This is a genomic window from Salinisphaera sp. G21_0, from assembly GCF_017744115.1.
Classification (GTDB): Bacteria; Pseudomonadota; Gammaproteobacteria; order Pseudomonadales; family Endozoicomonadaceae; genus Endozoicomonas.
Map to the genome: position 1 here is coordinate 1 of NZ_JAGHQW010000040.1, position 57,671 is coordinate 57,671.

52 protein-coding genes, 1 tRNA gene and 2 pseudogenes are annotated in these 57,671 nt (G+C 49.5%); 35 read left to right on the top strand and 20 right to left on the bottom strand.

The genetic code is table 11. The features are described 5' to 3' along the window. Nucleotides 1–205: 205 nt before the first annotated feature. From J7439_RS17500 to J7439_RS17510, 3 genes are all read left to right on the top strand, one after another. Entirely contained in the window at nucleotides 206–433 is a 228-nt protein-coding gene (locus J7439_RS17500; RefSeq protein ID WP_209203244.1) for a transposase family protein, read from the top strand. Between the two features lie 12 nt (nucleotides 434–445). Further along, entirely contained in the window at nucleotides 446–841 is a 396-nt protein-coding gene (locus J7439_RS17505; RefSeq protein WP_209203295.1) for an ISAs1 family transposase, read from the top strand. A 179-nt stretch (nucleotides 842–1,020) separates the two neighbouring features. Beyond that, nucleotides 1,021–1,422: an ISAs1 family transposase gene (locus J7439_RS17510; protein WP_209203245.1), complete on the top strand. Its 402-nt coding sequence runs from the start codon at nucleotides 1,021–1,023 to the stop codon at nucleotides 1,420–1,422. Between the two features lie 19 nt (nucleotides 1,423–1,441). Here the strand turns inward: J7439_RS17510 and J7439_RS17515 are convergent. From J7439_RS17515 to J7439_RS17530, 4 genes are all read right to left on the bottom strand, one after another. Next, nucleotides 1,442–3,006 (bottom strand): IS3 family transposase gene (locus J7439_RS17515; protein ID WP_209203246.1). Its coding sequence is split into 2 segments (ribosomal slippage): nucleotides 1,442–2,553 and nucleotides 2,553–3,006, totalling 1,566 coding nucleotides; the frame shifts between segments, so codons are not numbered across the junction. A 532-nt stretch (nucleotides 3,007–3,538) separates the two neighbouring features. Next, a complete protein-coding gene (locus tag J7439_RS17520) occupies nucleotides 3,539–3,922 on the bottom strand; it encodes a type II toxin-antitoxin system VapC family toxin (protein WP_209203247.1) in 384 nt (127 codons plus the stop codon). Next, complete coding sequence (locus J7439_RS17525; protein ID WP_209203248.1) at nucleotides 3,909–4,190, bottom strand: type II toxin-antitoxin system Phd/YefM family antitoxin; 282 nt, start codon at nucleotides 4,188–4,190, stop codon at nucleotides 3,909–3,911. The genes J7439_RS17520 and J7439_RS17525 overlap by 14 nt, the downstream gene beginning before the upstream one ends. A gap of 47 nt (nucleotides 4,191–4,237) precedes the next feature. Beyond that, nucleotides 4,238–4,576 (bottom strand): hypothetical protein, encoded by a 339-nt coding sequence (locus J7439_RS17530; RefSeq protein WP_209203249.1) that lies wholly within the window; start codon nucleotides 4,574–4,576, stop codon nucleotides 4,238–4,240. Nucleotides 4,577–4,605: 29 nt separating this feature from the next. Here J7439_RS17530 and J7439_RS17535 point away from each other — a divergent pair, with 29 nt between their 5' ends. After that, entirely contained in the window at nucleotides 4,606–5,322 is a 717-nt protein-coding gene (locus J7439_RS17535; RefSeq protein WP_209203250.1) for a hypothetical protein, read from the top strand. A gap of 285 nt (nucleotides 5,323–5,607) precedes the next feature. Here the strand turns inward: J7439_RS17535 and J7439_RS17540 are convergent, their stop codons facing one another. The 5 genes from J7439_RS17540 to thiM form a co-directional block, all read right to left on the bottom strand. Next, on the bottom strand, nucleotides 5,608–7,335 hold the full coding sequence (locus tag J7439_RS17540) for an autotransporter outer membrane beta-barrel domain-containing protein (RefSeq protein ID WP_209203251.1): 1,728 nt from the start codon (nucleotides 7,333–7,335) through the stop codon (nucleotides 5,608–5,610). 230 nt (nucleotides 7,336–7,565) lie between these two features. Next, nucleotides 7,566–8,780, bottom strand: coding sequence for a hypothetical protein (locus J7439_RS17545; RefSeq protein ID WP_209203252.1), 1,215 nt, complete (start codon nucleotides 8,778–8,780; stop codon nucleotides 7,566–7,568). Nucleotides 8,781–8,897: 117 nt separating this feature from the next. Continuing rightward, nucleotides 8,898–10,097, bottom strand: a complete 1,200-nt coding sequence (locus J7439_RS17550; RefSeq protein WP_209203253.1) for a hypothetical protein — start codon at nucleotides 10,095–10,097, stop codon at nucleotides 8,898–8,900. 198 nt (nucleotides 10,098–10,295) lie between these two features. Continuing rightward, the gene (gene ubiT, locus J7439_RS17555) at nucleotides 10,296–10,826 is read right to left on the bottom strand and encodes a ubiquinone anaerobic biosynthesis accessory factor UbiT (protein WP_209203254.1); all 531 of its coding nucleotides are present in this window, start codon (nucleotides 10,824–10,826) and stop codon (nucleotides 10,296–10,298) included. After that, on the bottom strand, nucleotides 10,823–11,632 hold the full coding sequence (gene thiM, locus J7439_RS17560; RefSeq protein ID WP_209203255.1) for a hydroxyethylthiazole kinase: 810 nt from the start codon (nucleotides 11,630–11,632) through the stop codon (nucleotides 10,823–10,825). The genes ubiT and thiM overlap by 4 nt, the downstream gene beginning before the upstream one ends. Before the next feature lie 461 nt (nucleotides 11,633–12,093). Between thiM and alaE the strand changes: the two genes are divergently transcribed. The 6 genes from alaE (at nucleotide 12,094) to hemG (ending at nucleotide 19,315) form a co-directional block, all read left to right on the top strand. Next, nucleotides 12,094–12,522, top strand: coding sequence for an L-alanine exporter AlaE (gene alaE, locus J7439_RS17565; protein WP_209203256.1), 429 nt, complete (start codon nucleotides 12,094–12,096; stop codon nucleotides 12,520–12,522). A gap of 405 nt (nucleotides 12,523–12,927) precedes the next feature. Continuing rightward, nucleotides 12,928–14,676, top strand: coding sequence for a dipeptide ABC transporter ATP-binding protein (locus tag J7439_RS17570; RefSeq protein ID WP_209203257.1), 1,749 nt, complete (start codon nucleotides 12,928–12,930; stop codon nucleotides 14,674–14,676). A gap of 51 nt (nucleotides 14,677–14,727) precedes the next feature. Continuing rightward, nucleotides 14,728–16,284 carry an ABC transporter substrate-binding protein gene (locus tag J7439_RS17575; protein ID WP_209203258.1) on the top strand — a complete coding sequence of 519 codons (1,557 nt, stop codon included), beginning with the start codon at nucleotides 14,728–14,730 and terminating at the stop codon, nucleotides 16,282–16,284. Between the two features lie 225 nt (nucleotides 16,285–16,509). Beyond that, on the top strand, nucleotides 16,510–17,490 hold the full coding sequence (locus J7439_RS17580) for an ABC transporter permease (protein ID WP_209203259.1): 981 nt from the start codon (nucleotides 16,510–16,512) through the stop codon (nucleotides 17,488–17,490). Next, entirely contained in the window at nucleotides 17,487–18,464 is a 978-nt protein-coding gene (locus J7439_RS17585; RefSeq protein ID WP_209203260.1) for an ABC transporter permease, read from the top strand. Before J7439_RS17580 ends, J7439_RS17585 begins: the two co-directional genes overlap by 4 nt. Nucleotides 18,465–18,685: 221 nt before the next feature. Next, complete coding sequence (gene hemG, locus J7439_RS17590; protein WP_209203261.1) at nucleotides 18,686–19,315, top strand: menaquinone-dependent protoporphyrinogen IX dehydrogenase; 630 nt, start codon at nucleotides 18,686–18,688, stop codon at nucleotides 19,313–19,315. A gap of 5 nt (nucleotides 19,316–19,320) precedes the next feature. Here the strand turns inward: hemG and J7439_RS17595 are convergent, their stop codons facing one another. Beyond that, a complete protein-coding gene (locus J7439_RS17595; protein ID WP_209203262.1) occupies nucleotides 19,321–19,938 on the bottom strand; it encodes a hypothetical protein in 618 nt (205 codons plus the stop codon). Between the two features lie 308 nt (nucleotides 19,939–20,246). On the opposite strand from J7439_RS17595, the gene J7439_RS17600 reads away from it, so the two are divergent. Together J7439_RS17600 and msrA are read left to right on the top strand one after the other, a co-directional pair. Further along, a complete protein-coding gene (locus J7439_RS17600) occupies nucleotides 20,247–21,047 on the top strand; it encodes a M23 family metallopeptidase (RefSeq protein ID WP_209203263.1) in 801 nt (266 codons plus the stop codon). 51 nt (nucleotides 21,048–21,098) lie between these two features. Further along, a complete protein-coding gene (gene msrA / locus J7439_RS17605; protein ID WP_209203264.1) occupies nucleotides 21,099–21,743 on the top strand; it encodes a peptide-methionine (S)-S-oxide reductase MsrA in 645 nt (214 codons plus the stop codon). A 262-nt stretch (nucleotides 21,744–22,005) separates the two neighbouring features. Here the strand turns inward: msrA and mnmC are convergent, their stop codons facing one another. Continuing rightward, a complete protein-coding gene (gene mnmC / locus J7439_RS17610; protein ID WP_209203265.1) occupies nucleotides 22,006–24,042 on the bottom strand; it encodes a bifunctional tRNA (5-methylaminomethyl-2-thiouridine)(34)-methyltransferase MnmC2/FAD-dependent 5-carboxymethylaminomethyl-2-thiouridine(34) oxidoreductase MnmC1 in 2,037 nt (678 codons plus the stop codon). A 121-nt stretch (nucleotides 24,043–24,163) separates the two neighbouring features. Beyond that, entirely contained in the window at nucleotides 24,164–25,495 is a 1,332-nt protein-coding gene (locus J7439_RS17615; RefSeq protein ID WP_209203266.1) for a hypothetical protein, read from the bottom strand. Between the two features lie 258 nt (nucleotides 25,496–25,753). On the opposite strand from J7439_RS17615, the gene J7439_RS17620 reads away from it, so the two are divergent. The 5 genes from J7439_RS17620 (at nucleotide 25,754) to J7439_RS17640 (ending at nucleotide 31,243) form a co-directional block, all read left to right on the top strand. Further along, on the top strand, nucleotides 25,754–26,701 hold the full coding sequence (locus tag J7439_RS17620; protein WP_209203267.1) for a tRNA-dihydrouridine synthase: 948 nt from the start codon (nucleotides 25,754–25,756) through the stop codon (nucleotides 26,699–26,701). 507 nt (nucleotides 26,702–27,208) lie between these two features. Beyond that, on the top strand, nucleotides 27,209–27,487 hold the full coding sequence (locus J7439_RS17625) for an OadG family protein (protein WP_209203268.1): 279 nt from the start codon (nucleotides 27,209–27,211) through the stop codon (nucleotides 27,485–27,487). A 20-nt stretch (nucleotides 27,488–27,507) separates the two neighbouring features. After that, nucleotides 27,508–29,325 carry a sodium-extruding oxaloacetate decarboxylase subunit alpha gene (oadA, locus tag J7439_RS17630; protein ID WP_209203269.1) on the top strand — a complete coding sequence of 606 codons (1,818 nt, stop codon included), beginning with the start codon at nucleotides 27,508–27,510 and terminating at the stop codon, nucleotides 29,323–29,325. Between the two features lie 40 nt (nucleotides 29,326–29,365). Beyond that, complete coding sequence (locus J7439_RS17635) at nucleotides 29,366–30,664, top strand: sodium ion-translocating decarboxylase subunit beta (RefSeq protein WP_353623080.1); 1,299 nt, start codon at nucleotides 29,366–29,368, stop codon at nucleotides 30,662–30,664. 120 nt (nucleotides 30,665–30,784) lie between these two features. Continuing rightward, on the top strand, nucleotides 30,785–31,243 hold the full coding sequence (locus J7439_RS17640) for a methylglyoxal synthase (protein WP_209203271.1): 459 nt from the start codon (nucleotides 30,785–30,787) through the stop codon (nucleotides 31,241–31,243). Nucleotides 31,244–31,399: 156 nt separating this feature from the next. Here J7439_RS17640 and J7439_RS17645 read toward each other — a convergent pair whose 3' ends face one another. Further along, nucleotides 31,400–31,858 carry a hypothetical protein gene (locus tag J7439_RS17645; protein WP_209203272.1) on the bottom strand — a complete coding sequence of 153 codons (459 nt, stop codon included), beginning with the start codon at nucleotides 31,856–31,858 and terminating at the stop codon, nucleotides 31,400–31,402. Nucleotides 31,859–32,523: 665 nt separating this feature from the next. On the opposite strand from J7439_RS17645, the gene pflB reads away from it, so the two are divergent. Further along, complete coding sequence (pflB, locus tag J7439_RS17650) at nucleotides 32,524–34,806, top strand: formate C-acetyltransferase (protein WP_353623078.1); 2,283 nt, start codon at nucleotides 32,524–32,526, stop codon at nucleotides 34,804–34,806. Between the two features lie 132 nt (nucleotides 34,807–34,938). Beyond that, on the top strand, nucleotides 34,939–35,670 hold the full coding sequence (gene pflA, locus J7439_RS17655; RefSeq protein ID WP_209203273.1) for a pyruvate formate-lyase-activating protein: 732 nt from the start codon (nucleotides 34,939–34,941) through the stop codon (nucleotides 35,668–35,670). A gap of 69 nt (nucleotides 35,671–35,739) precedes the next feature. On the opposite strand, the gene J7439_RS17660 is transcribed toward pflA, so the two are convergent. From J7439_RS17660 to yciA, 3 genes are all read right to left on the bottom strand, one after another. Beyond that, on the bottom strand, nucleotides 35,740–36,777 hold the full coding sequence (locus tag J7439_RS17660; RefSeq protein ID WP_209203274.1) for a GMP reductase: 1,038 nt from the start codon (nucleotides 36,775–36,777) through the stop codon (nucleotides 35,740–35,742). Between the two features lie 351 nt (nucleotides 36,778–37,128). Further along, nucleotides 37,129–37,749 carry a uridine kinase gene (udk, locus tag J7439_RS17665; RefSeq protein ID WP_209203275.1) on the bottom strand — a complete coding sequence of 207 codons (621 nt, stop codon included), beginning with the start codon at nucleotides 37,747–37,749 and terminating at the stop codon, nucleotides 37,129–37,131. A 16-nt stretch (nucleotides 37,750–37,765) separates the two neighbouring features. Further along, complete coding sequence (yciA, locus tag J7439_RS17670; RefSeq protein WP_209203276.1) at nucleotides 37,766–38,149, bottom strand: acyl-CoA thioester hydrolase YciA; 384 nt, start codon at nucleotides 38,147–38,149, stop codon at nucleotides 37,766–37,768. A 168-nt stretch (nucleotides 38,150–38,317) separates the two neighbouring features. Here yciA and J7439_RS17675 point away from each other — a divergent pair, with 168 nt between their 5' ends. Together J7439_RS17675 and J7439_RS17680 are read left to right on the top strand one after the other, a co-directional pair. Further along, nucleotides 38,318–39,397 (top strand): methyltransferase, encoded by a 1,080-nt coding sequence (locus tag J7439_RS17675; protein WP_209203277.1) that lies wholly within the window; start codon nucleotides 38,318–38,320, stop codon nucleotides 39,395–39,397. A gap of 332 nt (nucleotides 39,398–39,729) precedes the next feature. Beyond that, nucleotides 39,730–39,966 carry a hypothetical protein gene (locus J7439_RS17680; protein WP_209203278.1) on the top strand — a complete coding sequence of 79 codons (237 nt, stop codon included), beginning with the start codon at nucleotides 39,730–39,732 and terminating at the stop codon, nucleotides 39,964–39,966. 138 nt (nucleotides 39,967–40,104) lie between these two features. On the opposite strand, the gene J7439_RS17685 is transcribed toward J7439_RS17680, so the two are convergent. The 3 genes from J7439_RS17685 to J7439_RS17695 all read right to left on the bottom strand — a co-directional run bounded on the left by J7439_RS17685 (nucleotide 40,105) and on the right by J7439_RS17695 (nucleotide 43,094). Beyond that, a complete protein-coding gene (locus J7439_RS17685) occupies nucleotides 40,105–40,851 on the bottom strand; it encodes a tRNA1(Val) (adenine(37)-N6)-methyltransferase (RefSeq protein WP_209203279.1) in 747 nt (248 codons plus the stop codon). Between the two features lie 5 nt (nucleotides 40,852–40,856). After that, nucleotides 40,857–41,738, bottom strand: a complete 882-nt coding sequence (locus J7439_RS17690) for a DMT family transporter (protein ID WP_209203280.1) — start codon at nucleotides 41,736–41,738, stop codon at nucleotides 40,857–40,859. A 426-nt stretch (nucleotides 41,739–42,164) separates the two neighbouring features. Continuing rightward, nucleotides 42,165–43,094 carry an OmpA family protein gene (locus J7439_RS17695; RefSeq protein WP_209203281.1) on the bottom strand — a complete coding sequence of 310 codons (930 nt, stop codon included), beginning with the start codon at nucleotides 43,092–43,094 and terminating at the stop codon, nucleotides 42,165–42,167. A gap of 197 nt (nucleotides 43,095–43,291) precedes the next feature. Between J7439_RS17695 and J7439_RS17700 the strand changes: the two genes are divergently transcribed. From J7439_RS17700 to J7439_RS17755, 12 genes and pseudogenes are all read left to right on the top strand, one after another. Continuing rightward, nucleotides 43,292–43,483 (top strand): hypothetical protein, encoded by a 192-nt coding sequence (locus tag J7439_RS17700; protein ID WP_209203282.1) that lies wholly within the window; start codon nucleotides 43,292–43,294, stop codon nucleotides 43,481–43,483. A 172-nt stretch (nucleotides 43,484–43,655) separates the two neighbouring features. Next, the gene (locus tag J7439_RS17705) at nucleotides 43,656–44,375 is read left to right on the top strand and encodes an ATP-binding cassette domain-containing protein (RefSeq protein ID WP_209203283.1); all 720 of its coding nucleotides are present in this window, start codon (nucleotides 43,656–43,658) and stop codon (nucleotides 44,373–44,375) included. Between the two features lie 5 nt (nucleotides 44,376–44,380). Next, complete coding sequence (locus tag J7439_RS17710; protein ID WP_209203284.1) at nucleotides 44,381–45,523, top strand: ABC transporter permease; 1,143 nt, start codon at nucleotides 44,381–44,383, stop codon at nucleotides 45,521–45,523. A gap of 420 nt (nucleotides 45,524–45,943) precedes the next feature. Continuing rightward, nucleotides 45,944–46,489 (top strand): hypothetical protein, encoded by a 546-nt coding sequence (locus tag J7439_RS17715; protein ID WP_209203285.1) that lies wholly within the window; start codon nucleotides 45,944–45,946, stop codon nucleotides 46,487–46,489. A 430-nt stretch (nucleotides 46,490–46,919) separates the two neighbouring features. After that, the gene (locus J7439_RS17720; RefSeq protein ID WP_101747596.1) at nucleotides 46,920–47,132 is read left to right on the top strand and encodes a flagellar biosynthesis anti-sigma factor FlgM; all 213 of its coding nucleotides are present in this window, start codon (nucleotides 46,920–46,922) and stop codon (nucleotides 47,130–47,132) included. Between the two features lie 120 nt (nucleotides 47,133–47,252). After that, nucleotides 47,253–47,329: transfer RNA gene (locus J7439_RS17725), tRNA-Arg, on the top strand. A 318-nt stretch (nucleotides 47,330–47,647) separates the two neighbouring features. Next, nucleotides 47,648–49,912: a type I restriction-modification system subunit M gene (locus J7439_RS17730; RefSeq protein WP_209203286.1), complete on the top strand. Its 2,265-nt coding sequence runs from the start codon at nucleotides 47,648–47,650 to the stop codon at nucleotides 49,910–49,912. Next, nucleotides 49,912–51,342, top strand: coding sequence for a restriction endonuclease subunit S (locus J7439_RS17735; protein WP_209203287.1), 1,431 nt, complete (start codon nucleotides 49,912–49,914; stop codon nucleotides 51,340–51,342). Before J7439_RS17730 ends, J7439_RS17735 begins: the two co-directional genes overlap by 1 nt. Next, complete coding sequence (locus J7439_RS17740) at nucleotides 51,326–51,565, top strand: DUF1016 N-terminal domain-containing protein (protein WP_209203288.1); 240 nt, start codon at nucleotides 51,326–51,328, stop codon at nucleotides 51,563–51,565. Before J7439_RS17735 ends, J7439_RS17740 begins: the two co-directional genes overlap by 17 nt. Nucleotides 51,566–51,780: 215 nt before the next feature. Beyond that, on the top strand, nucleotides 51,781–53,061 hold the full coding sequence (locus J7439_RS17745; protein WP_286198420.1) for an AAA family ATPase: 1,281 nt from the start codon (nucleotides 51,781–51,783) through the stop codon (nucleotides 53,059–53,061). Continuing rightward, a complete protein-coding gene (locus J7439_RS17750; RefSeq protein ID WP_209203290.1) occupies nucleotides 53,058–53,570 on the top strand; it encodes a hypothetical protein in 513 nt (170 codons plus the stop codon). The genes J7439_RS17745 and J7439_RS17750 overlap by 4 nt, the downstream gene beginning before the upstream one ends. 24 nt (nucleotides 53,571–53,594) lie before the next feature. Then, nucleotides 53,595–54,122 (top strand): annotated as a pseudogene (locus J7439_RS17755) (type I restriction endonuclease subunit R); the annotation flags it as partial. A gap of 96 nt (nucleotides 54,123–54,218) precedes the next feature. Here the strand turns inward: J7439_RS17755 and J7439_RS17760 are convergent. Further along, on the bottom strand, nucleotides 54,219–55,622 hold the full coding sequence (locus tag J7439_RS17760) for a hypothetical protein (protein WP_209203292.1): 1,404 nt from the start codon (nucleotides 55,620–55,622) through the stop codon (nucleotides 54,219–54,221). A 112-nt stretch (nucleotides 55,623–55,734) separates the two neighbouring features. Here J7439_RS17760 and J7439_RS17765 point away from each other — a divergent pair. Together J7439_RS17765 and J7439_RS17770 are read left to right on the top strand one after the other, a co-directional pair. Further along, nucleotides 55,735–56,421, top strand: a pseudogene (locus J7439_RS17765) (type I restriction endonuclease); the annotation flags it as partial. Nucleotides 56,422–56,532: 111 nt separating this feature from the next. Further along, nucleotides 56,533–57,513 carry a transposase gene (locus J7439_RS17770; protein ID WP_209203294.1) on the top strand — a complete coding sequence of 327 codons (981 nt, stop codon included), beginning with the start codon at nucleotides 56,533–56,535 and terminating at the stop codon, nucleotides 57,511–57,513. The last annotated feature ends 158 nt before the right edge of the window (nucleotides 57,514–57,671 follow it).

The window sequence follows — 57,671 nt, forward strand, 5'->3', positions numbered from 1 at the left end:
TTAGCTACTTAACCATCCAAAACAGGAAAAACTGTCTTTAAAAATGATGATGAAGTAAAGCCAGAAAGATCATGGTCAAATAAGAAATGTTGAACCTTTTCGAATTGAAGTGGTTTAACCGTACTGCACGGCAAAAACATGAGCATTTTTTGAACAGACAAGCAGGCTAAAAAAGTGCAAAATACCTCCTTTTTCCTGATTATCTATGTCTGCAAAATCCCTGTTCTCTAAATTCAGCACCCTCACCGACCCTCGTGATCCCAAGAAAACAACACATATTCTGGCAGAGATTATGTTCATCGCTGTTTGCGCCATTCTATGTGGAGCCGATGACTGGAACGCTATTAGACTGTTCGCTACAACCAAAGAAAAATGGTTCCGAAAATATCTGACTTTACCCGGTGGAATCCCCGTTGCCATTACATTTAATTGAGTCTTTGCTGCTATTGATCCAGATGAGTTTCGCCAGATCTTTATCCAGTGGATACGGGATGTTCTTGCAGGCCTAGAACTTTCCGACAGCAGAATCGTCGCTATAGATGGAAAGACCATTAAAGGTTCAGCATGGAACAAGGGCAAAGATGCCATTCACATGGTCAATGCCTGGTGCACCGAAGCAGGACTGTCTCTGGGGCAATATAAGGTGGATGCCAAGTCTAATGAAATTACCGCCATTCCCGCCCTGCTCAAACTCCTTGAACTGGCTAGCAGCCTGGTCACCATTGATGCAATGGGTTGCCAGAAGAAAATTGCCACTGCAATTCTAAAAAAAGAAGCAGACTACTTGTTGGCAGGGCTTACGCACCAACGGCTAAAAATCGGTAGACCTTGGCATCTGTGACGTATAGGCAAACCAATCACCAATCGCATGTCAAAAAAACGCATATATACGTCAATAGACGTTTAAAATAATGACTATTTTGATTAATAATCCTGAAAAATAATCCTTATGCGGTCATTTTAACTGCGTTAACCTATTTTGATAGTGTTAACTGATGCGTAAGCCCTGACTTGTTGGCTGTGAAAGGCAACCAGAAAAAACTCTATGGTGAACTGGCTCGAGCCTTTGAACAGCTTTGGCAAGACAATCCGGAAGACGCTCCCAGCCTTGAGTTTGCCGAACAGGAAGGTAAATCGCATGGCCGCATGGAACATCGTAGATGCTGGGTTATCAACAATATTGCTGAAGCTTCCAACGCAGCTGGCTGGAAAGCCAAAACGATAGCTGCCGTCCAGTTGGACAGCCAGAAAAAAGCCAAAGGAAACACATTAATCCGTTACTTCATATCAAGTCGTAAGCTGTCTGCTGAAGAGGTACTTGAGGCTACAAGAAAGCACTGGTTAATAGAGAACCAGTTGCACTGGGTTCTTGATGTTGCTTTTGATGAAGATCGTTGCAGGTCACGGAGTTTTTCAAGATAGTTGTCCCGATAACTGAATTTTAGGCGGCCTGTTTTCCGTGTTTATTGACCTCACACAGCCGCTCCGGATTCAGAGCAACAGCTCCAACAGGCTCCCAGTTCCGGATATCACCTGACCAGCGCGATGGGTTAGCTTCTCGCGCTTTGGTATACACCTGTTTTCTGTGTTTCAGGATTGCCGCGTCTCTTTGCTCATGACGCTGTGCTGGCGTAACAAAGCGAATCGAGCTATGACGGTGTTTGTGGTTATAAAACCGCTCAAACTTCAGCATCCACTGGCGGCCTTCATCCAACGTCAAAAAGCCCTGCGATGGCCATTCCGGACAATACTTCACCGTTTTAAATATCGATTCAGCAAATGCGTTATCATTACTCACTCGTGGCCGACTGTGAGAGGGTATAATCCCCAACTCATCCAGCTTGGCTTTGAAGGTACTGGAGGTCATTGGTGCTCCATTGTCTGAGTGCAATACTACCGGTGTTTTAATGCATCTTTCGGCCAAAACTGTTCGGTTAATCAGCTCGCTGGCCAGTTCCCCAGACTCCTGGCTATGAATTTCCCAACCAACAAACTTACGACTGTATACGTCCAGTATCAGGTAGAGATACCAGAACTGACCACGCACTCTTGAAGGAACGTAGCTGATGTCCCAACACCAGACCTGGTTGGGCCCAGTGGCAATATGCGTTGTGGGCTTCTTGCTTTTCGAACGCTTTTTACTGCGCCCACGATGGTGCAGCTGACCATGCTTTTTCAGAACTCGGTAAAAGCTGGATTCTGAGGCGACATACTCACCCTTGTCCGCAAGTGCCGGTACAATCTGCGATGGCGGCAGGCTCGCATATTCTTTTTCATTGCTGATAGCCAGGATTCGCTGTTCCTCCTCCTCAGTCAGTTTATTCGAAGGCGCTGGTCGCGATGCTTCCGGGCGTTTGTCTACCAATACCATGCCGTTATTATCACGCCAGCGATTGAGTGTCTTCAGAGCGATTTCCAGTTGTTCAGCAGCCTTCCAGCGGGAAGCGCCATTTACTACAGCTTCGTCAAACCATGACAGTAATTGTCGGCGCTCATCAACAGAGGTCAGCAGTCCTCGTTGTCTACCCCGTAGAAGGCATCGAGCTTTTTTGAAAGTACCAACAGGGCTGCGGCTTCTGCCAACGCCTTGTCTTTACGGCGAAGCTCTTTTTCAAGGCTCTGAATACGTTTACGTTCTTGCTTTGACTGTTTATTTTCCTGGTCTTTACGCTGGTCAGCCTGAGCAGCTCCGGAAATACAAGCCTGTCTCCACTCCTTGACTTGTTGAGGGTAGAGGCCATTTTTACGGCAATATTCGCTCAGCTCAGCTTCTGATAAAACGGCGGTCTCAACCACCACTGCAAACTTACTTTCAGCAGACCATTGTTCTGATTTTTGTTCGTTTCCAGGCACAGGCAATCCTTTATCCCGTAGAGTCTTTCGCCAATTATACAGTGTTTGTTCGCTGATACCTTCCTCTCTGGCAACATCTGGCACTGAGCGGTTGTTTGGAGGTAACAGTTTCTTCAAAACAGCTGATTTACGTTCCTCTGAGTAATGAGGCATATTAAGCGTCCATCGCCCACTGTCTAACTTTTATTGGTTAATCAGTAAGCAGGACAACTATCCTGACACAGCGGGGTCACGTGAGGGCTATGCAGCGGAAAATCTTGCGGTTGCAAGACAGGTAACTCTCAATCTTCTTAAGCTGGATACATCAGTAAAGGCAGGTATCAAGAACAAGTGACACAAATGTGGTTGGGATGAACATTATATGATGAATGTGCTTGGATTGATCAATATGTGATCATGTTTTTGCCGTGGGCTCCTTGGTTTTGCGTCAAGAAGAAAGACCTGACCCCAGCTTTGACCCCAGCTTTCTGACGTCAAGAAGAAAGACCTGACCCCAGCTTTGTGACCCCAGCTTTGCCAGCTTTGACCCCAGCTTCGAAGAAAGACCTGACCCCAGCTTCGTTGTGAAAACTTTTCCTTGCATCGCGGGGCGGACCATATATGACCCCAGCTTTCTCCAGCTTTCCAGTAAGCCCCTACTATAACCGCCTTAGCGGTTTAGTGGTGGGAGTATTTCACAATTTACTCAGCAGCGGGCACTTAACGCCTGAGGTAAATGCTCAATGATACGCTGATCACGGGTAATCAACGGGCAATCACAAAAAATGGCATCAGCTGCAATCAGCCGGTCAAAAGCGTCCCGGGTCCAGTGAATACCGATAGCCGATTGAACCAGTCCTGCGGTAGGCGTTTTTGAACAAACCATGCCCACATCACCATACAAGTCAGCAACTATTTCAGCAGGCGTGAAGGTAATCCGGCCAATCTCATGCAAATACTGAAGCTCCAGCCTTGCCAGTTCAGGCAAAACAATATCATGATATTCAAGTTGCTCCTGAGCCAGTGGAGAAATCTTGCTCAAATCACCACTGTGCAGAAAGACCGCAATATGCGTATCAATCAAAACCATTATCTGGCTCCCACTGGTGGGTGATCGCTTCCTCAAGACCATCTGCTGTATCAGGACCATCAGGCAGCAGGGTGTTGCGGACCTTAAGATTTCCAAGTTTTGATGAAGCTCTGGTGACAACATCCAGTTTTAACAGAGTTCCCCCCCGTTCAATGGTTAATGGCTTACCACTGGCGATCACTTCATCAACAAGCTGATAGATATTCTTGCGAAGCTGAGTCAGGGTTACCACCTGGTTGCTCTGTTCTGGTTCTTGTTGCGTAGGCATAAAACAAAATCCTTGAAGTATGTACGTCTATTAATGTAGAGCGTACGTTAAGTAATCGCAACCTTAAGGAAGGCCAGGCTCTTGAATCTTTTATTCCCCAGGCAAAACGGAGACAGGTCTTGAATCTTGAATGTGTTCAAAAAGAAAGCCCCCAGCTTTTCTGACCCCAGCTTTTCTACCTTGCTTCCTGGCTGTCGCAATCCCCTCCCTTTTACACTCAAAAGGGCCACTGGAAAGTCATCTGGAATGGCAACGAAGGCACTGCCCGACTTTCGCCCTTCTTTGATAATGGCACCAGTCTTGGCCATGAGCTCTTCCCGAAAAAGTTCAATCAATGCGTGCGTGACAATAATATGCTGCTCGCCTATATCAACCGGGGTAGACATCAGATGAAGTGGCATAAGGATGATTGAAAATGAGGCATATTGAACACTTAGTCGAGCCGGATCGAATACTTCTCTCATGGCAGGCACTGGCAAGCAAAAACCGCTCTCGCTTTGTGGTGGGCGAGCTGATACGCAAGGGTGAAAAGGTGACTCTCCGGTATTTTTCCGACAGTAAAGATTTTCAGCAGGCAGTAGCAGATGGTTTTACCGGTTATCCTGCCTTTCAGATTCAGGAGGGAGTAAGTCAGTACGATAATCAGGTGCTTGATGCCTTTATCCGTCGACTGCCGCCTCGAACCCGCAGCGATTTCTCCCGTTACCTGGAGCTTAGAGGCTTAAACCCGGAGGCTCAAATCAGTGACTTTGCCTTACTGGGGTATTCAGGAGCCCGGCTACCTGATGACGGCTTCGAGCTGATCCACCCGTTTGACAACGCTGACGGGGCATTTGAGTTTATCGTTGAAGTGGCCGGTTTTCGGCATGAGTCTGAGGTAGCCGTTGACGATATCCCCCTGGAGGCCAGCGTCAGCTTTATACCAGAGCCATCAAACACCTTTGATGACAGGGCTATCCGGATAGAACTGAATGGCCAGAAACTCGGCTATGTAGACCGTGGACGTCTTGATCTGTTCCACCGGCATTTGCAGGCATGCCATCAGCTAACCGGAGAAGTGATCCGTAAAAACGGAACTCCTGAACGGCCACTGCTTTATATCTATACGCGGGTTGTGCCCGTCACCCACTGAGAAAAGTACCTGAGCAGTCAATCCAAAAATGCGCTTATCAATGCCCTCTCAGAGAAAAACTCTCCTGCTGATATTGCCAGGACTATTGAAGAGGGCTTTGTTCGGGCTCCCAAATGCCCTTATTGTGTGTCGGATTCCCTTTAGCGCTGGCGGCTTGAATCTTATCTATCCAAAGGATGGATATTTATTGTCCAAAAAAAGCCTCCCGAAAAGGGAGGCAACTCTGTACACACTCTGTAAGCACTAAGCACACATAACAGTTAACCTTAAATACTACTCCTCCCGCTAAAAGTCATACCGCAGCCGGGCGATAAACCCATCGGACTTGAAGTTATCCATCCAGTCATGGCTGTAGTTAAAAGACAGCGTCATATTATCGTGAAGATCCATATCCACAGAGGCGGCAAACTGGTAGCGGGTGGTGTCACGTTTGGCACCGTGCACCACAAAGCTGTTGCCACCGGCGGCATAGTGAGCGGTCATGGTGACCGGATCGTCTTTAAAGTCGTGCAATACCATCAGTTTGAAGGCCGGGCGGAAGGCCAGATCATCACTCTGGATATCGCCCATCAGTCGCACACCCACGCCCAGTTCTATAATGGTGTAATCGTCGTTTTTCACCTGATCAAAGGCGAGGTAGTTCAACGGGGCAGACTCGCGGTAGTCGTCGGTGGTGATGCGGTAGTAATTAAAGGCCACCAGGGGTTGCCAGCTCCACTCTTCATTGCTGGGCAGGGTCATGCCGCCGCTCAGGCCGATACCCCAGCTCTTGCTGTCGTAGCTGGATTGTACCCGGTTGCCGCTGACGTTACGGTGGCCTTTGTTATCCCCGGAGGCATAGCTGATCATGCCATCCATAAACATATCATCCTGGTCATAAGAGCCGTACAGGGTGAAGATATGGTTCTTGCTGTCCATGGTGCTGCCGGACCCGGCACCTTCACCGCTGATATCCGACTTGGCATATGTGTAAGCCAACCCGGCATCAAACATTGGGTCCAGCTCCCAGTCTGCCCCCGGGGTAAAGCCATTGGTTTTGTCCTTGTAGCCAAACACGCCGTCTTTCTCATCCTGTTTGGCGTCGTTGTAGGCATATTGAATCCAGACACCACCGGACTCCATCATATCGCCACTGTTCATGCCGGTGCGGCGGTTGGTATTGCGGGTATCAATGGCTTTACTGGACATCTGTTGTGCATCGCGGGCGGCGGTAATGTTGCTGCCGGTATCATTAGGTGTGAGCTGTTTGGCCAGGTTGGCGGCAGTGGCTGGGGAGGTTGCCCGTTGGACCACAAAAGCATTGAGCGGATCGTCAACTGTGGCGCGCGACTGGGCGTCGGCAGCTGGTACTTTTTTTGGTGCAACGGCTATGTCCACAGCCCGGACCGCAGAAGCTGGGGCACCGCCTGTGAACGCCAGCTTACAAATGTGGTCTTTCATAGGCTGGATGGCCAGAATCATCTTTTTCTTATCCTTTGGATTCAGGATTGCGTGATAGTGGTCGTATTGCCCGGGCTTAGTGCCAACGACAGCGACAGGTTGATTAATGTCTTTTGCAGTGGCTGTCATCAATACCTGACCCTCTTTGGAACTTGCGCTGTCAAAAACCAGTGTGGCATTGTTTCCAATGACAATGTTATCTGCAGTGACAAACGGAGGTGTGACTGTAGCACCTGAATCCAACTTAATTTCACCATCCTGATCGAGTTTCGTTACCGTCATGCTTTTATCGATGATCAATTTACCCCCTTTGGCTAACTTCAGAGTTTCGAGGCTGCTGGCGGTAATCTTTACCGATTGGGAGGGGGTATTCAGAACCAGACTTAGATTATTGGCCGGAACATCAGTTAAATCTTTACCAACCTGAACCTCTTTGAGTGCCAGACTGCTGGCAATGATGCTACTGGCGTCGGTAATTGGTCCAAGGGTGGCAGCGCCTTTAATATCAATAGTACCAACGTTAGTGATTGCACCGGCCTGCACACCTGCGTTTATTGTTAAACTATCTATCAATCCTGATGCTTTGCCAGTGATCTTAATAGGGGAGGGGCCGTCTTTAGAAGGCGCTGTTGTGTTAATATGGAGACTGTCTACTTCAGTTGGAGCTGTTGCTCCAGAAGCTGATAATTCAATATTTTTGATAACATGACCTGATTTGCTTGCAAGGCTATTGGCAGTAATGGTCTGAACACCATTCAGAGGTGCACCAAGAGTCCAGCCTGGGTTATTGACCTCAATATTGGCTACATATTAAGGGCTGCTTCTGCTGTCAGCTTTGGCGAACCCGATATATGCAGATTGGTGATTGCGCCATCACCCGTAGTGGTGACAGCAAGGCCAACAGAAGCAGGTGCTGCCCGCAAGGTGTTTTTGGCTTCAGCGGTGCCAACTGGTGTTGTCGGCACTTCGCTGTTGATGTAAAGATCGCTAATTGCCTTATCGGTACTCAATGAGGTTGTCCCGGAAGCCCAACCCTGGACTGTCCAGTCGGTGCCTTTGATAGCGATGGTTTCAAAGGCACTGATATTACCCTTAATCCCTTCACCCGTTGTGGCGGTCAGGTTTATTGCGTCATTGGTGGCGTCTCCACCTTGAATATCCCCGGTAAACTTACCGCCATCAATGTTTAGGGTGACAGAACCTTTTGCAGTTGATGCAATTATTGCTGGTGCGCTGGTTAAGCCAGTGACAACAGAATCCTTATTAAAAGTAACAGTTGCGGTTTTACCCTCAGTCGGAGCAATTGCAATAGCTGCTTTTGTTCCACTTATCAGGCTGGAATTTTTCAAATTGCCTTCGATAATAGATACTCCAACTGTATCGGTTGCACCTTTGGCTGCCGTGATAGATCCTGTTCCATCAATAGTTAATGATCCGGCAGCAAGCTGAACGCCAGTAGCGTCTTTCGCAACGCTAACCTGACCGGTTTCAGTCAGAGTCAGGGTATTAGTACCAGACTGTCCGACAATGCTTGCGCCATCGCCTGTTCCGGTTACTTTGATGGTAACACCTGTCGGAATTTCCAGATTGCCGCCTTCTAATGAAATGTTTTCTCCTGGTTCTTTTATGTCAATCCCATTAATAGCTTTCACAGGATTTTGACCTATAATGATTGCTTGTTTTTCGGGCGGCCAGTAAGCAGGTTTTGTCGAATCGCTCGAGTCTCCACCTCCACCATTGCTCTGAGACATTACAGCAGGAGCCGCTGGTTTAACATCAACAGAAGGGGCAACATCCAACTCCTCAGCATACAAACCACCACTGCCACTCCACCCGGCCAGCACAGAGCTGATACCCAGAACCAGAGCTTTCTTTCTTAATATAACTACTGAACGACTCATCACATATACCTTGAACGACGTTAAGCGCCTGAAGATGGTTTTAGATGCCTTGAAGGGTGTTGAATCAAACCAGAAAATAAACGTCAGATAAATTATAAAAAAACGACGGATATCCAATTAATAACAAAGAATAGAATAACTGAACTTTAAGTTAGTCCAGGAACCACCGAATCTAAATATCGTTTATCTTTTAAAAAAACTTTATTAAGACAATTTTTTTATACTATGTCTCACTCAGGCCCTGTTATATTGCACACTAACTTCAGTCCATGGCATATTCCGAGCATATTCAATGGCTCTTTGTGCTATCTCTTCTGCTCCTGTGTAGTGGAAAGTATTGTAATGGATTTGCAAATTCTTACAGGTGAATTCCACATTAGCTAGCATTTCGACCTTGTTACCAGCGAAACAAACCTGTGCCGGGCGCTCGGGCATTTTCTCGATGTATTGCTCCATCACCGAGCCTTCTGTGCCCTGTTTGTCGGCAACGCTTTCGATACTGTCAAACAGGCGCTCATCGATATTGGCTTTTTGCAGCTTTTCTCTGGCTGCTGTTGCTGTGGCCCGGGTCAACACTACAATATGCGCGTCAGGTGCTTTTTGTCTGATGCGTTGCAGGGTCCGTTCAATATCGTTTTCAACAGCAACCCGTTTTAATTGCCCATGAACAAAGTCAAGGGTCACCAGGGTCTGGTCAACATTAAACATCACTAATGGGTGGTATCCCGGAGTCACATAGTCAATAACGGCGGCAATACTTTTTACGTTATATTCCCGATCCTGGATAGGCAAAGGCGTATGGCAGGTTGTCTGGGTTATGCCGGTTGCTGAGTTCTGCGATGGTGATTGCATCGCGCTTGCGTGGTGCGCATCCGAGCGCTCGACCCATTGCGTATACTGTTGCTCAATGGCCGCAAAGTTTGCCAGCGGTGTGATATTCGGGGAAGTTGTCCAGCCGCCATTGAGGTTGTCGGGACGGTAGCAGTGGAGCCCATCAATTGAGGTGATCGCCCGGTAAGCCTGATTAAAATAAACGCCTGTTTGTAAGTCAAATATTGTTTTCAATATCTGGCACTGTGTTTCCGTTAGCCGGGTGGCATCCGGGTTGGTTTCCACGGAACACTTTGTCTGGAGTGATGCTCCGGCTGTGTGAGGGTTTGATGCCGTGATCTTTCTTTGGGCAAGCGCTTTAATGTCCGGCGGAAGCAGGTCATAAAAGTCCTGAGCCTTGCTTATGTAGGGTTGGATCTGGTCTAGCTCATCACTGAACTCGCCATTGTAAATGCAAAGAACTGAACCCCGGGAGTTGGTCAGGTAGGGTCGCCCGCCGTTGTTGTGGCACTGATATTCTCCCGAATCAAGGTTGCTCTTGAGTTGTGCAATCATGCTCTCAATCAGTATTTTGTCAAGCTCTGGCATCATTCGGTCAAGCATTGGCATCTTCCGTTTGGTTTAAAGTGGCTATCATCGCCGTTTCGGATGGTCACAATGCTGTTCAGGTTAGCTGGCTGTGTAACACCTGTCATTGACCTTATGGTTAGTTATATTGACAAATTTTGCCGAGAAAAATATTTTGCTCAACGATTTTTCATCCCTGAGGGTGGCGACCTTTTCCCAGACTGAGTGATGAAGTTATCCTGTGACAAATCCTGAAGGCATTTTTTTCTGCAATTGCTGCCCCAGCCGGGCCAGTTGCTGGACAGGAATGGGCAGCTGTTCCAGCTCCAGGCTATCCAGCAGGTTTTTTACTCCAAGCCCCAGCTCAGTGTCACCCTCAATCATCAGGCTGCGTTGAAAGAACAGGGTATCCGGGTCTTCCTGTCGGCTGGCCAGTTTCAGGAAGGCTTTGCTGTCTCCCCGGAATTCAACATCAAAGTGTCGTGGGCCGGTAGCGGTCAGCTGACTGCCATCGAAACTGATAAAGAAGCTGATGTCGATATCAGTAATATGGATTTTCAGGCAGCGACTTTCCAGAAAATCAAAATCGCCTTCTTCTACCGGCGTATGGAAGATGTGGTTGATGGCTTTGGTCAGCGGTTTGTTCACCATGGCTGATGGCAGCAGCCTGACCGGCAGGCCAAGTAACTCAATACCTGGTTTTTTGAGTCTCTCCCGCAGGTTAATACCGGGCAGAGGAAGTCTAATAGATGGCAGCAGACTCAATGACAGCTCCTTCTCATATTGCTCACTTTTTCAAATTTCTCAATGGTGGCCCGGTCCAGCAGGTACAGCTCATCCAGTATGCGCAGTTGCAGAGAACCGGGGCCGGGGCAATCCATACTGGCCAGTTCGCCGGCAATGCCAAGGCAGGTAAGGCCCGATACGGCGGCAATCAGTGGTGTATCGCAGATCGCAAGAAAAGCACCGATGATGGCAGTTGCCGTACAACCGGTGCCGGTTACTCTGGCCATCATAGGGTGGCCATTATTGATTTTGTTGACGTCGTAGCCATCGGTCACATAATCGGTAGCACCGGTTACCGCGATAATCAGGTGATGTTCACGGGCCTTTTCCTGGATAAATTCCAGGGTAGACTCACTGCTACTGCTGCTGTCGACGCCTTTCCCCTCATTGGCACCGGTAAACAGGGCTTTGATCTCGGAGGCGTTGCCCCGTACGACGGATGGCTTGTTGGCCAGCAACTGTTTATTGGCTGTCAGCCGGAAGGGTGTTGCCCCGGCACCGACCGGGTCGAGAATCCAGGGCTTTTCAAGTTGTAATGCCGTTTCTGTGGCCAGAAGCATGCTTTGCAGACCGGAGCCGGTCAGCGTTCCTGTATTGATCACCAGGCTGCTGGTAATGCTCACCATATCTGCGACTTCTTCAATGGCATGGGCCATGATCGGCGATGCACCAATGGCCAGCAGGGCATTGGCTGTGATGTTGGTGACCACATCATTGGTGATGTTGTGAACCAGCGGCTGCTTTTCTCTCACTTCTTTGAGTGAATGAATCATTTGTTCTTGCATAGGAAAGGCCTTTTTATCCATTCTCAATAATAATGATGTCTGGCGGACAGTGAATTGACACGTGTCACGGTCTTGTCTCCTGACAAATGATTTCAAGAGTAGATCATTTGTTATCAGGTTTTTTGTTGTTGGCGACTATTCCTGTTTAAAAGAGATATGTTGAAATTATATTCTGCAAATTATCTAAATATGGATTTATTAGCTATTGTTTTTTGCCTTATCTAGCTATATTTTTCAACGTCTGAATACTGCTGTTTCAGTTCGGTTTTCTGCTTATCAGTTATCCCGTCAGATCTCAGTTTTTACTTATGGAAGGGGCTTCAGAACCTTCTCCTGAACAGACTGACGGATTCTATTTAATTTCAAATGAATTGACCGGTTCTTCCTTTACAGAATCGGTGCAGGGATTTTTTTGCGCTTTTTCTGCCCGATCAGGGCTATTTGTTTCAGGAGCGAGGGAGATGGTTTTTAATCGGGATATGTTGGCGGATACTTTTGCCATGATTACCTTTGGTATTGTGGTTGGCATGAGTGTTGAACTGCTGGCAGGGCTGAGTTTTGAACAGTCACTGCAATCCCGTCTGATGAGTGTTCCCGTTAACCTGTTAACGGCACGAGCTTATGGACTGTACCGTGACTGGCTGATTCGTCGTGGCCGGTTTATCGGCAATGGCTTTATGCAAATGACGCTGCTGGATGCCCTGGCGTTTCTGTCGTTTCAGATTCCGCTGTATGCCTTGCTGTTATTGTCGACGGGTGTCAATTTGGAGCAGTTGCTGGTTGCCTGTGCAGGGCAGATAGGAGCCATGCTGATCATGGGGCGGCCATACGGAATCTATTTGCAGCTCTGTCGCAACTGGTTCAAGCCTGTCGCAATTCCTGTCGCATAAAAAATCTTCAGTTTTCATGAATAAAGCCCTGATTCGTAAGCGATTTCGAATCAGGGCTTTTTATTTTTCTGTCCTGACGGTATAGTTATTTTCCGAAATGAGCCGGCATGATTTCATGTATTTGTCGATGCACTCTGGTGTTAATAACGCATTAATAACATAACCTCCATGCACTCATGTCATCCATGAGTCCGGCCTGAACTTCTATTCAATTTGTGACGGCTGTTATGGGGTATAAGCTGTGTCACGTATCGTCTGTATCTGTCGTAAGTCAAGCTGCGCTGCCCTCTGTGGGGGCACCATTGTTATGCCATATACGACAGCGTATTTGCATCATGGCTTGCGAGTTTCAGAAGCTGAGGTTCACCTTCTGAAGTTCAGGACTGAGCATTACAAGGGGGAAGCATGTCCTTACTGGAAGTAGAAGGGCTGCGCATTGAGTTTCCATCTCGTCATGGTACTGCTGTAGCTGTTAAAGGGGTTTCATTTACCCTCGAAAAGGGTGAGATACTGGGCCTTGTCGGTGAGTCCGGTGCCGGTAAATCCACCGTTGGCAATGCGGTCATTGACTTGCTGAGTCCTCCCGGTGTGGTGGCTGGTGGCAATATTAAGCTGGATGGCCAGGCCATCAGCGGTCTCAGTGGCGAAGCCATTCGCCGGATCCGTGGTCGTCGTATCGGGTTTATTTTTCAGGACCCAATGACGTCTCTTAACCCACTTCTGACCATTGAAACCCAGATGGTGGAAACCATCATGGTCAATCTGGGGCTTGATAAAGCAGCGGCCTATAATAAGTCAATTGAACTGCTGACCTCGGTGGGCATTTCAGAGCCGGAAGTGCGTATCAAGCAATACCCTCACCAGTTTTCCGGTGGTATGCGACAGCGTGTTGTTATTGCCATTGCTCTGTCCGGCGATCCTGAGCTGATTATTGCCGATGAACCCACCACGGCACTCGATGTCTCTATTCAGAATCAGATTCTCGAATTGATCCGCAAGCTCTGTAAAGAGCGGGACGTTGGCTGCCTGCTGGTAACCCACGATATGGGGGTTATTGCCAATGTGACGGATCGTGTCGCTGTTATGTATATGGGTGACCTGGTGGAACTGGGTTCTACAGAGCAGATTTTATGCCGCCCGGAACACCCTTATACCCAGAGCCTGATCAGTGCCGTGCCCAGAACCGATATTAAACTGCACCGCTTTCCCAGGGTCGAGTACATCGAAAAAGAGCAGGGGCGTCATATTGATGTGAAGAATCACTGGCTGGGGCAGAAAGAGCAGCTTTCTGATTTGAATGCAGAGATTAGCGACCGTGCCCTGCTGACAGTGAAAGACGTTAACCTTCGTTTTGAAACCCAGTCTGCGTTCTTTGCAAAAAATCGCCGTTACGTTCAGGCATCCAACCAGGTGTCTTTTGAGGTGCGCGCCGGTGAAACCTTTGGTCTGGTGGGGGAGTCCGGTTCCGGTAAGTCGACGATTGCCCGGATTATTGCCGGTCTTTATCCACCAGACTCCGGATTGATTGAGTTTGCCGGTCAGGATATTACCCGGCTGACTGAAAAGCAGCGTAAGCCATTTCGCCGTCAGATTCAGATGGTGTTTCAAAATCCCTATTCCAGCATGAATGCCCGGATGACGGTGCAGGACATCATTGCCGAGCCCATTCGTTTTCATCAACTGGCCGAATCTGAACGTCAGATCAATCGTATCGTGGCGGATCTGCTGGATCACGTTGGCCTTGGGCGTGCGGCCGGGGTCAAGTATCCCCATGAGTTTTCCGGTGGACAGCGTCAGCGCATCTCCATTGCCAGGGCGCTGGCAACCCGCCCGAGATTCCTGATCTGTGACGAGCCGACCTCGGCTTTGGATGTCTCGGTACAGGCTCAGATTCTCAACCTGTTAAAAGACCTTCAGGAAGAGCTTGGTCTGACCATGCTGTTTATCAGCCACGATCTGCCGGTTATTTTGCAGATGTGTGACCGCATCGGTGTGATGAAGATGGGTACACTGGTTGAGGTGGGGGATACCGACCGGATTTTCAGAGATCCTCACCATGAGTACACCCGGCATCTGATCAATATGATGCCAAGGGTTGAGAATCTGTCCCGTAGTGGGTTGGATATTGAAGCCAGAGTTGCTGCGCATTCTTAGGTATAGTTCTTGAATAATTTTAAAAAGTGAAACACCTGTAATGGGGGAGCGATGAAAAAAACTATGAAAAAGCTTGCCGGAGCGATCCTGGCAGCATCATTGGCGTTAGGGGCCCAGGCCGCTACTTTAAAAATGGCATACGACTCGGATCCGGTATCTCTGGACCCGCATGAGCAGCTGTCTGGTGCAACGCTGCAGTTGTCTCACCTGGTGTTTGATCCACTGGTTCGCTGGGATGACAACCTTCAGTTTGAGCCTCGTCTGGCGGAGAAGTGGCAGCGTATTGATGACCGGACCATGCGCTTTACCCTTCGTAAAGGCGTTAAATTCCACAGCGGTAATGCGCTGACGTCTGCCGACGTTCAATGGACTTTTCAGCGACTGGCCAGCAGCCCGGACTTCAAAGCGGTGTTCGAGCCTTTTGCCGCAGTGAAGGTCATTGATGACTATACCTTTGATCTGGTGACCAAAGAGGCGTTCCCCCTGGTCCTTAACTCTGCCACCTACATCTTCCCGATGGACAGCAAGTTCTATGCAGGTCTGGATAGTGCAGGTCAGGAGAAGTCTTTGCTGAAGAAGCACGGCGATACCTATGCCTCTAAAAATGCTTCTGGTACCGGGCCTTTTATTGTGACCGAGCGTCAGCAGGGCGTGCGTGTCGATTTCCAGCGGTTTGAGGGTTACTGGGATAAGCAATCGCCGGGGAATGTGGACGAGATTGTGCTTACACCTATTAAAGAAGGCCCAACCCGTGTAGCTGCTCTGCTGTCCGGTGACGTGGACTTTATCTTTCCTGTGCCGCCTAACGATCATGAGCGTATCAAGCGGTCTGGCAATACGGACCTGGTGACCCTCGGTGGTACCCGTATCATCAGTTTCCAGTTGAATCAGGAGCGTGTTCCCGCGTTCAAAGACAAACGTGTTCGCCAGGCCATTAACTATGCCATCAACAACGACGGCATTGTTAAGAAAATCATGAAAGGCTTTGCGACACCTGCCGGTCAGCAGGGGCCAAAAGGCTATGCCGGTTATGTTGATGATCTGCAGCCACGTTATGACCTGAAAAAAGCCAGGCAGCTGATGAAAGACGCCGGTTATGAAGATGGCTTCGCCATCACCATGATGGCTCCTAATAACCGCTATGTGAACGATGCCAGGATCGCTCAGGCGGTGGCTTCCATGCTGTCAAAAATCAACATTAAAGTGGATCTGAAAACCCTGCCAAAAGCGCAGTACTGGCCTGAGTTTGATGAACGTTCTGCGGATATGATGATGATTGGCTGGCACTCCGATACGGAGGATTCCGCCAACTTTACCGAGTACCTTACGGCCTGTGCCGATTCGGTTTCCGGCTGGGGACAGTATAACTCCGGTAATTACTGCAATGAGGCGGTAGACGCGCTGGTTAAGAAAGCTGGCTCTGAAACCGATCCAAACGTACGGGCGCAGATTCTGCAGGACGTTGAGCGTACCCTCTATGAGGAAGCAGCCTTTGTTCCCCTGCACTGGCAGAACCTTGCCTGGGGTGCCAGCAAGAACGTAGCCGCCAAAGACGTTGTTAACGTGATGAACTTCCCTTACCTGGGCGACCTGGTGATCAAGGAGTAAACGGTTTAGCCCGGATACTCGTGGTCTAAAAGCCTTGAACCACAAAGACACGAAGGCACAAAGGAAGCCTTTTTTGCTTGCTGAGCGAAGCTCAGGCAAGCCCGGAAAAAACTTTGTGTCTTTGTGCCTTTGTGGTTCCCTTCTTTTAACACCCTCGGGAAACGAGTTCGGACCGGGGAATGAAAATGCTTCGCTATTGCTTTTGTCAGGCATCCAGGGATATTTATGCTGTTATTTTTAATGCGCAGGCTTATGCAGGGGCTGATAGTGATGTTTGTTATCAGCATTATCAGCTTTTCCATACAGGACAATCTTGGGGATCCCCTCCGGGAGCTGGTAGGGCAATCGGTGTCAGAAGCCGAACGTGAAAAGTTGCGTGACGAGATGGGGCTAAACGACCCGTTCCTCACTCAATACACAAGATTTATGGGCAACGCGTTACAGGGCGACCTGGGGAATTCTTATTTTTTCAAAGCGCCAGCGTTGGACGTGATATTGGCCAAAATGCCAGCCACCCTTGAGCTGGTGTTTGCCGCGAGTTTGATCATTATTCTGGTGTCTATTCCCGCTGGTGTGTATTGTGCCATTCGGCCCCATAGCTGGTTTACCCGGTTAATTCTCGGGTTCAGTATTCTCGGTATTTCTGTCCCTGTCTTTCTGACCGCTATTTTCAGTATTTACCTGTTCTCTATTGAGCTGGGCTGGCTGCCATCTTATGGCCGTGGTGAGCTGGTGCCGGTTATCGGTGGCTGGGAGAGCGGCCTGTTTACTCAAGATGGCCTGTTGCATCTGATTCTGCCTGCCATCTCGCTGGCCAGTATTATGCTGCCACTGTTTATCCGACTGATTCGCTCTGAAATGTCAGAAGTGTTGCATACCGAGTACGTCAAGTTTGCCAAAGCGAAAGGTTTGAAAAAGGCACGTATCTACTTCCTCCATGCCCTGAAGAACACCATGCTGCCGGTCATTACTGTTGGCGGTGTGCAGATAGGAACCATGGTCGCTTATACCATTCTTACGGAGACTGTCTTCCAGTGGCCGGGCATGGGCTTTCTGTTTCTGGAAGCGGTCAACCGGGTGGATACGCCGCTGATTGTGGCTTACCTGATTGTTGTAGGTGCCATTTTTGTGGTCGTGAATACGCTGGTGGATCTGCTGTATGGCCTGATTAACCCCACCGTCAGACTGGCGAGGAGCGCCCAATGAGTGAAATGATATCGAACGCGCCGGTCGATCAGGAAACTGCTGCGGCTAATAGGGCACCGGGGCGCTGGGAGCGTTTCAGGAACTCTACCTTCTGGTACAGCTTCACCCGTGACAAGGTGGCCATGGTCTGCGCCCTGATTTTCGCACTGTTTGTGGGGGCTGCGCTGCTGGCTCCGATCCTGGCACCCACCAATCCCTACGATCTCTCAACCATTGATATTATGGATTCGGAAATTCCCCCGGTGTGGGCCGCAGAGGGGGATGAACGTTTTCTGCTGGGCACCGACGACCAGGGGCGTGATCTGTTCAGTACCATTCTCTATGGTATGCGCATCTCATTGGCTATCGGTCTGTTTGCTGTTTTGTTGCAGGCTTTCCTGGGTGTCGTTCTGGGCCTGACCGCCGGTTACTTTGGTGGCCGAATCGATAGCTTTCTGATGCGGGTTGCAGATATTCAGCTGTCGTTCTCTACCATGATGGTGGCGATTATCGTGCTGGCGGTTTTCCAAGCCTCTTTTGGTTCGGAACTCTACAGTAAGCTGGCCATGTTAATGCTGATACTGGTGATTGGTATTGCCGAGTGGCCTCAATATGCCCGTACGGTTCGGGCATCGGTATTGGCAGAAAAGAAGAAGGAGTATGTAGAGGCGGCCAGGGTTATGGGTTTTGGTGCCGGGCGCATTATGTTTCGACATATCCTGCCAAACTCACTGTCGCCTATTCTGGTGATCTCAACGGTGCAGATTGCCAATGCGATTATCAGTGAGGCCGCGTTGTCGTTCCTGGGTCTTGGTATGCCGGTATCCCAGCCTTCCCTGGGGGCTCTGATCTCCAGTGGTTTTGAGTATATCTTCTCTGGCAGCTGGTGGATCACGGTTATTCCCGGGATTGTGCTGGTGGTTCTGGTGTTGGTGCTCAATCTTCTGGGTGACTGGCTCAGGGATGTGTTGAATCCAAAACTGTATAAGGGCTAATACTCATGCAGAGCCCGCAAAAGCAAAAGCTGCCTGTCTTTTCGGGCAGCGGGTGGCGGGCAGCGCTTATTGAAATGTCGAAGTTATTAAACAGCTCCCGGGAAGAAACCACCTGAACAGCTTCTATTCACCGCTTTGTTGATCTGAGTTAACACTACCGACTTATAAGTTGGTTATTATCTACGCAAATATTGGTTTTATAATTACTCACGTATTTAGATATGTCCCGTATAGCGTTGTTGCACCAGGGGTGTGAAGGCCAGACCCAAAAAATTACCGAAAGAATCGGCCACTGCCTGGCCCAGGCTGGTCATGAGACGTTTGTCAGCTCTATTACTGATCTGAACGACGGCTTCTCACTTCAGTCTTGTGATGGTGTTATCCTTGGTTGTTCGATTCGTTATGGCAAACACCATAAAGCGTGTTACCAGTTTATCAGGCAATACAGTGACCAGCTGGCAACCATTCCGGGTTACTTTTTTTCCGTCAATCTGACCGCCCGCAAGCCTGAACGACGGGACCCTCATAACAACCGTTACCTGCAGAAATTCCTGAAACAGATTTCATGGACTCCCGACCGGGTGGAAGTGTTTGCCGGTGCTTTGCTGTATACCCGATATCGCTGGATTGATAAACAGATGATCCGCTTGATTATGAAACTGACCGGGGGGCCTATTGACGTCACTCAGAATACCGAGTTTACCGACTGGATGCGGGTTAAGGCGTTTGCCGAGCAATTAAACCGGGACTTTCAGAAAATAAGCCGCCCAATGGCGGCTGAAGCTTATAAAAGTACCGTGATTGAAGAACCTTCAGTTCCCGAAATGATTAAATCCAAAATGATGTCCTGAGGCTTTTATTCATTAAATTTGGACAATTCCTGACTGAGTTGCTGTGTGAGCCATGGCTTCTCCGGCAGTGGTGCATCCAGGCGGGGGGCATCCAGGGTTGCCGCATGGTAGATGTCCCTTGGCAGGTGAACCACGCTGAGAGCAAGAGCTATGGCAGCAGATGCCAGAGTGGCAACTGCGCCAATGCCAAGCCCGAGAACGGCACCGGTACGGATGCCTGCCTCTTTGCCAACATAGGCACCAGCGGCAACAATATAGGGGTTAAAAGAAAAAGTCAGCAAGTCTAATATCTGAGGAATCAGAGCCACAGTAAATCCTGCCGTAGCGCCAACTGCCGCACCGGCACCCATGCCCATAAACATGCCTGCGGAGCCACCGAACATCATGGCCGTTAAGATTCGGTTTCTGACCGCCTTGAATGGATAAACCAGCCGGTCTTTTAAACTTGGCTTTGCCGACAAGTCAGCGCTTGGGTTGCTATCCTGGATAACTTGAGTAGTCGTTGATCGCTTTGTGGTCTTCCTGTGCCCGAAGCGCCCTCCGTCGATCATGTCGGTTTGGAATTCAGTAAGAAAGGGGATCTTTTGTTGATTGCCAGTAGTAGCAGTAGTAGGTCTACACATAGATACTCTCCATTATCCGTAGTTTCTTAAATACAATCCGATGTATTGGGCGTTTTGTTCAAGTTATGGGAGTAATTTACAACGAGCTGAGCCAAAAGTTCATAACACTGTGTTTAGTATTACTGACAATACTGCTGATTCTTGTTTTAGTAATGGTGGGGGGGGTGTATAAACTATTGATATTTATATCTTATTTCTCTAAAAATAAGTTATTGCCATTTAAGGCTGTTTTGTTATGAACCAATTTCGTTAAAAATCATAATGTCGATAATGATTACCAGACAGGATGATAAAAGGAGAACGTTTAAATGCATCTCGCTACAGGTTTTTTTCTTCTGGTGTTTTCTCTGATGGTCAGTGCGGACGGCCTGCAGAGCCAGCTGACACCCGGAGGTATTCTGGTTGGTCAGGCGGCACCGGGGAGTCGGATTGTTTATGACAACCAGGACGTCAGAGTAGCGAAAGATGGGCGCTTTATTCTTGGTTTTGGCCGTGATGCAGAACTGAAGCAGTCCTATACAGAGCACTTTGCCAGTGGCGAACTGAAGACGTTTCATTTAATCCTGAAGCCACGGAAATATGATATTCAGCGGTTGACCGGGATTGCCAGAAAATATGTATCACCGGATGAGCGGGTGCTATCCCGTATCCGCAGAGAAGCTGAAGAGGTGCGTGCAGCCAGAGTACCTGATACGGATCAGGAGGATTTTTTTAACGGCTTTGACTGGCCGGTAAAAGGCCGCATCAGTGGTGTCTATGGCAGCCAGCGCGTGTATAACGGTCAACCGGGGCGGCCACACTACGGCCTGGATATCGCCGTACCCACTGGCACACCGGTAGTGGCACCGGCTGATGGGGTTGTGCGACTGGTGGATCCGGACCTCTACTATTCCGGCGGCACCATCATTATTGACCATGGCCACGGTATTTTTTCCAGCTTTCTCCATCTCAGCAAAGTCTCTGTGAAAAGTGGGGCGGCTATCAAACGAGGGCAGACTATCGGTGAAGTGGGTGCCACTGGCCGGGTTACCGGTGCCCATCTTGACTGGCGCTATAACTGGTTTGATAAGCGGCTTGACCCTGCTTTGTTAACGCTTGGGGATCAGTAAATTCAACAGACCCTGCGGTATGTTATGATCCCTGCCAGGGAGGACATAATCATGACATTCTTTGGTAAAGACCCCGATAAACAGCAACTTCCAACTGAAGAAAAAGCCCTGCCGGGCAGGGAGGATGCGATGCCGGTCCCGGCCCGGCATTATGTCAATGGACAGCCATTGAGGCCGCCATTTCCCGATGGCTTGCAGACCATCTATCTGGGGCTTGGCTGTTTCTGGGGAGCAGAGCGACTATTCTGGCAACTGCCCGGTGTTTATACAACGGCGGTTGGCTATGCAGGTGGTTACACACCCAATCCTACTTATGAAGAAGTCTGCACCGGAGCAACCGGGCATACAGAAATGGTGATGGTGGTTTACGATCCTGAAAAGGTAACGACACAGGCTTTATTAACATGTTTCTGGGAATCCCATGACCCAACCCAGGGAATGAGGCAGGGTAACGACGTGGGAACACAGTATCGTTCAGCCATTTATACCACCACGGATGAACAGGCCGGATTGGCTGAAAGCTCAAGGAGTGAATTCTCAACGTCTTTGCAACAGCAGGGATATCCGGATATTACAACAGAAATTCGTGAGGCTCCTCCGTTTTACTACGCAGAAGAATACCATCAGCAATATCTGGCCAGGAATTCCGGCGGTTACTGTGGCCTGAAAGGTACGGGTGTTTGTCTTGGCAAGTAGCCACTAAAGATTTTCACCCAGACAAAAAAACGGGCAACCAAGAGAAAGATCAGGCTGCCCGGACGCAGTTTGCTGAATGGATTGAAACAGGAGCTTCATGAACCGGTAACCATGTGTTACCTAATCCATGCCATATAAGATAGACAGCCGTTGTTGATTCCTCCTTGCGTATTGCTACCTGTTTTTTTGCGATATTTACTTAGATTGTTTGTCGTGGATAGACGGCAGTCTCGCTTTTGGTATAACTCTCGGCATAAGCCTCCTATATTTTATTTCTGATCAGATCCCTGATCAGGAAGCGGGAGGGGTGAATGGCTTCCAGCAGTTTTGCAGGCATTGATAGACCGACAGTACTATCGGCCTCACCGATGATCATGGTGGCCAGAATCTCACCGGCAACAGGGCAGGAGATTATTCCCCTGGAGCCGTGTCCAGCGGTTACGTAAAGGCCGTCCAGATATTCAGGACAGACGTCAATGGTCAACTTGCTGTTTTTTCTGAGGGGAGCATAAGCGGCAACAAAGTGCTTAAGGTCAACGATTGGACCGACTACGGGCAGATAATCCGGTGTTGTGCAGCGGAATCCTGTTCGCCCACCGGTCACTTGTGCATCAGTTCCACCGAGAGCCTGGTACATGGCAGGGAAATACCCGGCCTGCATGGCCAGGTTTTCCTGGTGGTCGGCTTCTCGAACTTCTGTACCTTTGTCGTTAAAACTGAACGTTGCGCCCAGGGTGTGATAGCCATCGACAGCAGGGGCTATATAGCCTTCTCCGCAGACACAGGAGGCCAGCTTCTCACTTTCGGTGGTTGCCCGGGCCTGAGTAATCTGGCCACGGATGGCTTTAAGAGGCAGGTAGTTCAACTGTGACAACTGATGACTGGCCGCTCCCCGGGCAATGATCACGGTTTTACTGTGCAACCTGTCGCCATCGGTTTTCACCAGCCAGCCCTGCTCAACGGGTTCGATAGTATTCATCGCCGTGCTGGTCACCACCCGAATGTTTGGGTGATCGGCCAAAGCCTGGCAAAGTGCGGGTGGGTGCACCCAGCCTGCCTGTGGAAAGTAGAGGCCGGGATAGTGAATGCCCAATCCGGCGATATCGCTCAGTTGTGCTTCCGTCAGGTATTGAAGCAGAGCATTCGGATGTTGTTTATCCAGGGCCTGGTATCGTTGATCCGTTTTGGCATCAATGGCTAACTGGATAACACCGCACTGCTGCCACTGTTCAACCTCCAGTGCTTTTAGTGTATCCAGGGTGAATTGATAACCTTTAAGGATGAACTGGCTGAGCGGCGTGTTGTCGGCAGAGAGTTTGGCATAGAGAACACCCTGTGGATTACCCGATGCTTCGCTGGCCAGGGTCTGGTGTTGTTCCAGAATGGTGACCTGCCATCCCCGACGCGCCAGCGCCCATGCTGTGCTGCAGCCCGCCAGGCCGCCACCGACGACGATGGCTGTTTTTTCAGGATTCCTGTGGTAAGCGGGCGCAAACCAGGGTTTGCTCAAAGGTAGACCCGGGGAGACAAAGCGGCCGGCAATCATATCCCGCTTGCGGCCAAAGCCCGGTTGTTTGGTCACTGAGAAGCCTGCCTCCGTCAGCCCGTCGCGAACCAGTCTGGCCGCAGTGAAGGTGGCATAGGTTGATTGCTCATGGCTTTTGGCTTTCAGGGTCTGGAACAGTTTGGGCTGCCACATATCAGGATTTTTGGCCGGGGCAAAGCCATCAAGAAACCAGGCATCAACCTTCTCGTTGATATGAGGCAATGTGTCCAGCACGTCACCAATCAAAATATGAAGACGGATGTGTTTGCCTGATGCGCGGTCTGAAAACTGCAGGTCGATATTTTCCTCACTCAATTGATAGGCGCTGATCATTCTGTTGGCCAGAGGTGTCAGCTCCTCAAACATATTGAGTGCTTTTTGCAGGTCATCCTGCTGGAGTGGATACTTCTCCGTGCTGATAAAGACCAGAGACGTGTTATCAGGGGCCTTTTCCAGAAAGAGCTGCCAGGCACAGAGGAAGTTCAGACCAGTGCCAAAGCCGGTTTCGCCAATGGTGAACGTTGTACCGGGTACCAGTTGACGAAACCGCCCGGGGAGATGATTATGTTCCAGGAACACATGGCGTGTTTCGGCAATACCCGAGGCCCGGGAAAAGTAGACATCATTAAACCGGGTGGAGACTGGCAGGCCATTTTCCCACTGGATGTCAGCAGTTATGGTGTGATTCGGATGGTTTGGTGGATGATTGGACACGGCTTTCTGTTTCAATATCAGGCACAAAGCTGCAAGCATAGTCAGTGCCGACTATCGGGTAAAGAACCATGAGCAAGGAGACTGCCCGAAAACAGTCTCCTGGTAGTGGTGCTCAAGGTTCTTTCTGACCATGTACCAGATCCGGGCTAATATAATGGCGTCACGTTTTGTCAAAAAAACTTTCTAGCCTTCGTTTTACCCTCTTATTATTCTCACAGCAGTTTGTCAGGAATATTCTGAGGCTTTCTTTCATGGTCCTGCTTCTCTGCCCGATGCCAGCGGATGATTCCTGAAGGGCTTGATGAGCAACATTATATTTTTCACCCATTTCAGGGGCTTCACGGGTTGGCCCATTGCGATGCTGCCTGGTAACCCGGTTTTGAAAGTATTTTATTAATTCCAGCAGAGTTCGTGCATTCCGATCCCTGAAGGGCTCCAGCTTGTTATTGAAGAAATTTTCCGGTTTAAGTCTTGATTTGTGTGTTTTATTGGCAACTCTCTTCATGGCATTCTCCAGAGGGTCACTGGTAGAAGCGGGCCAGCATCGGCTTTGCGTTTGACCTAATGCCTCTATTAAACCGCGCAGATCAATAGAGAAATCACGAGAATGGTCACTAAGTTTGGAATGATATAATTTCGCAACAGTAGCGCCGGGAATATCGTCGTAACGCAGTCCGGAAAACTTCAGATGGCCAGTGGCAGGCTGCTGAAGGCTCATATCCTTCTCTAAACCTGACTGGTTATCTTTTATAAATGTTTTAACTCTTATTCCAGCGGTTGCCCTGCCGGATTTATCAATACCAGATAATAACTTTTCGAAAAAGGTCTTTCTGACCCATGCAGGCAGTAAATGTTGACAGTCTGTTGAAGCTTCATCCGACCTGGTGACATCGACAGAGCTTTGCTGGATTGGCTCCGGATGTTCGAGGATGAACTTTTGTTCGAGGAAGTGCATGCACAGCACGATGGTCAGTTCACTGATTCTGGGATATGCATGTTTAGTAGCAAGAACATCGTGTTCATCAATGTATAGCTGGCGTATTTTTTGACCCAGTTCCCGGATTTTTTGACTACTGTTGCTTTCCAGAAACGGTGGGTCGATAACTTCATGGAATATTTTCCAGAATGGGGCCTTTAATGACGACATTGGTACGAAATCGCTTAATGTATCAGCCAGTTCTGAAAAGTTGGTATCGTAGGCCTCATTCAGCCTGAGTAAACATCGCTTAAAGGTTGCAGGGAGGTCATCGCCGGAAACCAAACCTGTCCCCGGGTTATTGGCAATCGAAGTACAAGCGGGAGGAAGGCATGAGTAATCGGGGCCTGGTGGGTCGAGCAACGAATGAGTAGGCGGCGGTGAGGGTATATTTGAGGAGCCGGCACCGACGTAGACACTACGCCCTGAAAATTCTGTGGTGCCAGGAGGTTCCTGAGGCCCCGACTGTTGTGGGCGTTGCGCAACGGCTGGTAGATTTCTGATAGACGTATCCATAACTAACTCTGATTTGTATTTATTTTAAGCTGCTGGCATAGAGCAGCAGTGCTTATGCGAATCATCGCGGCTTGTTAGACCTCAGCACAATATATTGGTTCCCACTGTGCCTGACGTCGGCATACACCAAAAATATTCGATTCCTTATGGTTAGCCATTTCTTGCCAGATGAAGTAAGCGTTATCTGTGAGTGCTCCTTATTTTATTATCAGGCCTGCTAACGGTAGAATCGGTGCTTTTTTACTCAAGAGGCATGCCATGCGGTTGATACTGGCGCCGATGGAAGGCGTTATGGATCACGATATGCGGGATCTGCTCACCGGCATCAATACCTTCGATCTCTGTGTTACCGAGTTTGTCCGGGTAACGGATACACTGTTGCCGAACCGGGTCTTTTACCGTACCTGCCCGGAGCTGTTGCAGGGAGCAAAAACTTCGAATGGTACACCTGTTCGTCTACAACTGCTGGGCAGTCACCCGGAATATATGGCACTGAATGCCCAGCGTGCGGTGAAGCTTGGCTCGCCCGGAGTGGACATTAATTTCGGCTGTCCGTCAAAAACGGTCAATAAAAACCGGGGCGGGGCAATTTTGCTGCGGGAGCCGGATCAGCTGTTCAGTATTGTCCGGGCGGTTCGGGAGGCTGTACCGGCAGAGCTGCCGGTGACGGCCAAAATTCGCCTGGGTTATGAAGACAAGTCGTTATTCCTGGAAAATGCCCGTGCTATTGAACAGGCAGGAGCCTCGGAACTGGCGGTGCATGCCCGGACAAAGGCGGAGGGCTATCGACCTCCGGCTCACTGGGAATACATTGGCAAAATTCGGGAAAACCTGGGGATTCCGGTGATCGCCAACGGCGAGATCTGGAATCATGAAGATGCCCGGCGCTGTATGGACGCTTCCGGCTGTACTGACCTGATGGTCGGACGGCCTTCGCTGGTAACGCCGAATATCACTACCATGATTCGGGAATCGGTCAGGCCCATGAGCTGGTCTTCAGTGTTGCAGCTTATTTTGCAATTAAGCGACAGAGATCGTCAAAATGGTAAATGGCAATACCATCCTTCCCGTCTGAAGCAGTGGCTCAATTATCTGCGTAAAGCGTATCCGCAAGCTCAGAATCTGTTTGAGCGCATCCGCTCCCTCCGTGACGCTGATGCCATTGTGGAAATTCTCTGCTCGGACCTGGCAAGAGCGGCATCTTAGGGTGGACATTAAGCTTACCCCTCCATTTTTAATGGCTTTTGAATGGAACCACGAAGGACACAAAGAGCACGAAGGAAAAGAAAATCTCTTCTTTGTGCTCTTCGTGTCCTTCGTGGTTCCATCTTTAACTTCCCGAAGAGGGGAGTAGACGCTTAATGTCTACCCTAAGAGAGCGGCATAATAACCAACGGCCAATTTTTTCGGTTGGCCAGCTTTTATTGATTTACGTCGGTGAATTTTTTTCCGGACTGAGGCAACCTTCCTTTTGCACGATGCTGTCGAAGGTGGTCCGGGGCTTCTGTTATACAGACAACATAGTCCGGATGACTGATTGCTTATTACATACTGTTCGGTAGTATACTGACGCAGCCAGGTAAAGGCGTAAGACAGCCAAGAGTCATGAACCTGTTCTTGGCAATAATAATCAACAATGGTTCCGGCAGGGCAGAACTGCCTGAGGGGATTGACCGGACCTGAAAGCCTGAAAAAAAACAAAGGACTTACTTGATGAATCCATCGGACCTTATTTCAGAAGGTTCCAGTCTGATGCTCTTTGGAATGGGTTTTGTGTTCCTGTTTCTGACGCTATTGGTGCTGGTAACCAGCCTGATGTCAACAATCATCGACCGGTATTTTCAGGAACCGGTACCATCGACTGTAGCCAATCCCATTCCAGTGAATAGCCAGCCATCGTCATCCGATGATCAGGGCGAACTGGTTGCTGCTATCAGTGCAGCCATTCAAATGCACAGAACAAAAAAAGCTCAAGCAGAAAAACGCCGATAACCGGGGGATAAAGAAGGGTTATGTCTGACGTACAAAAGCCATTAGCCAATAAAAAGCCGCTGGGTATTACCGATGTGGTGTTGCGGGATGCCCATCAGTCACTGTTTGCTACCCGTCTTCGCCTTGAAGATATGTTGCCGATCGCAGAACAACTGGATCAGATCGGTTACTGGTCTCTCGAAACCTGGGGAGGTGCCACCTTTGATGCCTGTATCCGTTTTCTGGGAGAAGACCCATGGGAGCGGTTGCGCGAACTGAAAAAAGCCATGCCCAGGACCCCTCAACAGATGCTGCTAAGGGGGCAGAATCTGCTGGGATACCGTCACTATGCTGACGATGTCGTGGATAAATTTGTTGAGCGTGCTGTTGCCAATGGTATGGATGTGTTCCGGGTATTTGATGCCATGAACGATCCCCGTAACCTGATGCAGGCAATGAAGGCGGTGAAGAAGCAGGGTGCTCATGCCCAGGGGACGATCTCTTACACCACCAGTCCTGTTCATACCATGGATAGCTGGGTCTCTCTGGCCAAAGAGATCGAGGATCTGGGTGCGGACTCTCTGTGCATTAAGGACATGTCCGGCATTATTACGCCGACTGACGTTTATGAGCTGGTTTCCCGATTAAAGAGCGAAACGGACCTGGAAATTCAGCTGCACTGCCATGCCACCTCCGGCCTTTCTTCAATGTCACTGCTCAAGGCCGTTGAAGCCGGTGTTGATCGTGTCGATACGGCCATCTCTTCCATGTCGATGACCTATGGACATTCGCCAACTGAGGCAATCGTTGCTGCATTGCAGGGGACTGAGCGTGATACCGGGCTTGATCTGCATAAGCTTGAAGAAGTGGCCGCTTACTTCCGGGTGGTCCGAAAAAAATACGCGAAGTTTGAAGGTCAACTCCGTGGCGTTGACTCCAGAATCCTTATTGCCCAGGTACCCGGTGGCATGCTGACTAATATGGAAAGTCAGCTGAAAGAGCAGGGGGCCAGTGATAAGTTTGATGAAGTGCTGCAGGAGATTCCAAGAGTTCGTGAAGACCTGGGGATGATTCCACTGGTCACGCCCACTTCCCAGATTGTCGGCACCCAGGCGGTTCTCAATGTACTGACCGGTGAGCGTTATAAAACCATCTCCAAAGAGACCCGGGGGATTTTAACAGGTGAGTACGGTGCTGCACCGGCACCGTTTAACCAAAGTCTTCAGGACAGAGTGCTGGAGGGTAAGATAGCGATTACCTGTCGTCCGGCAGATCTGCTTGAAGCTGAATTTGAGGAACTGACTGCTGAACTCCATGGCCTGGCCAAAGAGAAAGGCATCAAACTGGCAGATCAGACTGTGGATGATGTTCTGACCTACGCCCTGTTCCCGCAGGTTGGTCTGAAGTTCCTGCAGAATCGCGGTAACCCTGATGCTTTTGAACCTGCTCCCGGGACCGAACCGGAAGTGAAGCCTGCTGCCCAGGCAACTTCCGTGGCTCCTCCAATGGAGGATTCTGTTTATACCGTTCGCGTTAATGGCAATGCCTATACCGTTCAGGTTTCAGAAGGTGGTGATGTTTCCATGCTGGCTCCGGTTTCAGTGCCGACTGCCCAACCTGAAACGACAACCACATCAGCCTCTGAAGGTGAGCCAATGCCCGCTCCACTGGCCGGTAATATCTGGAAGGTGAATGTCATACCGGGGCAGCATATTCAGGAAGGTGATGTGCTGCTTATTCTCGAAGCCATGAAAATGGAAACGGAAGTTCGTGCCCCGCGTTCCGGGCAGGTGACGTCGGTTGATGTACGTGAAGGTGACAGTGTAGCGGTGGGTGATACCCTGCTTGCCCTGGCTTAATAAAAAGCTCAAAGAGAAACGTCTGGTCGAGAAATATGCCATGGAAAAGCTATTAACGCTCTGGGAGGGCTCCGGGTTATACAACCTTACCGCCGGAGAGTTCGTTATGATTCTGGTGGGCTTTGGGTTGCTGTATCTGGCCATCCGCAAGCAATTTGAGCCTCTACTGCTGGTGCCTATTGGTTTTGGTGGAATTCTGGCCAATATTCCTCAGGCTGGTCTGGCGTTTTCCGCCATTGAGCAGGCGCTTCATATAGCTAACCCTGCGGTGATGCAGGCGGTTGCCGAAGCGCTTGGCAGTGCTTCAGCTGCCCCGGATCAACTTTATGTTTTATACCAAGAGGCGAATGCGGCAACCCGGACGGTAGTGAGTCACATTATTGCTGATGCAGGGTACACGAACGGTGTCCTTTATCAGTTTTACAGTGTGGCTATTGGCAGTGGTGTTGCTCCTTTGGTGATCTTTATGGGGGTGGGTGCCATGACGGATTTTGGTCCGTTGCTGGCTAACCCGAAAACCCTGTTTCTGGGGGCTGCCGCTCAGTTTGGTATTTTTGCCACGGTGTTTGGCGCTATTGTATTGAGCTCTATGGGGCTGATGAATTTCAGCCTGGCGGATGCCGCTGCTATCGGTATTATTGGTGGTGCAGATGGTCCTACTGCGATCTATGTATCCAGCGTGCTTGCTCCCCACCTTCTGGGTGCCATTGCGGTGGCTGCCTACTCTTATATGGCCCTGGTTCCGCTGATTCAGCCGCCGATTATGAAAGCGCTGACCACGGCAGAGGAGCGCAGGATTGTCATGACACAGCTGCGGTCTGTGAGCAAGACGGAGAAAATCGTTTTCCCGATCTTACTGCTAGTGCTGGTGGCCCTGTTATTACCCGATGCGGCTCCACTGCTGGGGATGTTCTGTTTTGGTAACCTGATGAAAGAGTGTGGTGTGGTTGAGCGCCTGTCGGATACAGCGCAAAATGCGCTGATCAACATCACCACCATTTTCCTCGGGCTATCAGTGGGTTCCAAACTGAGTGCTGACAAGTTTCTGCAAATGGAAACCCTGGGGATTCTGGCGTTGGGGATTGTGGCATTCTGTATCGGTACCGCCAGTGGTGTCCTGATGGCAAAACTGATGAATCGGGTGTCGTCTACCAAAGTGAACCCGTTAATTGGTTCAGCCGGGGTGTCAGCGGTACCCATGGCGGCCAGGGTCTCCAACAAAATGGGGCTTGAGGCCAATCCCCAGAACTTCCTGCTGATGCATGCCATGGGGCCCAACGTAGCGGGCGTTATTGGCTCAGCGGTAGCAGCGGGGGTGATGATTAAATACCTGTCATGATATTTTTATGAAGAACAATGCGATGATTTCGAGAGAAGTCGTCGCATTTTTTTTTATTCAGTGAGAATATAGCGCTTTCCATTTTTATATTTTTTCGCAGAAAAAATAGAGAAGTACTTTATGATTTATAAAGAATACAGTGTCTCATCCAGGAAGCGCATTGCCCTTGTCGCTCATGATAATAAGAAAGGGGAATTGGTGCAGTGGAGTTTGCGTCATAAAGAAAAGCTGCTGGGGCATAACCTTTTTGCCACGGGTACCACAGGAAGTCTGCTGGAAAAAGAGCTGTCTGTGCCGGTCAAAAAGTTTATCAGTGGTCCGCTGGGTGGAGATCAGCAGATTGGTGCATTGATTTCTGAATGCAAACTGGATCTGCTGGTATTTTTCTGGGACCCGTTTGAGCCAATGCCCCATGATCCGGATGTTAAGGCATTGTTGCGGATCGCAGCGGTGTGGAATATCCCGGTTGCCTGTAACCAGAGCTCTGCGGATTACATATTTTCGTCAGACTTGCTTGGACAATCTCATAACCGGCATATTCCGGATTATGACAGCTATCTACAGCAAAGAACGCTTTGAGTTTATGCGTTCAAAAAAGAGCACAAAGGCCTTGGTATAAGGGCCTTTGGCAAAATAATCCGGGAAAGTAATGAGTGGGTTCCGCTAGACAAGCTCCGCTGGATAAACCTGGCTGGTAGTGTCAGTATTCAAAAACAATCAATAAAAAACGGGTATTCAATAATCAGAGTTGTCGTTACCGTCTCTGCTCATTGAGCCAATACCGAAGCTTGAAGGCCCGTACTGGCGGCGCTTTTTGTAGGTTACCTTGGGCTCGGCGCTGCTATGGCGATCTTCCGGTGCAGCAGGTCTGCAGCTCATAGTGCCACTTATGGTGCTGTTGTTACCAACGCTGTTGCCGCTGCGATAGCTTTGACCGCCAGACGAAAACCTGCGGACAGGCTGCTTGGTAACAGATGGCTGAAAAACGGAAACAGGCGTCTGTTCATACAGGTCTCTTTCTGAGTCCCGGTCAGACATCAGTTCACTGTTCTGGACAGAACCTTCCTGCATATTCAGGCGCATACGATAAGGATGACCGTAACCTCTGCGGCGACGTGGTTTGTGGTCTTTTGGCTCGGGTGGCTTCAGGCCGGTGAACTGCTCGTAAATGGTTGTGTAAATATATTTGCTCATAACTACCTCCTGTTCATCCTCTCCCAGAAATGGATAAAATGTCTTTATTTGGTTGACGATGTTAGACAAACCCATTTTCGGTATGAATAGGTAACACTACTTAAAACTCTCTGAATAAACGGTAACAAACGTTAACAGTATAATATTAATGTCGTTAATTGTTTTGAAAAACGAAACGAAATAGAATTAACAGAAACAAAGACTAGCATTCATAAAAATAGATCGTTGCTTGATTTCATAACTTTTTTGAATTTTGGACTATTGGTAATAACTAATTTTTGCTAATCAAGGGATAGTTAATAAAATATAAGAGGATATCCTTTTTTGTTAATTCTTGTGGGAGTCTGTTTTTGTTTTTTTATAACTAGTAGGTATTAACACTGATGGTAGAGTTGTCGTATATGCGTTAATTTGGCTGAAATTATTTCTTATTCACCGGGTTGGCCAGCTTTACACCTGCGGTATGACCACAAAGGACGCCAGGATTTTGTAATGATGTGTTATTGCAATATCTTCGTCCCCGCAAGATAGGCAAACGATACGCCGACAATGATTTTCTTTCATTGATGCAGATCAAGTTGGTGTCACCGCTATATCAATGCAGTCTGACTGACCCGGGAGCAGCATCCCCAAAGAATTCTCCAACACATCAGGAGCCTCTTAGTATGACTGTAACCACCAGCGAAATGCCAGCAGCATGGGAAGGATTCACTTCCGGCGACTGGTCCGAAAGCATCAACGTTCGTGACTTTATCCAGAAAAACTACACCCCTTACGAGGGTGACAGTTCCTTCCTGGCCGGTTCTACTGAAGCGACAGACAAGCTGTGGGCTGATGTTATGGAAGGCATCAAGGAAGAGAACCGCACTCACGCCCCTCTGGATTTCGATACCGATCTGCCCTCCACTATTACTTCCCATGACGCTGGCTATATCAATAAAGATCTGGAAACCATTGTTGGTCTGCAGACGGATAAGCCGCTGAAGCGTGGCATCATTGCCAACGGTGGCATCCGTATGGTTGAAACTTCCTGTGAAGTTTATGGCCGTAAACTGGATGACATGGTTAACAAGATCTTCACTGAATATCGTAAGACGCACAATTCCGGTGTTTTCGACGTTTACACTGCGGACATTCGCAACTGTCGTAAGTCCGGTATAATTACCGGTTTGCCAGATGCTTATGGCCGTGGACGTATTATCGGTGACTACCGCCGAATCGCTCTGTACGGTATTGACCGACTGATTGTTGATAAGAAGGCCCAGCACAAGTCTCTGGATGCAGCGCTGACTACCGGTGAAAATCTTGAGCGTACTATCCAGCTGCGTGAAGAGATCATGGAACAGATCAAGGCGCTGATGCAGATCAAGGAGATGGGGGCCAAATACGGTTGTGATCTCGGTAACCCTGCTGCCTCTGCCCGTGAAGCGGTTCAGTGGACGTACTTTGGTTACCTGGCTGCGGTTAAGTCCCAGAATGGTGCCGCCATGTCTCTGGGCCGTACGGCTACCTTCCTGGATATCTATATCCAGCGTGACCTGGAAGCGGGCAAAATCACTGAAACTGATGCCCAGGAACTGATCGATCACTACGTAATGAAATTGCGTATGGTTCGCTTCCTGCGTACTCCTGAATACGATCAGCTGTTCTCTGGCGACCCGATCTGGGCCACTGAGGCTATCGGTGGTATGGGCCTTGATGGTCGTACACTGGTTACCAAAAACTCTTTCCGCCTCCTGAACACCATGTACACCATGGGACCATCGCCAGAGCCAAATATCACGGTGTTGTGGTCTGAGCAGTTGCCGGTGGCTTTCAAAGAGTATTGTGCCAAAGTATCCATCGATACCAGTTCTATCCAGTACGAAAATGATGATCTGATGCGTACTGATATGAACAGCGATGACTACGCCATCGCCTGCTGTGTGTCGCCAATGGTTGTTGGCAAGCAGATGCAGTTCTTTGGTGCCCGTGCCAACCTGGGCAAGACACTGCTGTACGCCATTAATGGCGGTGTTGACGAGAAGCTGAAGGTTCAGATTGGTCCAAAAACCGACAAGATTACGTCTGAATATCTGGATTACGACGATGTCTATGCACGTTTTGATAAGCTCATGGATTGGCTGGCCAGTCAGTATGTTGCTGCCCTGAACTGTATTCATTACATGCACGACAAGTACTCCTATGAGGCTTCTCTGATGGCCCTGCATGACCGTGATGTTATTCGCACCATGGCCTGTGGTATTGCCGGATTGTCCGTTGCTGCTGACTCTCTGTCGGCCATTAAATACGCCAAAGTCAAGCCGGTGCGTGATGAAGACGGCATTGCTATCGATTTCGAAATTGAAGGTGATTTTCCGAAGTTTGGTAACAACGAAGAGCGTGTAGATACGATTGCCTGTGAACTGGTTGAAACGTTCATGAAGAAAGTCGCTTCTCACAAAATGTACCGCGATGCCATTCCAACCCAGTCCGTTCTGACCATTACCTCTAACGTGGTATACGGCCAGAAGACCGGTACTACACCAGACGGACGTCGTGCAGGCCAGCCATTTGGCCCGGGTGCCAACCCAATGCATGGTCGTGACACCAGCGGTGCGGTTGCTTCCCTGAGCTCTGTTGCCAAGCTGCCATTTGCCTATGCGAAGGATGGTATTTCTTACACCTTCTCTATCGTGCCAAAGGCGCTGGGCAAGGACGAAGAAAGCCAAAGCAGGAATCTGGTGGGTCTGATGGATGGCTACTTCCATCACGAGGGAAATCGCGAGGGCGGTCAGCACCTGAACGTCAACGTTATGAACCGTGAAATGCTGGAAGATGCCATGGAGAACCCTGAGAAGTATCCTTCTCTGACCATCCGTGTCTCCGGTTATGCGGTGCGTTTCAACTCGCTGACACCAGAACAGCAGCGTGATGTTATCACCCGCACCTTTACTAGCTCGCTGTAACAGTAAGCGCTAGAATTTAACTCTAAAAAAGGCCAGCTCTGCTGGCCTTTTTTTGCTTATGGTATTCAGGTTTTTGTAAAAGACAGTGGTTTTATTTTTACAGAGACTCGTTGGGTAAATAGGAGAGTCGCCATGTCCCTTGGTCGTGTCCATTCCATGGACTCATTTGGCACGGTAGACGGGCCGGGTATCCGTTTCGTTGTGTTTATGCAGGGCTGTCATATGCGCTGCCGGTATTGTCACAACCGGGATACCTGGGATCTGCGTGATGGCGGTGAGGTGCTCGGTCATGAGGAAGTTCTGGACAAAATCCTCAAGGTAAAGGGCTTTCTGACCGGTGGTGTTACCGTCACTGGTGGCGAGCCGCTGCTGCAGGCTGAATTTGTTGCCGATCTGTTCAAGGCGCTTAAAGCGCACGGTATTCATACTTGCCTGGATACCAATGGATTTGCCAAACAAATCACGCCGGATATTGAACGTCTGCTGTCCTACACCGACCTTGTGCTTCTGGATATCAAGCACATGGACGAAGAGATGCATCAAAAGCTGACCTATGTCACCGGCCGATACACCCGTAATTTTGCCATGTATTTACAGGAGCTGAGAAAGCCAACCTGGATCCGCTACGTGGTGGTGGAAGGGTATACCGTTGATCCACTGTATGCCGCCATGCTGGCAGACATGGTGGAGAAAATGGATTGTGTTGAGAAGGTGGAAATCCTGCCTTATCACAGCCTCGGCGTGCATAAGTGGGATGCCTTCAGTGAAAGCTATGAGCTGGAAACGGTGCGCCCGCCTTCGACTGAACAGCTGGATGCGATCAAGGCGGAGTTTGATCAGCGGGGAATTTCTGCGGCTTATTGATGGTGTTAACCTCAAAGCGCACGGAGTACCCAAAGTCAATGCTTTGTGGTCTCCGTGGTTGAGCAGAACTTAGTTGAAAATACGGTTTTCCTGTTCCTGAACCCGGATGAACGTGGTTCGCTTGGACAGTTCTTTCAGTTGCGCGGCTCCCACATAGGTGCAGGTTGAGCGTACGCCGCCGAGGATGTCCTGAACGGTTTCAAGGACCGGACCACGGTAAGGTACTTTCACGGTTTTGCCTTCCGAGGCGCGGTAGTTGGCAACACCGCCAGCGTGCTGGTCCATGGCAGTGGTGGAACTCATGCCATAGAACAGGCGGAATTGCCGACCATCTTCTTCTACCATTTCGCCGCCGGACTCATCGTGACCGGCAAACATACCGCCGATCATGACAAAATCAGCGCCGCCGCCAAATGCCTTGGACACGTCGCCGGCACAGGTGCAGCCACCGTCGGAAATCACCTGACCACCAACCCCATGGGCCGCATCGGCACATTCAATAACAGCGGACAGCTGTGGATAGCCGACACCGGTTTTAACGCGGGTGGTACAGACGGAGCCCGGTCCGATACCCACTTTAACGATGTCGGCACCTTTCAGGATCAGCTCTTCCACCATTTCTCCGGTAACCACGTTACCGGCAATAATCACCTTGTTGGGGTGACGCTGGCGAACACGGGCAACGAACTGGACAAAATGCTCTGAGTAACCGTTGGCTACATCGATACAGATAAAGCGGAGTTTGTCGTTCAGGGACAGGATTTCAGACATTTTGTCGAAATCGTTTTCGGATGTGCCGCTGCTGACCATGATATGGTTTTCAATACCTTCAGGGGCGTTGTCGAGGAAGGCCCGCCACTCTTCAACGGTGTAATGCTTGTGAACCGCAGTCAGCATTTTGTGTTCAGCCAGGGCGAGAGCCATGGCGAAAGTGCCGACGGTGTCCATGTTGGCAGCAATGACGGGTACGCCGGTCCATTCCTGGTCAGTGTGAACAAATCGGAAGGTGCGCTCCAGGCTTACCTGTGAACGGCTTTTCAGGGTGGAACGCTTTGGGCGGAACAAAACGTCTTTGAAACCCAGCTTGATATCAGCTTCTACACGCATAGTAACTTTTTAATCGCCATCTTGCAGTGCCCTGGGCATGGTGATCCGGGGATCATGCAGCAGCACTGGCAACTACGTTGGTTTGGGGAAGTTGGATGTACAAGCGGCCGGACAGCCTCGATGATCAGGGGAGACCTATCTTCGGATAAGCGAAGATTGCGCCGGACCCAACATCTTTTTTAAGGACGAATAAAATGGGCGTGTTTGACGCTTATACGGCTGAAGTATACCTAGGCGGTTATTGAAATGGAAGGTTGCAAAGCAAGGGGGGGGGTGGAATGCTTCCCGCTGCCCGAACAGGCACAAACAGTTTCGGCTTCTTCGGGCAGGGATACCGGGGCAGCGTCGCTTTTAATCAATCAGGTTGCGAATCTGGGTTTTGATCAGATCAATGGCAATCCTGTTTTTTCCGCCATGGGGAATGATCAGGTCAGCATGCTGGCGTGCAGGTTCAATAAACTGCATATACATGGGGCGAACCGTTTCCAGGTATTGCTTGATAACGGAATCAACATCCCGGCCCCGGCTGATAATATCCCGCTTCATACGACGGATCAGACACATATCCAGTGGCGTATCCATAAAGAAGCGCAGGTCAAAGGCTTCCCGGATTTCAGGGCTGGTGAAGAGCAGAATTCCTTCATAGATAACCACGCGGGCGGGGTTTACCTTGCGGGTATCTGTCCGGCGATTGTGCTGACTATAGTCGTAGAGTGGGACCTCGATTTCCTGACCATTTTTCAGCTTGATCATCTGCTCCAGCATCAGGTCATGATCCATGGACTCCGGGTGGTCATAGTTAGTACGAACCCGCTCCTCCATGCTCAAATGTGTCTGGTCTTTATAGTAGGAATCTTCTGAAATAACACACAGGTGCTCTGACTGAAGCTCTTCCACCAGTGTTTCTGCCAGCAGGCTTTTGCCGGATGCGGAGGCGCCGGCAATGCCGACGAGAATGGTTTTCTGTTTCATGGGGGGAGTCCGGTTGTTAGCTTCTGTCTACGGGAACAGGATGTCCGTTGTCGTCTATAGCGACATAGGTGAAAGAACCTTCAGTAACCTTGTGACGTGCTTCTGATTTATACGGGAGGGACATTACCCATACTTCAAGCTTAATACGCATGGAGGTGTTACCAACGCGAATGATATCAGCATAACAGCAAACCACGTCACCAACCTTCACCGGATGGATAAAGCTCATGGATTCAACGGCAACGGTAGAAACCCGGCTATTGCAGCGGTTTTTTGCTGCCAGGCCGCCGGCAATGTCCATCTGGGACATGATCCAGCCCCCGAAAATATCGCCATTCGGGTTGGTGTCGGCAGGCATTGCCAGTGTGCGCAGAACCAGATCACCCTGTGGTTCACTCATCAGAAAACTCCATACGGGTCGTAACTTGCGGCGAATGCTATGCCGGTGGAACAACCTTGTAAATCCGTATTTCCATGAACGTTTGATGGACAGCATTGGCATGGAAAACCGTGGACTATTCCTGTATAAGTTCCGGCTTTGTGAACTGTGCAACCGGCGTTGATACCTATGACATCCCCACTAGCCTCACATTTAACCAATCAGGGCCAGTTAATTGTTCGTAACCAGGCGCTTTTCGAGCTTGGGCATCTGGTGATGATTGGCTTGCCAGCTGATGATCTGGCAACTCATTTGTTGAGCGATGGGGTTGGCTATATCACGGCACTCACTCGTGATTTCAGTGCTTATCGGCGTCTGCTGCCCTTGCAGGCCCGGCTGGAAGACCGCTTCTCCCTGAGTTTTGCGCCGATCCTGTCGATGAATTTTGCCCGGTCTGTTGATGGTGTTTTGCTGTTTCTCCAGAAAAGCAAACCATTAATGGACTTCTGGCTGGCGATGGTATTGAGCTTTTTGCCGGAAGGTGTCCCCATTTGGCTGGTGGGAGAGAACGATGAAGGGATTAAATCATGGAAAAAGCGGCTCAAGAACAGTTTTGACTATGTTAAAAGTGTCGATAATGCCCGTCACTGCGTATTGCTGGAAGCTTCAGGGTCGTTGCAAAAGCCGGAGAATTTTGTCCTTGAACCCTGGTTTGAAACATTTTCTGTCTCTGCTGGCCCGGTCAATATGGACATTACCTCATTACCCGGCGTTTTCAGCCATGGTCGTCTGGATAAGGGAACCCAGGTTCTATTGGCAACGCTGGATAAAGTGCCTTCAGGTAAGGTACTGGATTTTGGTTGTGGCGCTGGGGTGATCTCCGCTTATATTAATACCCTGCCCGGTGAGTATGATATTACCCTGGTGGATTGTGATGCCCTGGCATTGGCCAGTAGTACCAAAACCATGAGCGCCAAAGGGCGTGACTCTTTTACGGTACTGCCAAGCGATGGCCTGTCAGAAGTGACAGGACAGTTTGATCTGATTATCTCCAACCCACCGTTTCACCAGGGCGTAAAAACCCACTATGAGGTGACAGAGCAGTTTCTTGCCCAGTCATGTCAGATGCTTCGCCCGGGTGGCGAGCTTCGTATTGTTGCCAATAGTTTTCTGCGTTATCCGCCCATTATTCAGAAGGCTTTTGGCCACTGTGAGACATTGCTCACCCGGGATGGATTCTCGGTTTATCGGGCGGTGAACAGATACTGAAATTGCTTGCTTTCAGTTGCCTGAAAGGTTATTTACGACATTGTTCCACTATAAGCTATTCATGACTCGCCAGACCGTATTAAGATAGGCCAAGGTGCCTGTCGGACTTAAGCGTCCGTAGCGAGGATTGCGAGAAATTGAGGATAAAAATTTCTGCTTCTGAGGAGAATAGCGGGGCTATTTGACGAATAAGCAGGAATTTTTAGACCAATTTATCGCAACCGCACGACTGCATGGATGCAGGAGCTAGGGCAACGCAGGAGCAGTTGCCGCGTAGGACAGTCTTAAGTCCGACAGGCTCCAGGGGCTTACCTTAAGAGTGAGGCGCGACCATGCATAATAATATTAAACCAGCGTGGGTATTTTGCGGCGTGTTTCTGGTCACGTTGCTATGGGCAGTGGAGTTTGATAACCGGCCACGAGCCCGACTGGCCATTCCCTACTCATCCGACCATCTTAGTTCATCAGCCAGTGAACAGGTCACGCAAAGTGACCGGAACATTGGCCTGAAGTCTGACGAACTTGCATCGAATATCATTGCTGATTACCAGGAGGCTGACCGAGAATAGGCTGCCCTACTGTGGTGGCAGCAAATTGGTCTATAAATCCGCTTTTGTTCGGCAAATAGCTCCGCTATTCACCTCACAAAACTGAATTTTTATCCTCAATTTTCTGCCATCCTCGCTAAGGGGTCGCCTAGACGGGCGCTATTCTCGGTCAGCCTCCTGGAGGGCCAGATAATAAGGTGACATCAACTGTCTGGTTTCTTCCGTGTAATGAGGAGGCTGGGTATATATAGTGATCGTCTCCTCTTGTGTTTCCAGAGGTTTATCCCGGTTTAAAACCAGGATATAGCGGTGGTTCCCATGACGGCTGGAAGAACGCAGCCCAATCTGCTTTATCAGACCCAGTCCTTCCGTGGCAGCCGCTTTCAAAAAATGCTGTGTGGATTCCACGGGTAGTAAAATCCAGGCTTCACCAGTGGCTGCCAAATGCCGGGAAATCACCCTGGCAAGATCCGTAAAACTCAGGCTATCGGTATGACGGGCCATGTTTCGTCGCTGGTCATCCCCCTTGAAGGATTGCTGAAAAAAAGGCGGATTCGAAATGATACAGTCAAAGCGTTGCTGACTGGTGGCAGAGAATATCTGGATAGCACTATTGACCAGTTGAAGCTGATCGGCCCAGGGACTGGCGGCAAAGTTACTGACCGCTTGTTGTGACGCTTCTTCATCCAGCTCCACGGCCGTGATTTTCCCACTGCAGTTCTGAGCAGCCATCAGGCTGAGCAACCCGGTGCCTGCACCAATATCCAGAATGGTCTGGCTATGTCGTAAGCCGGATGATTCAGCAATAAGCGCACCAAAGATGCAGGCATCCGTGGTAACTTTCATGGCACATTCACCCTGGTCAATTCTGAACTGCTTAAAAGCAAAGTAGCTGTTTCTGGCCATGACGTTTATTTTCTACTCAAGTGCTGCTGAGCCAGAACGGCAACAATAATCATAATCAAGCCAGCATAGGTGGCCGGATAGATAGACTCACCAAGAATATTGGCGATGAAAATCAGTGATAGAAACGGACTGAGGTAACTGATATTGCTGACCATGGCAGTATTGTCCGCCAGTTTAAGGGCTTTCAGCCACAGGATGTAAGCAAAGCCCATTTCAATCAGACCAACATAGGCCGCTGCTGCCAGACCTTCAGAGGCAATGGGCCCGAAATCGGAGAAGAGGGCGGTGGCAGCAATAATCCAGGGCAGTCCACAGAGGAAGCAGATCAGCAGGCCAACCACAGGATCCCCTTCGCGCCGGGTATTCAATAGCCAGTAAAGCGCCCAGATAATGGTGCTTGACAGTGCCAGAATAACACCGATGGGACTGGCGAAATTAAGATTTTCAAACTCCCCACGGGTACAGATAAGCAATACCCCCCCGTAGGCCAGCAGGCAGCAGAGCAGGCTGGTAAGCGACAGTTTTTTGCCCAGCAAAGGAACGGCAAGCAGGGTCAGCGCCATTGGCCAGCTGTAGTTTAATGCCTGCGCCTGTTGCGCCGGAAGCAGGTCGTAAGCGCCGAACAGGGCAACGTGATAGAGAAAAGGGTTTAACAGCCCCAGGGCCAGGAATAGCCCCGATGATTGTTTGAATTGGGAGACGACTAAACCAGCCTTTCCCTGAATCATGACAATGATGGTAAGCAGGGTGGTGGAGGTTGCCACGGACCAGAATACCAGCTGCCATGGGTCAAGATAGTTAAGGGCTATTTTAAAGGCGGTGGCAATGGTCGACCACAATAAGGCCGTGGCCAGGGCGTAAAAACAGGCTTTGCTATTGTCTGTCATGGATACTGCTTGGAGACGTTGGGTGAGTAAGTTTGAGTATTGGTCAATACTATCTCACAGGCTCCAAAAGAAACAGGTAAGGAGTTGTCGCGGAACAAGTTCCGCCGTTGGCTGAGACTTGCTCGCTTCCCGCTTCCCGCTTCCCGCAAAAGCACAAGTGGACTGTCTTTTTCGGGCAGCGGGCAGCGCTTATTGAAATGTCAAAGTTATTAAATAACAGTTCCAGAACGGCTAATGAAGGTTCTTAGGTTGGACATTAAGCTTATCCCTCCATTTTCATTGGGGTTTCGGATGGAACCACGAAGGACACGAAGAGCACAAAGAAGAGCTATTCTTTTCCTTCGTGCTCTTCGTGTCCTTCGTGGTTCCATCTTTAACTTGCCGAAGAGAGGAGTAGGCGCTTAATTTCTACCCTGAGAATGAAGGTTACCCTTCAATGGTGATGGTCACGTGACGGTTGTTTCTTCGGCCTTCTCTGGTTTGATCTCCGCTCTCCAGTACACCACCGGCCACTGCTTTGATGCGATTGCCACTGACGCCACGGTCTTCCAGGTATTTTTTGACACTTTCAGCCCTGCGCAGTGCCAGTTTTCGGTTGTGTTCCAGCGGGCCGGTTGAATCGGTGTAACCAACAGCTGTCAGATGAATGTCAGACTGTTGTTTGGCAACATCAGCGATTTTGTCCAACGCCTGAAGGCCCGGCGGGTCAATGTCGGCTTTATCAAAGCCAAAGTAAACCATGCCCAGCTCTCTCTTTAGTGGGCAGCCATCCGCATCGACGGGGATGCCTTCGGGGGTATCCGGGCACTTATCAATGTCATCGGGAACACCATCCCCATCACTGTCGATCGGGCAGCCATATTGGTTAACCGCCACATCGACGGGGGTATTGGGGCAGCGATCCATATTGTCTGGTACGCCATCTCCGTCGGAATCGGGGCAACCGTGAGCATCCACTGCTACACCGTAAGGGGTATTGGCGCACTTATCCATGTAGTCAGGAACCCCGTCATTATCGGAGTCTACCGGGCAGCCACTGTGATCGACGGTTACGCCTTTGGGTGTGTCTGCGCAGTGATCTTTGTTATCAGGAACACCATCGTGATCACTGTCACTGCCAGTCAGTGCACAGATAGCGGTACCGACCAGGGCACCACCAATAGCACCGTAAGCGGCCGATTTACCACTGTCGGATGAACTCTTACTGTTGGCTGCAGCGCCGACAAGACCGCCGGTACCCGCTCCGATCAGGGCGCATTGGCTCCACCGGTTCAGATGGCCATCACTGGCGCAGCCAACAAGACAAAGGGTGATGATGAACAGAGTTAGTGTTTTAAGGGGAGTGATGAAGGGCATGGATCAAACTCCGGATGTGTCAAGTTAGGGAAGTGTTGACGTCTAATCGGGTAAGGATTTCTCGTTAAGCCTGCATGCCATGGCCAACAGTAAACGTATCTCAAGCCGGTTTGGCAAAGCGTTGTAGCACTTTGTTTGTCAACGCATAAGTGATGACCAAAGGCGATTGCAGATAAAGCAGACAGGTTATTGGATGATTGGCAGCTTCGAGTATAGGACAAAATATTCACTGTCAGAGTCTCTTCCAATATGAAATGAGCTTGTCGTTTGCCATGACAGATTATGAAAATCATCACCACTTCATAAAAACGCTTGTCGATGTGCAAGGTCTTCTGGCGCAAGCGGCTTGTCTTGCCTCCACTCCAAAGATGATTGCTATCGCTGAATAGGGCAGCCCCTCAGTCACTTTGAAAATCGATTTTACGGGGGCTTGTTAAATGTCTCTAGGAAGCCAATTACAGGTGCTTATCTTTATTGGCAGACGACCGATAACCATGACCATGAAAACCAGGATCGTTGTTTATCCTGGCTGCGGGTCTTTATCAGGGCGGAAATATTAAGATGACAAATGTCCAGGCCGTTGCCATTCATGACCTTGAGCAGAGTATTGGTGAAACTGAAGTTTTGCGAATTCCGGAGCTGGTTATTGATGCTGGTGAAACGGTGTGCCTTCAAGGCGGGAATGGCTCTGGCAAAACCACCCTGTTAAGAACCCTGATGGGGCTTGTTCGCTATAACAGTGGTGATCTGATGGTTCTGGGTAATGATATGAGAAAAATTGGCACCTCATCTCTGGAAAGACTCCGTGCCGACTCTATCGGGTTTATTTTTCAGCATTATCGGCTGGTGCCATATCTGAGTGCTTTCGATAACATTTTGTTGCCCTGCTATTTCTCAGCGAAAAGGCGGTATGAAGCAGAAAGGAAATCTGAAACGGCAGCCGGGGATGCCATTCGCCTGATTCGCAAGCTCAGCTTAACAGACCCGTCACGGCTATCAAAAAATGCTGCACAATACAGTGCCGGTCAACAGCAGCGCTTTGCCATTGCCCGTGCGCTGATCGGCAACCCTGAAATAGTGTTGGCGGATGAACCGGCTTCGGCTATGGATTGCCGGGGGAAGAAAGCCGTTTACCAGCTATTACAGGATGAATGTCGTGCAAGTGGAGCCACACTGATCTGTACCACCCATGATGAGAACGGCATTGATGGTTTTGACCGATATGTGAACATGGATACCTTGAACCTGGCAAGGGAGCGCGAAAACCGATGGTCATTATGAAGATTATGCGCAGAAGCTTTGGTCAGAGAGCCGGACGCACAATTATTTCGATTCTGGCTCTTGCTTTCAGCATTGCACTTCTTCTGGTGATCAGCCATATTCATGAAGCCGTCCGATCCTATGCACGACAGGTGTCTTCAGGTGCAGACCTGATTGTCGGAGCACCTTCGCAGCCGACACATCTTGTCCTTTACAGCCTTTTTCGCATTGGCCCTCCTCCTCCGGTGATATCCTGGGATGTCTATGAAGCCATTGCTGGCCTGAAGGATGTGAAGTGGGCTGCGCCGGTGTCCACCAACGAAAGTCATCTTGGATATACAGTGACTGGCAGTACTGCACGTTATATGGAAACGCTGCAACTGAAAGTCCTTAATTTTATTGGCAGTGGATCAGGCACGGCATTCAGGAATCATCGTTCGGCATTTATCGGTGCCAGACTGGCGGCAGACTATCAGCCCGGAGAAACCCTGAAGATAGCCAATGGCTTTTCGCCCTCATCAAAAGATGAGTATCAAACGCCATTTATTATTCAGGGGGTTTTAATGGAAACCGGAACCTCGCTGGACAGTAATATTTTAATTCCTATTGAAGGGCTGCGAAAAATCCGAAAAGCCCATGGCATAAAAACTGACCACCTTAATTTCATTTTGATAAAATTGCGACATCGTCACTCTCTCTTTAAGGTGCAGAAGGAACTGAAGTCAACCTTCAATACACCACTTGAGGTAGTGATTCCTTCGATAGAACTGGAAAAGCTTGGGCACTATCAGCGAATGCTCAATAATGTGTTTATGGCCATGAGTTTTATCATCGGATTGCTCTCTTTGATGATGATGTATTTTAATCTTTCTGCCGGTTTTGCCGAGCGAAAACAGGAAGTCGAACTGTTACGAATGGTAGGGGTAAGCCCTTGGCAGCTGGCAGCCCTGACATTGACAGAACCTATGCTGCAAATCCTGTTTGCTCTTTGTTCTGGTGTTGTTATCTATAAAGTATCGACTCTGTTCCTGGGGAGCTGGATTCCTGTTGTGAGCAGCATCGCACTGCCCTTTGAGCAGCTGCTTTGGTTGTTGTCGCTGTTTTTACTGGGTTTTCTGGTGGCCTGCCTGCCAGCATGGCGAATCTATGGCTTTTCCAGAAGAACCTAAGATGCTGTCCGAGAATAGACTGCCCTACTGCGGTGGCAGCAAATTGGTCTAAAAAGTCGGAAATTTTCTGCCATCCTCGCTACGGGCGCTATTCTCGGTCAGCCTCCTGAATGGTTTAAGGCGGCATCCATGGATGGGGCTGCCACCATAAAACGTTGAGAATCCTGTTATCTGTCACCGTCGTATACCCTCGTCCACTATTACAACAAGTTGACAATGACTTTCATCACATTTGCAGAATTTAAACGTTAATCGGCATATATCTGTTAATGAATACAGGCAAGCTACATTTCCTGTTAAAAATCATAGCAATAATGTCTGACAAATTATGAGGAAAATAATCTAAAAAACATTGAAACCAATTAAAGGTGGCCAAAGTCTATGGTAAGTGTCTACTAAAGAAAAAAGAGGTTTTAATTTATGGACAGCTTGTCATCTTTACCAGCCACCACCCAGCCATTGACAACCTCTGTAAATCCACCGGGTTCAAATGGTGCGTCAATAACCGTTTCTTCCAATATAGCTGGAACAGATACCGTAACAGTGGCCTCAGGGGATACCAAGAATGAAATGCCAGACAAAGCACCAGGAAAAGAAGGAGGGTCTGTTGGTGATTCAATAAGTGATAAAACCGTAAAGAAAACCAAAGCCGACGCTCAAATGAGTGATCAGGGGGCAGGTGATGTGGAAGAAACGGGCTCTGAAGAGAGCGCGGCAGACGCAGAAGGAACTCCGAAAGAGTCTGATGAAAAGGAACAGCTTAAATCAATGACAGATAAGCTCCAGTCTGCTCAAATAGGTGATGGCTCAGAGGCAGCAGAAGCTGCGGAAGAGCAAGCCGAACCGGAGAAAAATGATTCTCCGGAGACTGAAGGTGAGACTCAGGGCGCAGATGCAGATGAAGGTGCGGAACCTGAAGAAATCATCGAAAACACGCAAGAAGAAGGAAAAAAGGAGGAAAATTGATGGTGCCCGGCTTTTGCGATGTGCTGAAAGCGATGGCTTGTTAACCGGCTGTTTTAGTAAGAGCCGGTTTAAAACTGAGTTTCAGGAGAGCCTTGTTGTCGAGCAAGGTATCTTCTGCTGAATGTAGATTATTGCCAGACCTTTGCTTTGCCCTCTCATTGGCCAATTTGCTATTACTGCACAATAGCAGGGCAGTCTATCTTCCAACAGACTCTAGTATTCCATTGGTGATTTTTCTGCGTTCCCATTGATATCCTCGCAATCAGTTTACTGTTGTGTTTGTGAGGTCTCCGAAGTCATTACATCACCTCAATTGGTATGAAACTTGTATACTAAAATAATAGGCATCATGGGTAGACAGCCTGAACTGGAGGTGACAGTATGACCGACTTGCCAGTAAAAAATATTTCTCAACGTTCAAGGAGTGAACATGGATAAAGAGCATCGAGAGTCAAGTACGAATTTGGAAGGCTCCGAGAAGAAACTAAGTTTTGTTATCAATGCTACAGAAGATCGTGTCAGCCGCCTGCGCCAGGCATACCTTGATGGAACGTTGATCGTTGACAGTGAACGTCTCGCCGAAAAAATGCTTGCCTTTGAGCAACAGCTTGAAATCGTGTTTCCCGAAAAAGACAGCCCCTGAGTCAATTTACGCCAGTTAGAAATCCTTTATCCTGCCAAGGCTTGATCATCCACTGTGAATGAAGTACGCTTCAATCGCGGTCATAAAGGTGTATGCCTTGGTATCTGTCCGATAACGCATGCTCCCATGGCACAGCTGGATAGCGCAGCCCCCTCCTAAGGGGCAGGTCGGAGGTTCGAATCCTCCTGGGAGCGCCAGAAAAATCAAAGACTTACAGTAGTGTAGGTCTTTTTTTTGATCTAATGAAAATGAATTTCTATCACGGTGCTATCACTGATGATGTGTTAGTCATTAATCACCGCTTTAATTTATTACGCCAGCCTGTATATCCATTGCATCGGTATTTTAGTGGTGCCGGTCGTGAATACGACTACTGCCAGCCGGTGAATAGCGGTACACTTTTGCCCGGAATATGACAGCAGATTGCCGCAGCCAATGTGCCACTGATGACAGTGGTAGCTGGTACTCAGATGTAGTTGCCTGTCTCAACGATTTTTTCTTCCCAAGAAGTGACCATGCCTAACACCCAAGCCTCCAACAATCTCGCCGCCTTTATCTGGTCCGTTGCCGACCTTCTGCGGGGAGATTTCAAACAGTCCCAGTACGGACGCATCATCCTGCCGTTTACACTGCTCCGTCGTTTGGAATGCGTACTGGAGCCCACCAAAGAAGCGGTACTGGCCCAGTATGAAAAAGTGAAGGTGATGAACCTGCCGGAAGAGGGGCGGGAGAAGCTGTTGTTGCGGGCGGCCGGGCTGTCCTTCTTTAATACATCACCGATGGATCTCTCCAAACTTGGACAGACCGGCATTAAAGACAATCTGGAAAGCTATGTGCTTGCCTTCTCACGGGATGCCCGGGAAATCTTTGAACATTTCAAGTTTGATGAATTTGTCGGCAGCCTGCAGGAGGCCAACCTGCTGTATAAGGTGGTGCAGAAGTTTGGCAGTATCGACCTGAGCCCGGATGCCATTTCCAATCACGATATGGGCCTGGTTTTTGAGGAACTGATCCGTAAATTTGCCGAAAGCTCTAACGAGACCGCCGGGGAACACTTTACCCCCCGGGATATTGTCCAGCTCACCACCTCCCTGGTGTTTATGGAAGATGACGATGCCTTAACCAAAGAGGGCATTATCCGCACCATCTACGACCCCACAGCAGGCACTGGCGGCTTTCTTTCTTCCGGTATGGAATATGTGCATGAACACAACGCCAATGCGGTGATGCGGGCTTTTGGTCAGGAACTGAATCCGGAGTCCTACGCCATCTGTAAAGCCGATATGCTGATCAAGGGGCAGGATGTCAGCCGGATCAAGTTGGGCAACACGCTTTCCAATGACCAGCTTACCAGCCAGCAGTTTGATTATATGCTCTCCAACCCCCCGTTCGGCGTGGACTGGAAGAAAATCGAGGGTACGGTCAAAACGGAACATGACGTGAAAGGCTTTGATGGTCGCTTTGGCCCCGGTCTGCCCCGGGTCTCCGATGGTTCGTTGTTGTTCCTGATGCACCTGATCAGCAAATTTCGGGCTATCACGCCCGATAATCAAAACCCCAGCCGTATCGGCATTATCCTGAACGGTTCGCCGTTGTTTACCGGCGGCGCAGGCAGTGGGGAAAGTGAGATTCGCCGTTACATATTGGAAGCCGATCTGCTGGAAGCCATTGTTGCCCTGCCTACTGATATGTTCTACAACACTGGCATTGCGACCTATATCTGGGTGCTGTCCAACAAAAAGTCGGCGGAGCGTAAGGGCAAAGTTCAGCTCATCAATGGGGCGAAGCTGTTTGGCAAGATGCGCAAGTCCCTGGGATCCAAACGCAATATCATGAGCCCGGAAGACCGTGCCGTGGTGACTCGCTGCTTTGGCAAGTTTGAGGCGGAAGCTACTGACTCCAATGGCATAGCAATCAGTAAACTATTTGAGACATACCAGTTCGGTTATCGTCGCATAATGGTAGAACGCCCCCTGCGTCTTTCTGCCCGGATTACTGCTGAAGCCATTGCCAGTCTGCGGTATGCGCCCAAGCCATATGACAATGTGATGCGTTGGCTGGTTGAAGAGTTTGGTGAAGATTGCCACTTGCACCTGTTCAGTCATCAGGAAGCTATTCGCGCCAAAATCAAGACCGATTTCAAAGAATTGAAAGAAAAGCAGATCAAAGTGCTGTTCAGTGATGATCTCTGGCTTTCCCAAATCGCGCTGATGATCAAAGCCAAAGGGTTGCAGGAAGAGATCAGCGCAGACCAAATTGACGATTTCAATAGTTTTGAAGCCCGCCTGAAATCTGCCTTGAAGGAAACGGGTATCACACTGGATGCGAAGGAGAAGAAACAGTTCCTTGATGCCGTGACATGGAAGAACCCTGAAGCCGAGCCGGTGGTCAAGAAAATTCTAAACGAGGAGACACAACCGCTCTACGGAACATTCACCTATAGCGGTAGCATTAAAGAATGGCAGGGCAAAGTCGTCGAATTCCAGCCAGATAGCGACCTGCGGGATAACGAGAACATCCCCCTTGATCCATCGGTGACCACCTCAACGCTGATCGAAACTTATTTCCAGCGGGAAGTGACGCCCCATGTGCCGGATGCATGGATCAATGCCGGCAAGCGGGATGAGCAGGACGGTGAGATCGGTATTGTCGGCTATGAGATTCCCTTTAACCGTCACTTCTATGTGTACCAGCCGCCCCGTGCCCTGGAAGCCATTGATGCTGATCTGGATGCGGTCAGTGGCCGGATTATGAAGCTGCTGGCGGAGGTGCATTCGTGATGGCGGGTGTTGGTGGTAAATATAAGGCTTATCCGGAGTATAAGGATTCTGGGGTTGAGTGGTTGGGGGAGATACCAGAGCACTGGGAAGTAAAGCCTTTAAAGTACTTTTGCTCATACAATGATGATGTTTTATCTGAATTGTTGGCTCCTGATTTTGAGTTGGAATATGTAGATATCGGAAGTGTTTCTGCCACTGATGGCATAAAGCAAACAGAAGTAATGTCATTTTCTAAGTCTCCATCCCGAGCAAGAAGAAAAGTAAAGGATGGCGATGTTATTGTTTCAACTGTAAGAACTTATCTTGAAGCCATAGCTCCAATCATAAACCCGCCAGAGAATTTAGTGGTCTCTACTGGCTTTGCGGTTATCCGGCCAACAACAGGCGTGCATAAAAAATATGCCGCATATCTTTTACGGGCAAAGGGGTTTATCAAAGAAGTAGTTGCTCGCTCTGTCGGAGTCAGTTACCCAGCGATTAATGCTTCTGAGTTGGTCTGTATTAAAACTGTACTTCCAAAGGAGGCAGAGCAAGCTACCATTGCCAACTTCCTCGATCACGAAACCGCCAAAATCGATGCACTGATCGAAGAGCAGAAAACCCTGATCCGGTTGCTGCAAGAAAAACGTCAGGCGGTGATCAGCCATGCCGTGACCAAAGGGCTTAACCCTGATGCACCAATGAAAGACTCCGGTGTGGAGTGGCTGGGGGAGGTGCCGGAGCATTGGGGTGTGGCACCGCTAAAAAGATTTGCCGATGTTTTGGACTGTAAGCACATAACAGCAGAGTTTGTTGATGATGGCATTCCTCTTGCTGGCATTAGAGAAGTCAAAGGCTGGTCTATCGACCTGAGCGAAGCAAAGAGGACAACTCAGAAATTTTATGAGTTACTGATTGAAGGTGGAAGAGAGCCTGTCATGGGTGACATTATATACAGTCGTAATGCCACAGTGGGTGAAGCGGCGTTAGTTATAGGTAACGATGTTTTTGCGATGGGCCAGGATGTGTGTCTTCTGAGAAGCAATGGAGACTTTGATTCTGAGTACTTACTACATCAACTGAATTCACCAGTTGTAAAACTGCAGTTAGATAGTTTGCTTATTGGCTCTACCTTCAAGCGCATTAATGTTGAAGATATTCGTAATTTTTTAATCTTAAGCCCGCCAAAAGAAGAACAGCTTGAAATCCGTAATTCTCTTCGGGGTAAGACAGAGCGATATGATGCATTGATTCTTGATGCGGAAGAAGCTATCAAGTTGATGCAAGAACGTCGAACAGCCCTGATCTCAGCCGCTGTCACTGGCAAAATAGACATCCGTGACTGGGTTGATCCCGCGCATCCCAGTGCCCCCGACAGAGATGCATCCATGCACGGTGCAGCCCACCCACAACAAAAACACCCCGAGGCTACTCATGATCAAACCGGCTGAAGCACCGGAGCAGCCAGACACCCTGTTCAGCGAAATCGGCCTGATCCAGTCCACCCGCCAGCGGGCTGCAGTGGTGGTGAATGCCGAGCTGACCCGGCTCTACTGGCAGGTGGGGGAGCGCATCAATACCGAGGTGCTTAAAGGTGAACGGGCGGACTATGGCAAGCAGGTGGTGATTAATCTGTCGCGAAGCAGCTCACCGGCCACCATGGGCAAAGGCTGAGCCCCCGGCAACTGCGCCCTTGCACCCAGCTGGCGGAGGTATGCACGGCGGATGAGATTGTCTCTACAGTGTGGAGACAATTGCGCTGGAGCCTTGTGTAGCAAGCCGATACCCTGTTAACTATCGACTGTGTGCGATTCAATGCCGAACCGGCCACAGGCACACTGCGTACCATTATCGAATAAATTACAACCCCCTATCAGCCGGACACGCTCATGTTGAAAGAAATCCGGATGGAAAACTGGAAAAGCTACCAGCAATCCACCCTTTACCTTGACCCGCTGACCGTGCTGATTGGCACGAATGCCAGTGGTAAGTCCAATGCCCTGGATGCATTTCAGTTCCTGAGTCGCAGTGTGGCAGGGCTCCCCATTAACACGATTCTGCAGGGGGATAACATCCATCCCGGGCTGCGGGGCGGTAAAGAGTGGGCGTGCAGGGATGGCAGTGATCGCTTTGCTCTTGAAGCGGTTGTTGGCACTGATGATGTCAATACTGAGTTTGTCTACCGTCTGGAAGTTGCCGTGGCAGGGATACCACAAATTTATGCAGAAAGTCTGAAAAGAACCCGATATCGCCCCCGGGCTGGTACCGTTTCTTCCGAGATCAATCTGTTCACGACGGATGTCTGCCCTGACACAGCGCCAGCGATCACCGCCAGGCTATACAACACCAAAACAGGTAAACCCAGACCTTCAGGTCGGCAAACAACGATACTTAGCCAGCTTTACCCGGAAGCGCAGGCGCAAAGTTTGCGGGCAGAGATCGGTGAAGGGGTTATCGCTGTGAACAGGGCTTTGTCGAAAATTTTCATTCTCGATCCTATTCCTTCTCATATGAGAGGGTACACGGCACTCTCTGCTGATCTGGACAGCGATGCCGCTAATATTGCCGGAGTGATTGCCGCTCTGGTTGATGAGCAGAAGGCGAAAGTAGAAGCAACACTGACTGATTATGTCAGCCAGTTACCGGAAAGAGACATACGTCGTATCTATGCAGATACCGTTGGCCGCTTTAATTCCGATGCCATGCTCTATTGCGATGAACAGTGGGGCAATGAAAGTCTGTCTGTTGATGCCAGGGGGATGTCGGATGGCACTTTGCGTTTTCTGGCGATCCTGGTAGCCCTGCTGGTACGTCCGAAAAACAGCCTGTTGATTGTCGAGGAAATTGATAACGGCCTGCACCCGTCACGGGCCAAGCTGTTACTCGATGTGTTGAAAACGATCGGGAAGGAACGTGCCATTGATATTCTGGTGACCACCCATAACCCGGCACTGCTCGATAACCTTGGTCCGGAAATGACCCCGTTTATTACCATTAGCCATCGGGAAGATGCGTCTGGCTCTAGTCATCTCACTCTGCTTGAAGATATTGCCATGCTGCCAAAACTGCTATCAGCAGGACCTGTTGGTACTTTGGCCAGCCAGGGGCGGCTTGAAGCGGCCCTTAAGCAAGAGGTTATGAAGCGGGAGAGTGGGGGCGCGTTTCAGTGAGCAATAAGGTTATTATTTTTGATACCTCCGTATTATGCTGCTGGCTGCAGGTTCCTGGTAAAGAAACCTGCGGTCCGGAAAATGACCGCTGGGATTTTCATCGCATTAATCAGAAGGTGGATGATGAACACGCCAGCAATAGCACCTTCGTGCTTCCGTTAGCCACGATTATTGAAACCGGCAACCATATCGCCTTTGCGAGTGGTCATCGCTTTTCGCTAGCGCAGGGTTTGGCAGACCTGATACGTAAAACGGCTACGGAGAGTGATCCCTGGGCAGCTTTCGGGCATCAAAATGAGCTGTGGAGCCCGGAAAGACTTTTGCTGCTGGCAGATGACTGGCCTGAACTCGCCAAACAGGGGTTGGGTATTGGTGACACTACGATCAAGAACGTTGCAGACTACTATGCACAAACCAATGCCATAGCCGTTGAGATTCTGACGGGAGATCAAGGACTGAAAGCCTATCAGCCAACGACAACCATTCCTCAGCCACGGCGCCGCCGATAGTTTGCAGTACAGGATGTTTTCCTCATGGATGCCACAAAAGAAGCCGTCTTCCAGAACGAAATAATTGCCCAGATGCAGGCCAATGGCTGGTTGTTGGGTTCCGGCGACCAGTACCACCGGGAAACGGCGCTGTACACCAGCGATGTGCTTGATTTTGTCAAACAGACCCAGCCGAAGGACTGGGCGAAGTTCTGCAAGGTCTTCCCCTCGGATTCGGAACAGCACTTTATCAGACACCTGGTGACGCAGCTTAACAAGGCTGACCCCAATGCCATTGATAAAGAGCTGCGCAGTTACGGCACCCTTGGGGTGTTGCGCCATGGCCTGAAGATTCGTAATGCCCGGTTTCGCCTGTGCCAGTTTATGCCGGAGCATGATCTGAATCCGGATACCCTGGCCCGTTATAAAGAGAACCGTTGTCGCCTTGTGCCGGAGCTGGTCTATTCGCCCTATGCCACCGATGAACACTTTGCCGAAACCGGCAAAAAGGCCAGGTCGTGGCGCATCAGCAATTCCCTCAATGACAATGTGCCCCCCCCAATATCAATTGATAATTTTAAGCACAATCCCCCCATGCAATGACCATGAAGTCACTGCTTTAAAATGACTCTATTAGCGAACGCAGGCTACAGCACCCTCCATTGTCGTTTATGAGGTATCAGGAAACAGGCTTTGGATACTCACTTTCTTCCTTATTTGCTGATCTTTGGGCTTCACTCGTTTGCCTGTCCTTCGCGGCTCAGGCACTCCCTGTAAAACCAGTCCCTTCATAAACAGTAGCCAGGAACCGATGACAAAAATTTCAAAAAAATTCCGTTGCGCTTCCCAAAGCCTTTTCTTTCGCTTGTTAGCCTGTAAGGCCTCGTTGAACAACGGGTCGGAAAGCTCCACTATTTGATCAATAAGAAAGGCGAGAAACATCAGGCAGGCAAAGTTGCTCGACAGATTCTCCTCACCATGGCCATAGTTGTGTTCGAGGCTGTAGCCGAGGTTCTTCAGTGTATTAAACGTCTCATTCTCTATAGACCACTTGGCGCGTCCTCCACGCATGACTTTCATGCAGTACAGATGGTTGTAAAGAGTCAGGCTGGTCGCCCAGCTGTTTTGGTAAATTCGGTTTCCTTTAGGATCAAACTCCATGTAATCAAGAAAATTAACCAGCAGATCAGGGTGGGACTTATTGAGCGGCACATCATTGGCGTAGAGAAACCAATGTCGATGACCTTTTTTATCGGTATACGTGAAGCGATGAACCTTTCCCTGTCGATCCATATCATCAACGGCTTCAATCAGGGCTGCGTGGTCACTATCCTTGGCGACCGCAATAAAATGATGCCCATTAGAAAGAACCCGTTTGATGGTAGGGCCTTTGGAATAAAGATCATCAAAGTTCATGATCAGTTTTAAGTGATAATGCTCACGGGAAAGGTCGGCCAGGATGCGCTCAAGAGCCCGGACTTCACAATCATTTTTCGATGCATCTATCTGCTGGGTAATAGGCTCCGGCATGAGTGGCATGACGGTTTTCTTGCCGGGCTTGACCAGACAGATCGCTGACAGCTGATGGTAGTAGACCGTTGGCTTTTTGGGGTCCTCTGCGTTCTTGATGCAGCAATTCTTGCAGTGAATTTTTTTGGATGAAAATGTTTGGGTTGCGTCAACCGGAGCCAGATACCCTTCTTTGAAATATTTATATCGCTTTAGCCAGCCGCGTCTCTGGAAATAGGTAAAGCAAGAGGTGAACAGTGACCGGAAGTGTTCTGTCGGAACCTGATCAATGACGGCTCTGACGTAGCTGTCGCAAGGTATGTGTTCAACGTGATATAAATTTTTGGCATTGTCCTGAACGGTCGGCTGTTGTCGTTTGTCATCAGAGCTGAGCAACGATGGGTGTTTCAGGTGAAAGACGGCCAAAGCGTACATGATGGTATCAGGAAGGGTGATTTTACCGGACCGCCCTTTGGATGATCGGGGATCAGGGATTTCCTGAACCTTTTCAAACACGAGATCAAGAAGCTCCTGTGCCACGGAGCGTTTGCTGGAAACTGGCATGCTGCAACCAATTGGTTACCAGAAGTACTATTAAGATTGCGGTTCTGTGATTAAATTTCAAGTCCCTGAGCTATGGTAGATAAGGGCTTATGGGTATTGTGGGAATTGCTGGTGGCGCATTGACCTGGTGCTGTTTATCAATGGTCTGCCGGTATCGACGCTGGAGCTGAAATCCGAGTTCAAGCAGTCGGTGGATAACGCCATTCGGCAGTATAAAACCACTCGCCTGGCGAAAGACCCGGAAACCGGTAAGCCGGAGCCGCTTCTCACCTTCAAGCGGGGTGCGCTGGTGCATTTTGCTGTCAGCCAATATCAGGTTTATATGGCAACCCGGTTGGCCGGTGCTGCTACCTTCTTTCTTCCGTTTAATAAGGGGACAAAGGAAGGCGGCGCTGGTAATGATATTCCCGGCGATGAAAACCGCTATGCCACCGATTACCTGTGGAATGAGGTGTTGCTGCCGGACAACCTGCTGAATATTCTTGCCCGTTACGTTCACCTTGAGATTAAGGAGTCCGAAGACTGGGAAGGCCGCAAAACCAAAAAGGAAACGCTGATCTTCCCCCGGTATCACCAGTGGGATGCGGTGCGTAAACTGATTGGCGCTGCCCGTACCGAAGGTTCTGGCCACCGTTACCTGGTGCAGCACAGTGCCGGTTCCGGAAAGTCCAACTCTATTGCCTGGACAGCCCATCAGCTATCCACCCTTTATAAAGACGATGGAGACAAGCAGTTCCATTCCGTGATCGTGATTACTGACCGGACGGTGCTGGACGATCAGCTCCAGGATACCATCTACCCAAAAATAAAGGACACCCAAGAGTTTGACTAATCGGCCACACCGTCTATTTTTCCTCTGGAGCCTCTTAAGGGAATTAAGCACATTTACCCAGTAACCAGAAAAAATGACATGACGACCGCCCGAAAAAACCTCATAGATTCAGCCAGCACGCCCTACTATCACTGCATGGCACGCTGCGTTCGCAGGGCTTTCCTATGCGGCAAAGACAATTTCTCAGGCATAAACTATGAGCATCGCAGGCAGTGGGTGGTTGATCGGTTGAAAGCACTTTCTGGTATTTTTGCTCTGGAAGTCTGTGCTTATGCGGTGATGTCGAATCATTATCATGTGGTGCTCCATATCAATAGTCAGCAAGCTAAAAAATGGGAGACCAAAGAAGTCTTACAACGCTGGACGCAGCTGTTTTCTGGCCCGCACCTGGTTCAGCGTTATCTTGTCGGCGACCAGCTGGGCAAAGTAGAGCTGCTGCGTGTCGAAGAATATGCCCAGAAGTACCGCAGTCGTTTAATGGATATCAGCTGGTTCATGCGCTGCCTTAACGAATACTTAGCCCGGCTGGCCAATAAAGAGGATGAGTGCAAAGGGCGCTTTTGGGAAGGTCGTTACAAAAGTCAGGCCCTGTTAGATGAGGCGGCATTGCTGACTTGCATGGCCTATGTCGACCTAAACCCCATCCGGACAAAAATTGCTGCAACGCTGGAAACCTCAAAACATACCTCTATAAAAGAACGCATTGAGTCATACGACAGCGCAGACGGAAAAAAACAAAAGTTACACTTGAAACCGTTAAAAGCTCAGGGTCAAAACCCTGAACAGGCGATTCCATACCCACTCAGTAGTTACTTTGAACTGGTTGACTGGTCTGGCCGAATTATCCGCAAAGGCAAACGTGGTCGTATAACCGACGATGTACCGCCTATCCTGGAGCGCTTGGGTATTGACCCAAATGAATGGCTGCAGACTATGCGCTGGCATAATCGTTTTCACCGCGCAGTCGGCAAGCTGGCTTCACTGAAGGCTTATGCAGAAAGTACCGGAAAGTGCTGGGTTCATGGAATGTCTGTGAGCGGTGCTCTTTACCCTGCCTGATCAATGCATTTTCATTTTACTTTAATGTGGCCAGAATTTTCTGAGTGCTCTTTCTTATATGTCTCGATAGTATTTTCTCTGACTGTTGCTGAGTACTTTTTATGCTCTTTCTGCTTGGAATGAATGAGATTTTCTTAAATCGATCAATACTATTATTT

Bases quoted from the DNA above. Each gene is read 5' to 3' on its own strand.
- J7439_RS17500 (WP_209203244.1), top strand. From the start codon at position 206: ATGTCTGCAAAATCCCTGTTCTCTAAATTCAGCACCCTCACCGACCCT.
- J7439_RS17520 (WP_209203247.1), bottom strand. From the start codon at position 3,922: ATGGTTTTGATTGATACGCATATTGCGGTCTTTCTGCACAGTGGTGAT.
- J7439_RS17525 (WP_209203248.1), bottom strand. From the start codon at position 4,190: ATGCCTACGCAACAAGAACCAGAACAGAGCAACCAGGTGGTAACCCTG.
- J7439_RS17530 (WP_209203249.1), bottom strand. From the start codon at position 4,576: ATGTCTACCCCGGTTGATATAGGCGAGCAGCATATTATTGTCACGCAC.
- J7439_RS17535 (WP_209203250.1), top strand. From the start codon at position 4,606: ATGAGGCATATTGAACACTTAGTCGAGCCGGATCGAATACTTCTCTCA.
- J7439_RS17550 (WP_209203253.1), bottom strand. From the start codon at position 10,097: ATGCTTGACCGAATGATGCCAGAGCTTGACAAAATACTGATTGAGAGC.
- thiM (WP_209203255.1), bottom strand. From the start codon at position 11,632: ATGCAAGAACAAATGATTCATTCACTCAAAGAAGTGAGAGAAAAGCAG.
- alaE (WP_209203256.1), top strand. From the start codon at position 12,094: ATGGTTTTTAATCGGGATATGTTGGCGGATACTTTTGCCATGATTACC.
- J7439_RS17570 (WP_209203257.1), top strand. From the start codon at position 12,928: ATGTCCTTACTGGAAGTAGAAGGGCTGCGCATTGAGTTTCCATCTCGT.
- J7439_RS17575 (WP_209203258.1), top strand. From the start codon at position 14,728: ATGAAAAAAACTATGAAAAAGCTTGCCGGAGCGATCCTGGCAGCATCA.
- J7439_RS17580 (WP_209203259.1), top strand. From the start codon at position 16,510: ATGCTGTTATTTTTAATGCGCAGGCTTATGCAGGGGCTGATAGTGATG.
- J7439_RS17585 (WP_209203260.1), top strand. From the start codon at position 17,487: ATGAGTGAAATGATATCGAACGCGCCGGTCGATCAGGAAACTGCTGCG.
- hemG (WP_209203261.1), top strand. From the start codon at position 18,686: ATGTCCCGTATAGCGTTGTTGCACCAGGGGTGTGAAGGCCAGACCCAA.
- J7439_RS17595 (WP_209203262.1), bottom strand. From the start codon at position 19,938: ATGTGTAGACCTACTACTGCTACTACTGGCAATCAACAAAAGATCCCC.
- J7439_RS17600 (WP_209203263.1), top strand. From the start codon at position 20,247: ATGCATCTCGCTACAGGTTTTTTTCTTCTGGTGTTTTCTCTGATGGTC.
- msrA (WP_209203264.1), top strand. From the start codon at position 21,099: ATGACATTCTTTGGTAAAGACCCCGATAAACAGCAACTTCCAACTGAA.
- mnmC (WP_209203265.1), bottom strand. From the start codon at position 24,042: ATGCTTGCAGCTTTGTGCCTGATATTGAAACAGAAAGCCGTGTCCAAT.
- J7439_RS17615 (WP_209203266.1), bottom strand. From the start codon at position 25,495: ATGGATACGTCTATCAGAAATCTACCAGCCGTTGCGCAACGCCCACAA.
- J7439_RS17620 (WP_209203267.1), top strand. From the start codon at position 25,754: ATGCGGTTGATACTGGCGCCGATGGAAGGCGTTATGGATCACGATATG.
- J7439_RS17625 (WP_209203268.1), top strand. From the start codon at position 27,209: ATGAATCCATCGGACCTTATTTCAGAAGGTTCCAGTCTGATGCTCTTT.
- oadA (WP_209203269.1), top strand. From the start codon at position 27,508: ATGTCTGACGTACAAAAGCCATTAGCCAATAAAAAGCCGCTGGGTATT.
- J7439_RS17635 (WP_353623080.1), top strand. From the start codon at position 29,366: ATGGAAAAGCTATTAACGCTCTGGGAGGGCTCCGGGTTATACAACCTT.
- J7439_RS17640 (WP_209203271.1), top strand. From the start codon at position 30,785: ATGATTTATAAAGAATACAGTGTCTCATCCAGGAAGCGCATTGCCCTT.
- J7439_RS17645 (WP_209203272.1), bottom strand. From the start codon at position 31,858: ATGAGCAAATATATTTACACAACCATTTACGAGCAGTTCACCGGCCTG.
- pflB (WP_353623078.1), top strand. From the start codon at position 32,524: ATGACTGTAACCACCAGCGAAATGCCAGCAGCATGGGAAGGATTCACT.
- pflA (WP_209203273.1), top strand. From the start codon at position 34,939: ATGTCCCTTGGTCGTGTCCATTCCATGGACTCATTTGGCACGGTAGAC.
- J7439_RS17660 (WP_209203274.1), bottom strand. From the start codon at position 36,777: ATGCGTGTAGAAGCTGATATCAAGCTGGGTTTCAAAGACGTTTTGTTC.
- udk (WP_209203275.1), bottom strand. From the start codon at position 37,749: ATGAAACAGAAAACCATTCTCGTCGGCATTGCCGGCGCCTCCGCATCC.
- yciA (WP_209203276.1), bottom strand. From the start codon at position 38,149: ATGAGTGAACCACAGGGTGATCTGGTTCTGCGCACACTGGCAATGCCT.
- J7439_RS17675 (WP_209203277.1), top strand. From the start codon at position 38,318: ATGACATCCCCACTAGCCTCACATTTAACCAATCAGGGCCAGTTAATT.
- J7439_RS17680 (WP_209203278.1), top strand. From the start codon at position 39,730: ATGCATAATAATATTAAACCAGCGTGGGTATTTTGCGGCGTGTTTCTG.
- J7439_RS17685 (WP_209203279.1), bottom strand. From the start codon at position 40,851: ATGGCCAGAAACAGCTACTTTGCTTTTAAGCAGTTCAGAATTGACCAG.
- J7439_RS17690 (WP_209203280.1), bottom strand. From the start codon at position 41,738: ATGACAGACAATAGCAAAGCCTGTTTTTACGCCCTGGCCACGGCCTTA.
- J7439_RS17695 (WP_209203281.1), bottom strand. From the start codon at position 43,094: ATGCCCTTCATCACTCCCCTTAAAACACTAACTCTGTTCATCATCACC.
- J7439_RS17705 (WP_209203283.1), top strand. From the start codon at position 43,656: ATGACAAATGTCCAGGCCGTTGCCATTCATGACCTTGAGCAGAGTATT.
- J7439_RS17710 (WP_209203284.1), top strand. From the start codon at position 44,381: ATGCGCAGAAGCTTTGGTCAGAGAGCCGGACGCACAATTATTTCGATT.
- J7439_RS17715 (WP_209203285.1), top strand. From the start codon at position 45,944: ATGGACAGCTTGTCATCTTTACCAGCCACCACCCAGCCATTGACAACC.
- J7439_RS17720 (WP_101747596.1), top strand. From the start codon at position 46,920: ATGGATAAAGAGCATCGAGAGTCAAGTACGAATTTGGAAGGCTCCGAG.
- J7439_RS17730 (WP_209203286.1), top strand. From the start codon at position 47,648: ATGCCTAACACCCAAGCCTCCAACAATCTCGCCGCCTTTATCTGGTCC.
- J7439_RS17735 (WP_209203287.1), top strand. From the start codon at position 49,912: ATGGCGGGTGTTGGTGGTAAATATAAGGCTTATCCGGAGTATAAGGAT.
- J7439_RS17740 (WP_209203288.1), top strand. From the start codon at position 51,326: ATGATCAAACCGGCTGAAGCACCGGAGCAGCCAGACACCCTGTTCAGC.
- J7439_RS17745 (WP_286198420.1), top strand. From the start codon at position 51,781: ATGTTGAAAGAAATCCGGATGGAAAACTGGAAAAGCTACCAGCAATCC.
- J7439_RS17760 (WP_209203292.1), bottom strand. From the start codon at position 55,622: ATGCCAGTTTCCAGCAAACGCTCCGTGGCACAGGAGCTTCTTGATCTC.
- J7439_RS17770 (WP_209203294.1), top strand. From the start codon at position 56,533: ATGACGACCGCCCGAAAAAACCTCATAGATTCAGCCAGCACGCCCTAC.